Here is a 57,671-nt window from a genome sequence, read left to right on the forward strand (position 1 = left end):
ACAAAAGGGTACGCAAGCAAATATCTCCCGTTGGACTTTTATGATCTGCATCTTGATACCAATGCCTCAGATGTAATAAATACTGATAGGGAACGTTCCGTAATGATATTTACACTTTCAGGGAATGCGTACATAGGGGGAGAACTTGTCAGGGAAAAGACGGCAGTAAAACTTACACCCGGCGACTATGTTGAGATAATGGCAACAGATAAAAATGCCCAGGTCCTGTTTGTCAGTTCGACATTCCTGAATGAACCTGTTGCCTGGGGAGGACCAATAGTAATGAACACTAAGGAAGAATTGAGCAAAGCATTTGAGGAATTGAAAAATGGAACTTTTTTGCAAAAGGTCATCTCCTATTAACATCAATATTTATACTTGAATTTGATCAATCACAGAGGAGGAATTCTGATGTCAAGAAAAGCTTTCACAGCAAAAGATGGAGTCACTGTAGGGCCCTATTCTCATGCAGTAGAATCAGGGGAATTTGTCTTTCTGTCGGGACAGACACCCGTTGATCCATCAACAGGGAAAATGGTGGAAGGCGATATTGCCGCTCAGACAAAGCAGTGCTTTAAAAACCTTTTCAGCGTTTTGGAGTGTGCCGGATTAACGTCAGATGATGTAGTAAAGGTCAATGTGTTTTTAACAAGCATGAGTTATTTCCAGGAGATGAACTCCGTATACGCAGAGCATTTTTCTGCCCCTTATCCTGCAAGAACTACGGTCGCAGTAGTCGAACTGCCTCTTGGCGCGTCTATAGAAATTGAATTGACAGCAAGAAAACAGAAAGCCCGGTAACATGACTCGCTACGTACACACCAATATCATAGCCAAAGATGCTGAAAAGCTGATAGCTTTTTATAAGAAAGTATTCGGCTGCAGAAGCATAGGTGAAAAAAGAGATCTTACGGGTGCATGGCTTGATAAAGTCACCGGACTTGAAAATGCCCATATCATCGGGGAACATCTGGTTCTGCCTGGATATGACGAGGACCATCCAACACTGGAAATTTTCTCCTACGACAGCATGGAAGGCGAACTTACCCATAAGATCAACCAGTACGGTATCGCACACCTCGCTTTTGAAGTGGACAGTGTAGTTGATACTCTTGATAAACTGCTTCAGAACGGAGGCAGTATGGTTGGCGAAATCGTTAACGCTGATTATCCGAACGGACGCAAAGCAACCTTTATCTATGCGGCTGACATTGAGGGAAACATAATTGAACTTCAAAGCTGGAGCTGAAATATATCCTGACTATAAGTAATGCTAAAAGATGCTAATGCAATCTATACAACAGCTGGCTTGGGGTATCTTGAGCGACTGCTGAAGTTTCCGTTTGTGATATGTCTGATGTTGATGAATACTATAGTAATTTGGGGTACAGACGTGAAGGATCTGTATTCGAAGTGATGGACCCCGATTAAAATTGAAAGTGGTGGCCTGTTAATGGCACAAAAAATACCATCGGAGTGTGAGCTAAAGTCATTGATAGGAGCAAATAGGTTCAAGGCTTGGACTGAGCTGTGTACCATGATCGATACGCGGTATGAAATGGACCGAACGTGGGGCAGCGGAGGAAAGGCATGGCATTATGAGTACAAATACCGCCGCGGGGGAAAGACCCTTTGTGCTCTATATGCAAAGCCTGACGTCAGCGCTCTGATGATGATCTTCGGAAAAGAGGAAAGAGATAAGATCGAAGCCGGGAAGGAAAATTTTTCGAAGAGAGTCATGCAGGTCTATGACGACGCAAAGACTTATCATGACGGCAAATGGGTCATGTTTGAATTTGAGGACTCATCGATCTTTGAAGATCTGCTGAAACTCTTGGGAATCAAGAGGAAACCGAACAGGAAGTTGACATGAACTTAATCAGGACCAGCCTTATAGGAAGAAAAATTAGGATCTTGAAAATGAGTACAAAGCTATGGGTCTGTTTTTGAATTTTCACACCGCAGTAACAGTGGCAAATTGTACGAAAAATTTTTCCTTATCCCGCATGAACTATTGTCGGAATGGTCGAATTTCCTCTTGGCGCTTCGATAGAAATAGAATTATCGGCAAGAAAAGATACAGCACGGTAACATTACCCTGTACGTTTACACTAGATCAACAAAAGTCAATCTAAGGCATACAGAAGATCTTGACCGAGACTGATTATTAGATTTATAATATGACTCAAGTCAAATAATTGGAGTGTATAATATGGCCCGACCGCCACAAGATCCACAAATTAGAATAAATGAGATTTTAGATGCTGCAGAGGCACTGTTTTATGAGCGTGGTTATCAGCCTACGCTGATAAGTGATATCGTAAAAAAAATCGGGGTGGCTCAAGGCACATTCTATTACTATTTTTCTTCCAAGGAAGAACTTGTTGAGGCTCTCATCAATAGACATTTATCGAAATTTCGGACAGCTATTGATGCGGTAGCAAACTCTACAGTCATTTCTCTGCCTCGAAAAATCGAGTTAATGGCAAATATTTTGCCTGCTACAATTCAGGGAAAACAAGGATTATTATTGGAATTCCTTTACAATGATCAATATCTTCATCTTATGGATAAAGTATTTCGACAGGCAAAAAAATTACTTGCTCCATATTTATTAAGTGTTATTAAAGAAGGACAAAGAAAGCAAATTTTCTCCGTCCCTCATCCCAAAGCCGTTTCTAACTCAATCATGTCCATTATTCAATGCTATGTTGAAGCCATATATGAAAAAGAGGCGGCTGATATTTTAGAATACCAAAAAAAGTTTGCAAAGCGGCTTATTGAAAATGCACTGGGATTGCCCGAAGGGGAGTTACATATACCGGTGTAGTTCGACGAGATCATATTAAGCTCAACAATGTATGAGCATCTTTTAATCTAATTAATTGACTTGAGTCAAAATAATCAAACCATTCATAACTTTAAAAAATTTTTTTACATCAGAAGGAATAAAAATATGAAAATTATTATATTCTACTCTTCAATTGGACAGGGACACATTAGCGCCGCTTGTTCGATCGAGAAAGAAATTCTAAAAAAGGATCCTTGCGCCATAATTTTGCAAAAAGATATTCGTGAATTTATGGACCCGATAGCAAGAATGCTTAATGAAAAACTTTATTGGTTTGTCGCCCAGAACTTACCTTATTTGTTTGATAATTTGTTTCAGTCCATGCAAAAACGGGGAAAGTGTGTAGGTTCAATAACTTGCTTGCCAAGCGAATATTCAGAACAAAGAGTGCATGAATACCTTTTAGAGGAAGCCCCTGATGCTGTTTTTGCAACACACTACGGTGCAGCCCAAGTACTGGGCAATTTAAGAGAAAAAGCCCTGATGCCAAACATCAAGATCGGTTGGCTTCATACCGATTATTTTGTCGGGTACTTTCCCCGTATATCCAAAATGATCGATCGAACTTTTTTAGCGCATCCTGCACTAAAAACAAGCTGGCTGGAATCAGGCGTGTTCTCTGATTTGGTTGAGACTTCCGGCATGCCGGTAAATGTTAAAGACACTGATTCAGATGTTTCAAAAGAATGCTTAAGCAAAATTGGATTTCAAACATCAATCAAAACAATTGTGCTTGCCAGCGGAAAGGAGGGAATAGGAGATTTTCCTGGAATTATCATAAGCTTGGCTAATGCAACAGAGCAACCGCTGCAAATTATAGCTGTTTGTGGCCGTAATAAAAAACAATTCGAAGCATTGCACCAAATTGAGCAACAGATGCCTAAACATGTTAAATTGGAAATCATGGGATTTATCCCGCAGGCTGACTTGGTTTCGTTCGTTAGTGCATCTGACTTGTTTATAACCAAGGCAGGAGGGTTAGCTCCGTCAGAAGCTTTTGTATTGGGGAAACCAACGATATTATTGAGTGTGATCAGCGGGCACGAAAAAGAAAATGCAGAATTCTTCGCGAGACTCGGGCTAGCTGAAATAAATTCTGCAGTGGAGGAAATTGGCAGCCAGACACAATTACTTCTTAAGGATGCGGCAAAACAGACTTCCATGCTGAAAGCACAGCGAGTATTCCGAGAAAACATGAATATTAGTAAGATAGCGGATTTCCTTCTAAATCCGAAAATTGTGCCGCGGAGCTTAAGTCCGAAATTTGGTTTGGAAAATGGAGATTCAGCACGCAACATTGGAAGTGCGCTGGCACAGTTGGAAAACGACGTGCCTGTTGATTTGGAAATCTTGCTTTCCTACTCTTCGTCAAAAGAAAATGAGCACATTGCCACGGAAAACCCATTTGGGCATATTGCAATTCGGATCGGTGATACCGTATATAGCTCCAACCATCATGCAGATCGGGCAAAAGAAACACTTTTGCTCCAGCATATGAACGTGAAGAATTATTTATTCGGTGTTTATCCTGCATCGGGCAATCAAGAACATACAAGTACATATGGGATGGCATATGGCCGCGATACTTTGGGATTACGTGTTAAAGGAGTTCCCCGGGAAGCTATTCAAAGGATGGATGCAGAGGCGGCAAAGATTGAGGAAGAATTCAGCATGGGAGAGTGTAAGTATGATGCAAAAAAATCAAATTGTGCGGATTATGCTGAAAGAATTCTGGAGGCAAGTGGATATTATGTGGGACAACTTCATGAGTTAAACTTTTTTTATACTATGCCGCTGGATGTTTTTGAAAAAGCACGTGAAACTTTTCAAGCTGTTCCCGGTTTCTGCACCGAATTGGTAGCATATAGACGATTGACAAGTTCTCAATCACCTTACCGCTTCTCGCGGTTTCCACTTTCCCTGGGCCAGCCTGTAAGGTCATTTGCGCATATTATAAACAATAATGCGATCGATCGTCTTGAATCAGAAGTTAAGGCACAACTGACCGGATATTATGGCGATGACCGTATTTTTTTTGAAGAACTGAGCCCCAGCTGGAGGAGTGTGGCGCTTAATAATTTTAATCGTCCGCAAAGACGAACAATGAAAGTCGGAAACGTTCTTGTTTTAGAAGCTCGTCGATTGTTCAAGCAAAAGAAAATCTTTTATATTATAAATTATAAAAAAATAAGGGAGCAACAGGTTAAGCGTGAAGCTAGCCATTTGCTTAACAATTGCTATGATACGGTCAGAATAACGCTTGAGCATGTGGAAAGAATACTCGGTGCCGCGAATACTAAAAAACAGCGCGCGGCATTTGTAAGGCTTACACGGGAATATGGTGAATCTAGTCGCTGGAAACATGCACCCGCTGAGGTAACTAATTTCATTAAAAAAATATCTGAGTTTTATCAAATTCTCGAGCAAGACTGTCAAGATAGAGACTTGAAAAATCTAATTCTTGAGATAAAGACGATATCAAGGAACCTGGAAAATCGTGTAAAACGTTTATTTGGGATTGATTCTAGTGATTTGTCAGTAAAAAGTTCCAAGAATCAACTGAAGCGATAAGTCTAGATTGTGGATTGGCTGGCATTGCCGGAAGAGAAACATGTTACAGAATTTTACATGTACTTTCTTGTATTTTTGGAATGCCTGTCTCATAAGAAATCGAACTCCTTTCTGCTGGAGTCTTTGGTAAATCACAGAAACTTAAGCTTCACAAGGCGATCTTGCCGCCGGCATAAGGTTACTATTAGAAGATAAAATATTTTATATCAGATCAATTCGAGGTCTTATAATTCATCAAAGCAAGGCGGGGACAGTCTACAGTACTTAAATAGTTTATCAGTACAGACTTGCTTGCAAAACATTACTTTTCTTTCTCTTTATACCCAAAAGTGCTGTACAACTCTCATTTAATGTGATAATCTTTGCAAATTTTAAGGGGCAATAATTTATGCACCCCAAAAATTTATATTTTTGGAGCGCATTTCATCCTCTCTTAGTCATCATGCATGAAGAGGATAAACTTTGTACGAAGACGATAAAAGACAGCCAATAATTTATCAGTTGCCTTATTTGCATAGGAAAGTGAGGTTAAGATCGATGTCAAAGAAAATAATTTTCACCGGGATCGCTACGGCGCTTATTACGCCTTTTAAAGGACAGGGGATTGACTTCGATAAATTTGGCCGTCTGATCGACTGGCAGATAGAAGAAGGCATCGACGCCCTTTTAGTATGTGGCACAACAGGAGAATGCTCAACAATGTCGGATCAGGAGCATAGGAGTGTCATTGAGTTTGCTGTCGACCGTGTCAACGGCAGGGTGCCTCTGATAGCAGGGTCCGGAAGCAACGATACAGCCTATGCCATTTCACTGACTCACTTTGCCGGCGAGGTCGGAGCTGACGCATCCCTTTCGGTGACCCCTTATTACAACAAGACAACACAGAAGGGGATTGTCCGTCACTTCAGCGCAATTGCTGACGCAAGCTCCATTCCTCTCATTGTTTACAACGTACCATCAAGGACCGGAACCGCGATCGAACCGGAGACATATGCTGAGCTTGCTAAACATGAGCGTATCGTTGCAATAAAGGAAGCAAACAGCAATATAGACAAGATCGTAGATACAATGTCCAGGCTAAAAGGCGGGCTGACACTCTATTCCGGAAATGACGGAGAGATAGTGCCTCTGATGGCAGTTGGAGCAATGGGCTGCATATCTGTCCTTTCCAATATCCTTCCGGCACAGACGGGGGAGATATGCAAGAAGTTCTTTGCCGGTGACATAAAGGGAGCCGCAGCCCTACAGTTCCGTTACCGGCCTCTCATAGACGCGATCTTCAGCGAAGTCAACCCTATACCTGTCAAGGCAGCTATGACGGCTATGGGATTCTGCGAACCTGATATCCGCATGCCTCTTACGGAAATGGACGAGGTCAAGTTCAATAGAATGATAGATCTCATGAGAGCAGAGGGGATATCAGCATGATGAGGGTAATTGTAAACGGATCAAACGGAAGGATGGGCAGCGAGATCGTGTCCATGATACAAAAAGAGTCTGCAGACCTTGACGCCACACTTGCGGCGGCAGTTGATGTAACAGGAAGCTGCCAGGGCGTTTTCTCCTCATTGGCAGAATACACCGGCCCTGCAGACGTTATTATTGATTTTACATTTCACACGACTGCTGAAGCATTGACTGAATATGCCATCACCCGCTGTTTGCCACTGGTCATAGCAACGACCGGACACACGCAGGAAGAGCTTGCAGTTATCCGAAAAGCTGCATTAAAGATCCCATTGTTCCAGACATCCAACATGTCCATCGGCGTGGCGATGCTGGTTGAATTTGCAAAAAAAGCGGCAAGTGTTTTTCCTAAAGCAGATATTGAGATAGTCGAAAAACATCACAACCGCAAGAAGGATGCCCCCAGCGGCACGGCCATGACAATCGCCGACGCGCTCACATCCGTCAGACCCGGTGCTGTCATCAAATGCGGCCGCAGCGGCTTTGAGACGAGAAACCCTGACGATATAACCATACACTCTCTGCGTATGGGTGATATCGTCGGAGATCATGAAGTCTACATAACCACAGATTCACAACAGCTTGTTTTAAGACACGAGGCATTCAGCCGTACTCTCTTTGCAGAGGGAGCTATCTGCGCAGCAAAGTTCCTGCAGGGAAAACCTGCAGGATATTACAGAATGGAGGACATGATAAGATGACAGAACCAATTCGCGTAGCTATCGCAGGTTACGGCAACCTTGGCAAGGGCACCGAATCAGCCATCATGCAAAATGAGGACATGGAGCTGGTCGCAGTAGTCACTCGGAGAGACCCTTCCTCACTTAAACTCATGACAGAAAACGCGGCTGTCATAGCTATGTCCGATATAGAGACGCTTAAGGACAGGATCGATGTAATGATAATATGCTGCGGGAGCGCAACTGACCTGCCTGAGATGTCACCAAAACTTGCCGGCATGTTCAATATAATAGACAGCTTCGATACCCATCAGAACATACCGAAGTATTTCGAGGCAGTTGACAATTCTGCCAAAGCAGGAGGACATATTGCTCTCATCTCCGCTGGATGGGATCCGGGATATTTTTCCCTTATGCGTCTTTACGCCCTTTCTGTGCTGCCTGAGGGGCACGGATACACCTTCTGGGGACCCGGGGTAAGCCAGGGACACTCAGATGCGATCCGCAGGATCCCCGGAGTGGTCAGTGCGACCCAATATACCGTCCCGGTGGAATGCAATGTCGAGGCAGTCCGTAATGGAGAATGTCCCAGCCTGACAGCGCGCGAAAAACATACAAGAGAATGTTATGTAGTGGTGGAAGAAGGCGCAGACAAAGACAGCATAGAAAAAAAGATTAAAAACATGCCAAACTATTTTGCCGATTACGACACCACCGTGACATTCATCTCAACTGAAGAGATGCAGTCAGAACACTGCACACTTCCTCACGGAGGGTTTGTGATCCGGACCGGCCGGACAGGAGTCAACAGAGAGAATAAACATACCATAGAGTTCCGACTGGCGCTGGAATCAAACCCTGAATTCACTTCCAGCTTCCTGGTCGCATGTGCCAGAGCGGTACACAGGCTTAGCAGCAGGGGTGAGATCGGATGCCGCACAGTCTTTGACCTTCCTCCGGCATTATTGTCTCCGCTTTCCCCGGAGCAGCTCAGATCTACCATACTTTAACCGGAGGCCCTGCTTGATAAATTGATTTAAAAGCGACAGCCTCAGCATCAATATGAATGATCGTTAAATAAGACCGCCGGCAAGTCTTTATGACAAGAGACCGGGGGTCTTATTTATCTGCCTAAAACTAGCTTTATGCTGCTGGAAATTTGTAATTCTTGATACTGTGAGTTAACATCTAGATAGTAAGCGAACCTATCCAAGATACATAATGGGGGGAAATATAAATGAATATAATTGCCTTCAATGGAAGCCCCAGAAAGAGCTGGAACACCGCCACGCTTTTAAACAAAGCCCTCGAGGGCGCGACTTCTGCGGGAGCAGAGACCGAACTGATCCATCTTTATGACTTGATCATCAGAGAAGAAAGAAAAGATGACTACCTGAGCGTCTATAGAGTCGTAAAGGCTGCATTCGGAGGCACGGAGTACACAAGCGGAGATGAACAGGATCTCGTGGTCAGACTCAGAGGCAGCAGCTCTTTTTTACCGGAACTCTCCATTGTTGCTGAGTTTAACGGAGAGACCATAGGACACATAATGTTCACAGAGGCTGTGATCAGAGAAGGTGATAAAAATCATCAGACTTTGACCCTCGGCCCCGTCTCAGTATTGCCTGAATATCAGAAAAAGGGCATAGGAAGCAGGCTGATAGAGGAGGGGCATGATGCGGCCCGACGCCTTGGATACAGATCAGCCCTGCTTGTCGGCCATCCGGAATATTATCCCCGTTTCGGATACAGGCCAGCTGAAGTTTTTGGGATCAAGACCTACCTTGAACTCCCTTCTCGTGTCTTCATGGCTTGTGAACTGATCAAGAACGGCCTTGAAGGTGTCTCAGGAACAGTCAATTTTGCCCCTGAATTCAACCTGTGACCTCTCTTTTATATTTTTCCTTTTTCTTTCCTCAGAGGCGTGACATTGTCACAGACGTAAAACACCCTTGATGAAATAATGCGTCATAAGAAGTAATTTATCAAAGGGGGAAATTTATAAATGAAGAAGACAGATCTGCTGGTAATTGGCGGAAGCGCAGGCGGCATCCTGAGCGCAACTATGGCACGTAAGGCATACGGCGATATCAACATCACAGTTATCAGGGATACAGACGCTGTAATGGTGCCCTGCGGTATCCCATACATTTACGGTACTCTTCACTGCACAAGCAAAAATGTCATCCCTGACAAGATGCTGGCAGACGCCAAAATCAACCTTGTAGTTGAGACAGTTGTGAAGATAGATAAGGACAACAAAACAGTAACCACAAAAAATAATGACACGTACGGTTATAAGAAACTTGTTATCGCAACAGGCTCACTTCCCATCATCCCTACATTTATTCCTGGACATGAACTCGAAAATGTATTTCCGATTTACAAGAACCAGGATTATCTGAACACTATCCTGGAGAAGCTGGAGACAGTAGATAATGTTGCTGTTATCGGCGGCGGATTCATAGGAGTGGAGTTTGCTGAACAGATAAGCATGACAGGTAAAAAGGTGACTTTAGTAGAAATGGCTGACGCATGTCTCTGGCAGGCCTTTGACAAGAGTTATACGGATGACATAGAGATGATGATGAAGGAAAAAGGCATCAATGTCCTCACCAATACAAAAGTCAAAAAAATAATCGGTGATAAAAAGGCCGAAGCGATTGAACTTGATAACGGTGACAAGATCCCTGTGGAACTAGTAATTCTTGGACTTGGGGTAAGACCAAACGGCCTGCTTGCGAAAGAAGCGGGGCTTGATGTCAACGCGAAGGGCGCGATCATCGTTGACCAGTACACCAGAACCAGCGACCCCGACATTTTTGCTGTAGGAGACTGTGCTGAGAAGAAGTGTTTCTTCACAAACAAGGATGTTCCAGTCCTTCTAGCTTCAACTGCGGCAATGGAAGCAAAGATCGCAGGAAGCAATGCATTCCAGCTCAGGCTTATCAGAGCCAACAAAGGTACGATCAGCGCGTTTTCTACGCAGATCTTCGGCAAGACATTCGCCGCTGCCGGATTGACAGAGGCGAGGGCCAGACAGGAAGGCTTTACGATCAATCTCGGAGAGTTCACGACAATGGACCGTCATCCCGGATCCCTCCCGGGAACAAGCACTATACAGATCAAACTTATCTTCTCCAAGTGCTCGGGAGTCATTCTCGGAGCTCAGATATCAGGCGGAGACAGTGTCGGCGAGATGATCAACATACTCAGCCTGGCGATACAGAAGGGACTAACTGCGACAGAACTCAACACTTTCCAGGTAGCGACGCATCCGCTTCTATCGGCATCGCCGATCGCATATCCTATCAACGCTGCCTCAATGAACGCCATCGCCCAGAACTGCAGACATCTAAACGAAGGCCTGGTAATCTAAATCGTTATAACGATGTATCAATGATCCAGATCTATGCAGCCCCGCACCCCAAGGCTGCATTTTTAAGCATTTTTAACATTCACAGGATTCAATATGATGTTACGATATTAAAATAAATGAATTAAGAAAAAGAGGAGATGACGAGATGATCGAACAGGTATTCAAGATCGCGGGCGGCGACAGCAAAGTAGTTGAAAAGGTCATACAGGACGAAAACGTACACTACATGCATATGATCTTCAACAAGAATGAGGGCGCTCCTGAACATTTTTCAAATTCAAACGTCTATATGACTGTTGTGAGAGGTAATCTTTCAATAACATTAAATGAACAGGACATGCATGAATACCCTGCGTCAAGCGTACTGAAGATCCCCATGGGCATAAAGATGAACTTCAAGAACTTGCATGACGAAACGTTGGAATTAATCGTCGTAAAGGCACCTGCTCCAAAATAGATATCTTAAAAGTTACCATAATTATAAAAACGGGAAGACATCACCAGATGTCTTCCCGTTTTTATATGAAATAATAAAACAGTTATTGACATATGTCATAAACGCTATATAATTAAGTAGTAAATGACATATGTCAATAACAAAAGAGGGATGATCATGCCAAGAGGAGACGGTACAGGCCCAACGGGACGCGGTCCTATGAGCGGAAGAGGTATGGGTTTTTGTGTCAGGACATTTGAAACAGGAGAGACCTCTTACATCGGAGGAGGCATAAGAAGGGGCTTCAGACGATGGTTTGGAAGAGGATGTGCAGTAATGAATGCATCTACTGAGAATAAAAAAGAATTTCTTGAAGACGAGAAGAATTTTCTGCAAAAACGCCTGGAATCACTTGAAAAAGAACTTGAAAAGATGAATTAGATGAACAGGGAAAGAATGTCATTCTTTCCCTGTTCAAAAAGGAGAGGCTCATATGCCAAGACCGGTGAAATGGAGAAAAGTCTGCTGTATGCCTGAAAGCAATCAGTTCGGACCGCTCAATATGGAGGCTGAGTCCAGGGAATCTGTAAACATGACTATCGATGAGTACGAGACCATAAGGCTTATCGACCTCGAACAGTTTACACAGGAAGAGTGTGCAGCACACATGAACGTTGCAAGGACTACTGTGCAGGGGATCTACAACGAAGCCAGAAAAAAGCTGGCTGAGTCACTGGTAAACGGAAAGGTACTCTTTATCGAAGGAGGAGAGTACAGGCTTTGTGACGGATCCGAAATCGAATGCGGACATCCGGGATGCCAAAGAAGGAAGCACGGCAATAATTGATCTGATACTTTTTATGACAGGGAGTGGATCAAAATTTATTCCGATAAAGTAATTGAACATCTGATGTCTCCTCAAAACGCAGGAAACATGCCTGATGCTGACGCAGAAGGAAGCGTAGGAGACCCCGAGTGCGGGGATACACTGACATTTTACCTCAAGATATCAGACGGCGTTATAAGCGATATCAGCTATCTGGTATTCGGCTGCTGCGCTGCAATAGCAACATCGAGCGCGACATCAGTTCTTGCCAAAGGCAAAACGATCAAAGGGGCAATGAAGATAACAGAGGATGATGTCGTCAATGCACTTGACGGACTCCCTGAAAGCAAGGTCCACTGCTCGCTCCTTGGGGTCAGTGCCCTTCGGTGCGCCTTAAAAAACTACTGCAGCAAAAATAATATTGAACTGACGGAGGATACAAAATGAAGATAGCGATCCCTGCAGATGACAAAAACATTGATTCTACAGTCTGTCAGTCTTTTGGCAGGACACCATATTTTCTTACCTACGACACAGAAACAGAGACTGTTGAGTTTATTGACAATTCTGCTGCTTCCAGCCAGGGCGGGGCAGGAATAAAGGCTGCCCAGGCAATAGTAGACTCAAAAGTATCCGCAATCCTGACACCCAGATGCGGTCAGAATGCTGCCGAAGTGCTTACCGCAGCCGGTATTTTGATTTATAAAACAGAAAGTTCATCTATAAAAGAAAGTATTGCCGCTTTCAAAGAAAAACGTCTTGGTCTGCTTCAGGAGATCCATGCCGGGTTTCACGGACATGGCGGTTAAGAATTTAAAAATAGCAATATTAAGCGGCAAGGGCGGAACAGGGAAAACACTGCTTTCTGTCAATCTGGCATCAGCTGCGATAGCTTCTGTATACGTTGACTGTGATGTAGAAGAACCAAACGGTCACCTTTTTTTCAAGCCTCAATGGAACATTGAAAAGGAGATATCTGTAAAGATCCCACAGGTCGACCCGCAGAAATGCAACGGATGTAAAAAATGTGTCGAATTCTGCAAGTTCAACGCATTAGCATACATAAACGAAAAACTGAAAATTTTTGATGATGTATGCCACTCCTGCGGAGGATGCCTGCTTGTATGTCCACAGGATGCTCTTACTGAAAGGAAAAAGGCCGTGGGAACACTTTCTGTCGGCGATTCAGAGGGAGTACACGTTCTCTCAGGAATGATGCAAACCGGAATAGCTTCGGGGATTCCAATAATAAAGGAGCTCCTTTATCAATGCGGATCTTACAAAGATGATCGTCCAATATTCATAGACTGCCCTCCGGGAAGCGCCTGTATCGTTATGGAAAGCATAAAAGATGCAGACTACTGTCTTTTGGCTGCTGAACCTACTATATTCGGAAGACATAACCTTGAGATGGTCTGGTCTCTGGTCAAGCTTTTCAAAAAGCCGCATTCTGTCGTTATCAACAAATGTGTTGATCAAAGTGACCCAACAGAGGAGTTCTGCAAGAAAAACGGAATAAAGATCCTGGATAAAATTCCTTTTGACGTTGAACTTGGCACACTTAACTCGAACGGGAAGATAGCAGCAAGAGAAAGCAAAAAATATCGGGATCTTTTCTCTTCCCTGCTTGAAAAAATCTACAGGGAGGTGTCTCATGAAGCAGCTGTTAATTCTGAGCGGTAAGGGCGGCACAGGAAAAACAACTGTTGCCAGTGCTTTCATCAGGCTTTCAGAAGCCAAAGCATACGCTGACTGTGATGTTGACGCACCTAACCTGCATCTGATAACGAAACATTCCAAAACACCATCAAGGAAAGACTATTATGGGATGCCAAAGGCAGAGATCGATCCTGACATTTGCATAAACTGCGGCAAATGCATGGAGAACTGCAGATTTGACGCTATTAGAGTAAATGAAAGATCTCACTTTGTTGATGCCTTTGGATGTGAAGGATGCGGAGTATGCGAATTTGTTTGTCCTGTAAATGCAGTATCGCTTCATCCTTCTGTTGCGGGAGATCTTATGTTTTTTAAGGAAGGCCCTGTAACATTTTCAACGGCCCAGCTGAAAATGGGAAGCGGAACAACGGGAATGCTTGTTTCACAAGTAAAGAAACAGATGAAAGAGGCTTCGGGGGATATTGAGCTGGCTATAGTAGACGGTTCTCCCGGCATAGGGTGCCCTGTAATAGCTTCTCTCAGTGGTGCTGATATGGTTTTGATAGTTGCAGAACCTTCTCTTTCTGGTATAAGCGACATGGAAAGGATAATCAAAACTGCCCGAATATTTGGGGTCATAATTGCAGTCTGTGTGAACAAATCTGACACAAACCCTGACAATGCAAATAGGATAAAGGATTTCTGCAAACTTGGGGGGATACCTTATGCCGGCAGTATTCCTTTTGACTACATGGCGGTCAAGGCTGTTAACAAAGGAATGAGCATAGCTGACATCGATTGCCCTTCCGGAGCGGCAGTTAAGGAAGTGTTCAATAAGACAATGCTGTTGCTATTTGCTGAAGGGAGGCACTCACAAAAGTGATAGTTACGGTTCTTTCAGAAAACACATCAATTTCACCTGAAATAAAAAGTGAGCATGGATTGTCGATCCACGTTAAAACAAAGAGAGAGAGCATCCTCTTTGACACCGGAGCCAGCTCGATCTTTATTGAGAATGCCGAGAAACTCGGTATAGACATACCATCGGTAGACAAAGTTATCCTTTCTCACGGACACTACGACCACGGAGGAGGGTTAGACCCTTTTCTTGAAGTGAATAAAAAAGCATTGGTATATTTAAATAAATTTGCCTTTGGAAATTACTGTTCAGTGAAGGAGGGAAAAGAAAAGTACATAGGACTTGATAAAAAACTGCTTCCACAGGAAAGGTTTGTATTTATTGACGGCGACGCAAAAATAGATGATGAACTTGAGATCTTTTCCGGTGTACGGCAGAAAATTTTGTCTCCTTCATGCAACTCTTCACTTTTTATGAAGGAAGAGGGAAATGAGAAATCAAGAGCTGACGAATTCAAACACGAACAGAATCTCATCATCAGAGAAGAAGGCAACACTGTCCTCCTTTCAGGATGCGCTCACAGCGGTATCGTAAACATACTTGAGCATTATGTAGAAAAGTATGGAGAACTGCCCACGCATGTTATAGGCGGATTCCATCTCTACAGCCATTCTTCGGGAAAAAGCGAAGATCCGATAACTGTCTTTGAAATAGGAAGGTATCTGCTGGATTCAGCTGCAGAATATTACACGGGACACTGCACTGGGGACGAAGCTTACAATATCCTAAAAAGAACAATGGGGCAGATGCTCCACAAAATTTCCGCAGGAAGCGTATTTGAGGTAATTTGACATACGGGATATCGTGTCCCGAAATTAGAAATTACGGAGGAATGAGTAATTATGAAAATCGCAGTCGCAAGTGAAAAAGGTATGGTTACAGGTCATTTCGGACATTGTGAGAACTTTATGATATTCAACACTGAGAATGAAAAGATCATCGGCACAGAAACAGTTCCAAATCCGGGGCACAAGCCCGGATTCCTCCCCAATTTCCTCAATGACATGGGAGTGAATGTGATCATCTCCGGCGGTATGGGCGGAGGAGCGATAGATATCTTCAACCAGCACAACATAGAGGTAATAATTGGAGCGGCAGGATCTTCAGAAGAATCAGCCAAATCATATCTTGCGGGCGAACTTAAATCTACCGGGTCTGTCTGCCATGAGCATGCGCACCACGATGAATGCGGGAACTGAGATATTAGTTTAAATTACCGAAAAACCGCTTGAAAGCGTAACAAATCAAACTATTATGGATCAACAGAAGCCAAGGATGGTCAAGGCTGTAAAGCTGCGATCTTCCTTGGCTGTTTTCATCATAATGAAAATCATATATTTTAAAAATAAATTTAGTTACAAAAAAGAATGCTAATAATACTATATTCAATGCAATGCAGATAATGTAAAATTGATTGTCATTTCCGGGTTTTCTGAATATTCTTTTGCATGAGCACGAGACAGGTCAACTAGCAACATCATGTTTTCAATATTTGTCAGTATTTTCATAATTAATATTTATCATATATTACCGAACATGGGGTGTTGTGCTGTGAGATTCCTGAATCGTAGTTCGATCAAGAGAAATATTATGACAATATACATTACGACGACACTGGTAACTTTTGCCATCGTATACTATGTCCTTTTCTCTAACTGGATCAGCACAGCAGACGGCATCCTTTCAACTATAGCAAAAGATATGAACCAAACTATATATGGGGAGTTCGAAGGATTCGTAAAACTTCCACAATACTTAAACGAAGTTACAGAAAATCAGATCCGAAATGGTGTGTTGGATTTCGACGATGAAACGATCCGTGACAAATTTTTTGTCGGACTTCTAAGTGCACACGGCAGCACTCCCATTTACAGCATAAGCATCGGCACAGAGAAGGGTGAATATTACGGTGCTCGAAGAAACAAAGACAACAATGTCGAAATCATGAAAAACAACACCGATACCGGAGGAAAGTCCAGATACTACAAAGTCAGGGAGGATATGACGGCAGGGGAGCTTGTTGTTGAAACAGGGCGCTTCGATCCCCGCACGAGACCCTGGTATAAGGCCGCAAAGGAAAGCGGCAAGACATCCTTTTCTCCTCTCTACAAGCATTTTGTATTGGATGACCTAACTGTATCTGTCGGTACACCCGTATATGACAAAGAAGGCTCGCTTATTGGCGTTCTTGGCACACATATAACGCTTTCAAGGATGGACCAATATCTGAACGACATAGTTAAGCGAAACGGAGCATCTGCGGTCATAGTAGACAAAAATACAGGAGAACTCGTCGCAAATTCTCTGCAAATTCCCAATTTTAAAGTTGATGCCGACGGCTCGTTAAAAATGACCGGTATAAATGAAATCAATAACAGCAGCATTATACGGGGCTATGAAAATTACCTGGCAAACAATGATGAAGATCATGTAGTCGTAAATGGAGAAAGCAGCCATATAAACATCTCTGAATTCAAAACGACCGGCGTAGACATGCTCCTGATAACATCCATTCCTGATGCAATACTTACCCGGGACATTTATGAGACTATCAGATTGACTATCATTTTCTCAACAATAATTATGCTGACCTTATCGTTCCTTTACATCAGCTATGTGGGTAACCTCCTTAAACCTCTGGAGAGCCTCAATCTCAGTGCGAAAAAATTAAATGACGGTAATTTTGACGAGAGAGCAAAAATATTCAGGGAAGACGAGATCGGAAAGCTTGCGGCGACTTTCAATATGCTGGCAGCTACGATCGGCAGCCATGTAGAAGACCTCGAAACAAAAGTAAAAGATAGGACTGAAGACCTCGAAGCGACCAATACTGTCCTCCAGGAAAACAGGGAACAGCTTAAACTGATACTTGACTCCACTGCCGAAGGTATTTATGGAATGGATACTGAGGGACTATGCACCTTCTGCAACGAAAGTGCTCTCCGGATGCTCGGCTACAGCAGCCAGGAAGAGCTGCTGGGCAAAAACATGCATTTCCAGATACACCACACAAGACGGGATGGGACACCCTTTCCCCTCAGTGAATGTAAAATTATGGAGTCTTTTAAAAACGGTAGGGGAGTTTATGTAGATGACGAGATTTTCTGGCGCAAGGACGGCACTTTTTTTGATGTCAGATACTCTTCATATCCTCAGTATAGGGATGGCAAAATGGTTGGATCTGTAATTACGTTCATGGACAACACAGAACGCAAAAAAAACGAAGAACACATAAAATATCTGACTTATCACGATCCACTTACTAATATAAACAACAGGCTTTTTTTTGAAGAGCAGATACCCGTTCTTGATACTGAAGATAACCTTCCGATATCCGTGATCTTCGGAGATCTCAACGGACTTAAACTGACGAATGACATCTTTGGACATGCAGCCGGAGACAGATTGCTGACAGAAGCAGCAGCTGCATTTAAGAAGGCCTCCGGAAACGAAGGCCTTGCAGCAAGGATCGGTGGCGACGAGTTCGCCCTTATTATGCCAAACACAGACGCTGACAGAGCAAAAGATGTAATTGAAGAGATCAGGAAGTCATTCTCAAACGAAAATTCAAACGATATTATCGGAAGCGTCTCCCTGGGAGCAAGCACAAAAACCTCCGCAGAAGAATCCATGCACGAAATGATCGAGATCGCAGAGAATCTTATGTATAAAGATAAGACGATCAACAGAAATAAGAACAACAAGAATATGATCCGAAAGATCATAAACAACCTCCACAACAGGAGCCCGAGGGAAAAGAGACATTCAGAGAACGTTTCGGTACTGTGTGAAAAGATAGCAGAGGAGATGGGCCTTTCAAAGGCTCTGATAAAAAGACTCGGTGAAAACGGTTATTTCCACGATATAGGAAAAATCGTCCTTGAAGATGATATCCTTAACAAGCACAGGGACCTCACAGAGGAAGAGTACAGAAAAATGCAGCAGCATTCTGTAGTTGGATATCGCATACTTAATCTTTTTGACGATACTATTGACCTGGCGGAAGGCGTCCTGAGCCACCATGAGCACTTGGACGGGACTGGTTATCCTAAAGGGATAAAAGGGGAGGAGATCCCTCTTTCAAGCCGGATAATCGCTGTTGCAGAAGCATACGATGCAATGACGAATGATAATTATGACAGGCGTAAAACAAATGACGAAGCTGTAGAGGAGATAATAAGACTCTCGGGAGTAAGGTTCGATAAAGATGCAGTCGAAGCATTTATTAAAATTTCTAAAAAACAAGATCAGGAGACGAAAACTGATCAATAATATTAAGCCAAATTAAATCAGGCAGTCAGGATGGACCGATGGGACGTTTCATGATATTTTTGCTTGTCAGCACCCTGTTGCTGATCATTATAAATATATATCTGAGCAGAAAGTATAAAAAGCTGGCGAAGAGTTATGAGGCAAACATACCTGAATATGCTGCAACACTGATCCTTTTTTCGGGGCTTTTGATATTCCTCTCTTCTCTGTTCTTTCAGGAGTGGATCTACCGGTACCGGTGGCTGACCTTGCCGGTCAGATACTTTTCCTCGTTTTATCTAGGCACTCTCATATACTCCTTTTTACTTTTTATCGCAGGGGATATTTTTGCATTCCTGGGCTGTTTTTATATACGGGACAAAAAAATAATAAAATTTTTTTCAAGGATATATGCCAAAGGCCTGATAGTCCCGATCGCGGCTGTCCTGATAACTTTTTATGCTTTTTACAACGCAGTCGACTACAAGGTCACATCCTACGAAATATCGATAAACAAGACATCCTCCGTCCGCTCACTTGAAATCGTTATGGTATCAGACCTCCACGTAGGGACCTCCGTTACAAAAAAGCAGCTTGTGAAGATAAGTGAGATGGTAGAGGAATTGTCTCCTGATATATTTTTGATATGCGGGGACATTTTCGATCATGCCTCCTATGATGAGATAATGAGGTTCTCTGCAGAGACTCTTGGAAGCATAAAGACTCCTTACGGGACTTATTTTGTAACCGGAAACCATGAGTACTACCTTGGAGACATCTCGAAGTTGCTGTCTTATTTTGAGGGTACAGAGATAAGGGTCCTCCAGGATGAGATGCTCTCCATAGAAGACATATACCTTGCCGGAAGAAAAGATATCAGAGAGGGCAACCGTGCTCCGCTTTCTCAGATATTGTACGGCGCAGATAAGTCTAGACCGATCATCGTCATGGACCACCAACCTAACGCGATCGATGAAGCCATTGAAAATCATGTTGATTTTCAGCTTTCCGGACACACTCATAACGGACAATTATTTCCTTTCAACTATATCGCAGGCCTTGCGAACCACACCCATTACGGACTTCACGATGAAGGGGAGTTCAAGGCTGTAATAAGCTCAGGCGCGGGCACCTGGAAATACCCTATAAGGACGGGAAGCTCCTCAGAAATTGTAAGAATAAGACTCAATTTTTTAAAACGTTAAACATTTCTGCGCTATAATATATTCTGACTTTACTGTCGATCAAAAAGTCTTCCTAATTAAGATCATCACTTTAACATGATATAATTTTTCTGTAAAAAATATGTCTTTATAAGGAGTCGAGTCAGTTTATGGAAAACGAAAAATACGAAGAAATAACTGAAGCTCCCGAAATCAAAGAAGAGGACAATTCTATGTCCCCGGACGCAGCTCTGCCCAAGAAAAACAATAACCTGATCTTTATTTTGATCATACTGCTCATCATAGCAGCCGGCGGGTTCTGGTTCTGGAAGAAAGAAGAGGCAAAAAAAGAGGCTGCTTCAAAAATAACAGAGGCGCCCCCTGTTGTAGTCAGCGATATGCTTGTTGAAGCTGGAGACTTCCCTGTGATATTTGAATACACCGGACAGACAAAAGGCTACAAAGAAGCCGAGGTAAGGGCTCAGGTGAACGGAGTCCTCAAAAGCAAAGAATATAAAGAAGGCCAGCCGGTAAAAGCTGGACAGGTCCTTTTCCGTATAGACCCAGCTCCCTACAGGGCAACTCTGAACAAAAACAACGCAAATCTGAAACAGGCACAAGTTCAAGCCAACCTTGCAAAAATTGAATTTGACAGGATCTCTTCGCTATATTCCAAAAACGCTGTTAGCAAGAATGACTTTGACAACGCAGATGCATCCCTCAAAGCCTCAAATGCGGCAGTTGATTCTGCCAGAGCCGCTGTCAGACAGTCGCAGATCGATCTTAACTGGACTGTTGTCAGAGCTCCTATTTCCGGTCTGAGCAGCAAGGAAGAACGCTCTGTCGGCAACCTGATAACCCTTGATGCTCAAGGCAGCCTCCTTACGACTATCGTACAGGCAGATCCTGTCTATGTTGAATTTGCAGTTCCGGCCGATGAACACAGGACAAACGAAATGCTTAAATCCGCAGGACATCTGAAACTGTATCCTGAGGGGATCTCTGTAAAGGTCGCCCTTGGGGATGGTTCATATTACGACAAAAAAGGAAAGATCGACTTCCAGGATCAGTTTGTTGATCCTTCAACCGCTGACATAAGAGCACGGGCAGTTTTTAAGAACCCCGGAAACCAATTGTATCCGGGTCAGTTTGTACGGGTCTATGTTTACGGAAGTTATATACACAATGTAATAAACATACCGCTGAGGTCAGTGCTGCAGACATCTTCCGGACCTATCGTTTATTTGCTGGATGAAACTAACGTCCCAGCAGTAAGGAACATTAAAATATTAAAGACGATCAAAAATACATGTCTGATACAGGAAGGGCTCGAAGACGGCGATAGGATAGTAGTCGACGGGGTCTCAAAAGTGCTTCCAGGAAAAGCAGTCAAAATAGCAGAAATACAGGAACAGAAAACTGCCTCGGAGGATAAGACCGAAGGCGACAACTCCAAGAACTGAGGCCCTGGCTAATGTTCTCTGCTATCTTTATCAAAAGGCCAATATTAGCTACTGTCTGTTCGATCGTAATAATACTGCTTGGACTCGTATCAATTCTTACGCTTCCCGTGGCCCAGTTCCCAGAACTTGTGCCGCCTGAAGTGACTGTGACTGCCAAGTATCCGGGAGCTACCCCTGAGGTCATTGCCCAGGTCGTAGCATCACCGCTTGAAAGTCAGATAAACGGCGTCGACAACATGATCTATATGAACTCTGTGAGCACCGGACAGGGCAGTATGACCCTGACAGTTACATTTGAACTTGGAACAGACCCGGACATGGCTACGATAAACGTAAACAACAGGGTACAGATGGCATCCTCATCTATACCGGAAGAGGTACGTAAATATGGCATTGTTGTCCAAAAATCCTCTCCAAACCTCCTTCTGATAGCGACTCTGCTTTCTCCCGACGGACGTTATGACACCATATACATGAGCAACTACGCCCTTCTTAATGTTCTAGATGACCTGAAAAGGATCCCTGGAGTCAGTGACGCAGTCATCTATACTTCACAGGATTACGCTATGAGGATATGGATCAAACCGGACAAGCTTGCACAGCTTGGGATAACTCCTGCAGACATAGCAGCTGCGGTCAGCGACCAGAACAGCCAGTACGCACTTGGACGGTTCGGTGATCAACCTACAGACTCAGATCTCGAAAAAACTTACATAATCACTACAAAAGGGCGCCTGACAACACCTGAGGAGTTTGAAGAAGTCATAATAAAAACAAACCCTGACGGTACCACCATCTACCTTAAGGATGTTGCAAGGGTTGAACTTGGAGCCAAGACATACGGCTTTATCGGAAAACAGAACAGCATACCGGCAGTCCCGATAGGAATAACTCTTGCTCCCGGAGCAAATGCCATCAAGGTCTGCGACCAGGTCAAAAGTCAGTTTGAAAAAGCAAGCAAACATTTTCCCGACGGCATTAAATACGACATACCTTATGACACTACAACTTTTGTCAGGGTTTCTATCGAAGAAGTCGTAAAAACACTTTTTGAAGCTGTCCTGCTTGTCTTCCTCGTTGTCTTCCTCTTCCTTCAGAACTGGAGGGCAACGCTGATCCCGTGTTTGGCAGTACCTGTCTCGATAATCGGAACATTCGCCGGACTTAAGCTTTTTGGCTTTTCTATCAACACACTTACGCTCTTTGGTCTGGTTCTTGCGATAGGCATCGTTGTCGACGACGCGATCGTCGTGCTTGAAAACGTCGACAGACACATGGAAGAAGGGCTGCCCCCAAAAGAAGCCGCCTTCAAAGCAATGGAAGAAGTTACAGGACCAGTTGTTGCTATAGTACTGGTGCTTTCTTCGGTATTCATCCCGATTGCATTCCTGGGAGGGCTGACAGGTGAGCTTTACAAGCAGTTTGCAATAACCATTGCAACCTCTGTCATAATTTCAGGCTTTGTAGCACTGACCCTTACCCCTGCAATGTGCGCACTGATACTGAAACCCAAAAAAAAGAGGAAGGGGAGTTTCTTCCTCTTCCGATGGTTCAACTCATTTTTCGATTCAATGACAAACGCATATTCCGCAGGAGTAAGTTTTTTCCTCAAGCGAACAATAATCGTGGTCATACTCTTCGCCATATTATTAGCTGCCACTGTCAAAATAGCATCAGTCGTCCCGACATCCCTGGTACCTGACGAAGATCAGGGGATAATCATGTCGTCGATGTCGCTGCCTGATGGTTCTTCACTTAATATGTCCGAAAAGCTGACCAATAAATTAACAAGGATCACCCAGGGAATGGATCAGGTCAAGACTGCGTTGGTATTCACAGGATATAACCTCATCAACTCATCAAACCAGTCCAACTACGGAGCTGCATTTATCACCCTTAAAGACTGGAAAGAGAGGGAGACCCCAGGCAAAGATTCATTTTCAACAGCCAGGGAACTTATGGGGAAAGCATGGTCCATACCTGAAGGACAGGTATTCGTATTCAATCCTCCGGCAATAATAGGCATGAGTACAACTGGCGGAATCGAGGCATACATCCAGAACAGGGGTTCAGACACGCTCGAGCAGATGGACAAGGTACTTGCCAAATATATAGCAGCGACTGACGCCAGGAAAGAAATATCAAGCGTGACTACAACATTTTCGACAAAGGTCCCACAGTATTACGCCAATTTGGACAGAAACCGCGCTAAAGCACTTGGGGTAAACCTGAACGATGTTTTTTCAACAATGGGAAGCATTTTCAGAAATTACTATGTAAACGATTTTGACAAAAGCGGACGTACCTTCCAGGTTCTGATTTCGGCTGAATCAAGCTACAGAAACCGCCCTGAGGACCTCCGGTATACTTACATACGCTCAAATACGGGAGAAATGATCCCGCTTCTCTCCTTGATAGACATACATTTGATAACAGGACCTGAGACGATGGAGAGGTTCAACGTATTCCCAGCTGCCAAAGTAACGGGAACTCCCTCTTCGGGCTTTACTTCCGGACAGGCTATAAAGGCGATGGAAGAAGCGGCCGGCGAATCACTTCCTGAGGATTACACCTTAGCCTGGACAGGATCGGCATATCAGGAAAAGCAGACCGGAACTGAAACCACGATAGCTTTTGCCCTTGGGATCATAATGGTATTCCTGATACTGGCTGCCCAGTACGAAAAATGGAGCCTTCCGCTTGCAGTCGTCCTGGCCGTTCCCTTCGCACTTTTTGGAGCTTTCCTTGCTGTAATGCTTAGGGGACTGTCCAACGACCTTTACTTCCAGGTCGCGCTTGTGACACTTATCGGACTTGCTGCAAAAAATGCAATACTAATAGTTGAATTTGCTATCATGCAACATGAAGGCGGTATGAGCATAGGAGAAGCTGCTGCATCTGCAGCTCATCTGAGGTTCCGTCCTATCGTAATGACATCCCTCGCCTTCATACTCGGATGTCTGCCGCTGGCATTGAGCGTAGGGGCAGGAGCTGCCAGCCGACATTCGATAGGAACGGGCATAGTCGGAGGAATGCTCGCAGCGACAGGCATAGCGATCTTCTTTGTACCCAGCTTTTTCTCTATGATAATGAGGCTTACTTCAAAAGAAGACAGCCCTCCCGGAAAAGATGACAACACCCTGTCGGAAGATGAAAAAGCAACTCTCTCTCCGACCAATGAAGGGGAGTGAAGTAAATGACTGCCAGCGCACTGCTAGCTGCTCTTTTTGTAGGCTCTTTTTTCCATATCAACCTGGGACCGGAGGTAAAGGCTCCTGACCCCTACGATATTCCAACAGCCTACGTTATCACCCTCTCAAACGATGTCAGGAAGGAACAGACGATCGATGGAGTCAGACCTGACTACGCATGGTGGACTTCCTTCAACGAACCTGTCCTTGAAAAATGCATCAACGAGGCATTCTCACAAAACAGGGATCTTGAATCCGCACTTGCAAGAGTACAACAAGCAAGGGCAGTTTTCAAAGAGACAAGAGGCAATCAGAGACCCAACATAGGGGTCGAGATCGACACCACCCGTGCATACACAAAGGTAGGAACAACAGACACTCTTAACGAGCAAAACATATTATACGGACTGGGCGCGGCAAACTACGAAGCTGATCTGTGGGGAAAACTCCAGAAGGCTACCAGAGCCGCAAAAGAAAGCATCCTTGCCAGTGAATCCGCCAAAAACACTGTCAGACTGGCACTGGCATCTCAAGTGGCAAAGACATATTTTTCACTCAGAGGCACCGACAAACAGCTGATAGTTGCCAGAGAGACGCTGGAGACCCAGAAAAAGACAATCGCACTCAATAAGATACTTTATGATAACGGCAAGATCAGCGAACTTGAACTTAGAAGGAGCGAATCTATCGCAGCATCTTCAGCAGTACAGGTCAGTCAGCTTGAGATAGCTCTTGGAAAATACGAAAACAGCTTGCTGGTCCTTATGGGCAGGGAACCTAAAGAGTTCATAACAAGAGATATCCCCAGGGGGCTGACACTTGATGAACTGCCCGCGCCTCCCGATGTCCCGCTTGGTATACCTGCAGATATGCTTCGCTTCAGGCCCGATGTAAAAACGGCAGAACAGAATTACAGAACAGCACTCGCCAACATTGGATCGGCAAGAGCGGGACAATACCCAACCCTCTCATTTGACGGACTGATAGGCAATCCCGGCAGGGCAATTAATGATCCTTCTGACCTTTTCACGGGAGCTACAGGCTGGTCACTTGCTGCACAAGTCTTTGTGCCGATATTCAATGCAGGGAAACTCTCTGCAAGGGCAGCACAGGCAGAAGCCGCAGCACAGCAGGCATGGTCTGCTTATTACAAGACTGTCCAGACAGCCTTTGAAGAGACTATGAACTCCATCAATACACAGGCAAAAACCGAAGAGATACTTCTTCTTCTTGAAGAACAGCAGAAAGTTCAGAAGAGGGCGTATGAACTTGCGAATATACGCTACACCGATGGCATGGCAAGCCAGATAGATCTGCTGGACGCAGAGAGAGAACTTCTATCCGTTCAGCTTCAGCTTGAGAGCAGCAGGGCAGACAGACTAAATTCCATCGTCGACCTTTATACAGCTCTTGGAAGCGGATGGGCATGGCGGGCTGCCAATGACCTCGAAAAACGCGATCTGCAAAAACCCTGGGTCAACAAGGAAAAGTTTTCAGAGTAGTATTTATCTGAACCTGCCATGTTGCCAAATAAAAATGTGAAGGCTATAATATCCCTCGTTCACCAGACAATGCGGACATAGCTCAGTTGGTAGAGCATCAGCTTCCCAAGCTGAGGGTCGCGGGTCCGAATCCCGTTGTCCGCTCCAGAAATTACGGATCTCCTGCTTTTGCCGGAGATCCTTTTTTTATGTCAATATTATAGTGTCCCTTAGCTTGGGAAGCTGATGCTCATCCTGTTTTTATTGTTGCCTGGCCAGTATGTTACGTTTATCAATTGATTTTCTTGAAAAATAGCAGCTAATCTATTCCTATAATAGGTAGATTTACAAGTGTTTTAATTTTTTAACAATGATATATTTGTAATGTTGAATATAACAAATCATTGTCGGTTTTCATCCGGCAAAATACACATTATGCTAAAAATTATATTGGAGGGATACACGTGGAAAAAAAGTTTTTTGAAGCTGTAAAAACAAGAAGGACACATTACGGGCTTACTAAAGATAAGATCGTCAGCGAAGATAAGATACTGGAGATAGTGAGAGAGGCAGTGACTCATACGCCTTCAGCATTCAATTCACAGAGCGCAAGGGTAGTAGTTCTTTTTGACGCACAGAGCGACACGCTTTGGGAGATAGTTAAGGAGGAGCTGAAGAAGATCGTTCCGGAAGGAGCCTTCAAAAAAACAGAGGAAAAGGTAAACGGGTCATTCAAAAGCGGTTACGGTACGATCCTTTTCTTCGAGGACATGAAGGTCATCGAAGGGCTTCAGGAAAAATTCCCCACCTACAGTGACAATTTCCCGATATGGTCAAATCAATCGGCGGGGATGCACCAGTTCGTAATATGGACAGCATTGTCCGCAGAGGGGCTGGGGGCATCGCTTCAGCATTACAATCCGGTAATCGACAGCGCCGTAAAAAAAGAATGGAATATTCCTGAAAAATGGAAGTTGCTCGCACAGATGCCCTTCGGCAAACCGATCGACGAACCGGCAGAAAAGGAAGTAATGCCTCTTGATGAGAGAATAAAAATATACAGATAAAATCATTAACCAACGTTCAGGATATTTATTGAACGCAATATAACACCTTCACTTTAACATGTGGAGGTGTTATGCTGTTCAAAGGCATGCCGACCCTGATCCGGTTGTGCCATCTATCTCTCTGTGATAAAATATTACGGTTATTGTCAGCAAAAGGCAAACCGAAAGGGGAAGTATGAATTGAAAACTGAAGTAGTTTCACAGGAAAAAAATATTATCGTCCTAAAGGCCGAATTCGACGCTGAACAGGTCAATAAGGCTATAGATATGACGATAAAGGATCTTTCTAAGAAGACTAATATCAAAGGATTCCGTAAAGGGCACGTCCCGCGCAAGACGATCGAGCTTTATTTCGGCATGAAAGGCATTTGCGTCGAAACAACCGAAAAGATGGTGCCCGAAGCCATAGATAAAATGATCGAAGAATATGAACTCAGCCTGATAGCTGAACCTAAGCTTGAACCCGGTGATCTCAAGGAAGGTGAACCTTTCACCCTACAGGTAACTTTTGAAGTCACACCGGAAGTGACCCTTCCCGAAATAGATACGATCGAAGCTGAAAAGACTGTATATATACCGACAGAAGAAATGAGAGACGAGAACATCGCCCGCCTTCTCGAAGCTCACAGCGAGATCGTTCCTACATACGAGGAAAGGGAGATCACAAAGGAAGATTTTGTATCAGTAAAATATACATCCTCTGTGGTCGATCAGGACGGGAATGCCAGCCCTGTGGAAAACGACCAGAAAACTGAGATAGATCTCAGCCAGGAAAACATGAGGCCTGAGGTCGTAGATTCTATTATAGGCAAAAAACCCGGCGATACTTCTGCAGTCGAGTTCTCTGTGGAGGATGACCCCCAGAACAAAGAGCTTGCCGGTAAAAAAATGCGCTACGAGATAGAGATACTTGGAATTATGAAAAAAGTAACCCCTGAGCTGACAGATGAAAAAGTCATAGAGATAACCAAGTCAAAACATAAGACAACAGATGAATTCAAAGAAGAGGTAATGTCACAGCTCAAAGCAGCTGCTGAACAGCACAGCCAGGACAGCCTTAAGGATTCAGCAGTAGAGAAGCTTTGCGACCTTTCAGAGGTAGAGCTTCCCGATACACTTGTCGAAAGACAGAAACAGGCTATGAGAGCTGACCAGGCACAGAGAATCAAGAAGGACTCAGGCATGGAAATAGAAGAGTTCTTTGAAAAGAGCGGGATGGACAAAGAGGAATATGAAAAGGAACTTGATGAAGCTGCCAAGGTGGTTGTCAAAAGAGCACTTGTTCTTGAGGCACTCGCAGACGCCAACGATATTGAGTGGACTCCTGAAGAGCTGAACGCTGAAATACATCGTATAGCCATCAGCTCGCGCATCGATCCGAAGAAACTCCATGATTACATCTATGATGACAGGGACAGACTTTTTGAAATGGCTGAAAAGATCCGCAACCGTAAGACGGTGGACTTCCTTATAACAAAGGTAAAAGTCAACGAAACAGAGGATGAGAATAAGTCCGAAGCGAAAGAAGATACTGAGAATAAATAATTATTCCCAATCGAATAATATTAGAAAGGGAGCGTATAAATTGTCACAATTAATACCGATGGTAGTGGAACAGACCGGTAGAGGTGAGCGTTCTTACGACATCTACAGCAGGCTCTTGAAGGACAGGATAATTTTCCTGGGTTCCGAGATCAATGATGATGTAGCAAACCTTGTTGTTGCTCAGCTTTTATTCCTTGAGAGCGAAGACCCGGAGAAGGATGTTTTTATTTACATCAACAGCCCGGGAGGGGTTATCACATCAGGTCTGGCTATCTATGACACCATGCAGTACATCAAGCCTCAGGTATCGACCATATGCACTGGCCTGGCCGCCAGTATGGGCGCGTTCCTCCTTGCCGCAGGCGCAGAAGGGAAAAGGATCGCTCTCCCGAACGCGAGGATAATGATCCATCAGCCTACAGGAGGCGCAAAGGGACAGGCTTCGGATGTCAAGATACATGCTGAGGAGATTTTGTATACAAGAAAGAGGCTGAACGACCTGCTTTCAAAGCATACCAAACAGCCCCTGAAAGTGATAGATAAAGATACGGACAGGGATTTCTTCATGTCGGCGGAAGAAGCGCTGAAATACGGTATCGTCGATAAGATAATCGAAAAACGGTGACCGAAATAATCAATTTTTAGGGGATTCCGTCAGGGGTCCCCTGATTCTAATCTACACAGATGCTCTTTACTGAAGAGCGCAATTTGATCGAGGTGCATTCGCTTGTACGACAAAAACCAAAATAAGGAAAACAATAACCGCAGAAAGCCCAGATGCTCATTCTGCGGCAAGAGTCAGGACGAGGTATCCAAACTGATAGCCGGTCCTGCCAATACATTTATATGCTCAGACTGCATCCAGCTCTGCAATGTCATACTGAGGGACGAAAAAGGGGCTCCTTCTTTCAAAGATAATGCAATGACCAAAGCAAAGCCCGATTACACTTCAGTCCCTGTTTTGGAAAAGCTGCCAAAACCAAAAGAGATCAAGGAATTTCTTGACCAGTATGTGATCGGCCAGGACCACGCCAAGAAGGTACTGTCTGTGGCTGTTTACAACCATTATCAGAGAATAACCAACATCTGTACTGAAGATGACGAAGTAGAGCTGCCTAAAAGTAATGTTCTTCTGGTCGGTCCGACAGGATGCGGTAAAACGTTGCTTGCTCAGACACTGGCCAAGATGCTCAATGTGCCATTTGCCATGACCGATGCGACAACCCTTACTGAAGCCGGTTATGTCGGTGAGGACGTGGAAAACATACTGCTGAGGCTTCTGCAGGCGGCTGATTTTGACATTGATGCTGCACAGCGGGGGATCATTTACATCGACGAAATTGACAAAATATCACGAAAATCGGAATCAGTCTCTATTACTCGTGATGTCTCAGGCGAGGGAGTCCAGCAGGCCCTGCTTAAGATAATCGAGGGAACGGTCGCCAACATACCTCCTAAAGGCGGCCGCAAGCATCCAAGCCAGGAAATGATCCCGATGGACACGAGCAACATCCTCTTCATATGCGGAGGCGCATTTGACGGACTGGAGAAGTTGATCGCCAAAAGGACAAGTGAAAAGTCACTGGGCTTTGGCGGCGACCTTACCAAAAATCTAAATAAAAATTCTTCTTATGAGCTATTAAAAAAGCTTCAGCCGGACGACCTTCGTTCCTATGGATTCATACCTGAATTTATTGGAAGACTGCCTGTGCTTGTGGCTCTCGAAGCCCTTACTGAAGAAGCCCTGATAAGGATCCTCCTTGAGCCCCGAAATGCCCCGCTAAAACAGTACAAGAAGCTCTTCTCCCTAGAAGGGATAGATCTGGTATTTACGGATGATGCTGTCCACACCATAGCGGAAAAAGGAGCAAAACTGAATACCGGCGCAAGGGGACTGAGGACCATCCTTGAATCCCTTATGCTCGATATGCAGTATGAATTACCAGACAAGTCATCCGGGATCAACATGCTTACTGTCACAAAAGATGTAGTAAACGGGCTGGAGAAACCTGTTCAGTCCTCCAAAAATGAAAAAGAGGCTGTCTGATCCATGCACATCCATCCTGTCGTCCCTGTAAGAGATATGGTAGTTTTCCCAGGGGTCATAGCTCCTCTCTTCGTGGGAAGACCACGTTCTGCGCGGGCGCTTGAAGAGGCGAATGCAAGGGGACACCTAGTTTTTATCACAGCTCAGAAAAATTCTATGATAGATAACCCAGAACCTGATGACCTCAACACAACAGGAACACTCTGCAAGGTACTCCAGACTGTGCGCATGCCTGACGGCACCATAAAGGCTGTGCTTGAGGGAGGATGGAGGTGCAGGGCGGTACACTTTATATCAGGAGACAGTTTTCTTGAGGCAGAAATTGAGAAGATTCCTTCTACTAATACGGCCCACACAAACCAGGCAGAAGCTCTGCGCAGGGCAGTACTTTCTGAGTTTGAATCATACGTGAAACTGAACCTTAAGCTGCCTGACGAAGTGACCCATTCGGCAGAAAATATTGGCGACATTGACCTGTTCGCTGATATCGTCGCATCTCACAGCCTTATTAAACATGAAGACAAACAAAGACTCCTGGAGACCCCAGACCTTATCGAGCGCCTCCGCATGCTGCTTGCTGTACTTATGAGGGAAAACGAATTCCTCAAAATGGAGCATGACATTCAGGAAAAGGTAAGAAATGAGATGGACAAGGGGCAGAAGCAGTACTACCTGAGAGAGCAGCTAAAGATTATCCAGCAGGAGCTGGGCGACGACAGCCCCCTTTCAGAGATTGAGGAGCTGCGGGCCAGGACAGAGAAGACCGAGATGCCGGATGAAGCCAGAGATAAAGTAATGCGTGAACTGGACCGGTATGCAAGGATGGCGCCCATTTCACCTGAAGCAACTGTCGCAAGGACATATATAGAATGGCTTCTGGACATTCCATGGAACATCTGTTCCGAAGACCATCTCAATCTGAAAGATGCCCGCAAGGTACTGGAAGAAGACCATTACGGCCTCGAAGAGGTAAAGGAACGCATTCTTGAATTCCTGGCCGTGAGGAAGCTTGCAGCAGACAATATGAGGGCCCAGGTACTCTGCTTTGTCGGACCTCCCGGAGTCGGAAAAACCTCTCTGGGAAGATCCATTGCAAGGACGATGGGAAGAAAATTTGTAAACATGTCTCTCGGAGGAATGCGTGATGAAGCTGAGATACGCGGCCATAGAAGGACCTATGTCGGAGCTCTTCCCGGAAGGATAATACAGAAGATCAAAGCAGCTGGGACCAACAACCCCGTACTCCTGATGGACGAGATAGACAAAATAGGCAATGATTTCAGGGGCGATCCTGCAGCAGCACTGCTTGAGGTACTCGACCCGGAACAGAACTGCAGTTTCACCGATAATTTTCTTGAGATATCCTTTGACCTGAGCAAGGTCATGTTCATAACAACTGCAAACAGCACAGGCACAATACCCAAGCCGCTGCTTGACAGGATGGAGATCATCCCTCTGCCCGGCTACGTTGCCGAGGAGAAGGTCAAGATCGCGAAAAAACACCTTCTGCCCAGGATTCTGAAGGAACACGGCCTTACAAAAAAGGATCTTACTATCCCCGACGTTACCGTAAGGAATATCATAACTGCATACACAATGGAAGCAGGCGTAAGGAACCTTGACAGACAGCTTTCCAAGATAGCAAGGAAAGTAGCAGCAGAAATAGCAAATTCTTCGACCTCAGAAGAAAATAAAAAAACCATAAGCGTAACAAATGATCTTATGAAGAAAATGCTTGGTGCGCCAAAACTCCATACGACAAAGATACCAAAGGAAGATCCCCTGGGGACGGCTCTTGGCCTTGCCTGGACTGAATCAGGCGGTTCTGTCATCCTTATTGAATCAGCTGTTATGGAGGGCAACGGAAACGTATCCTACACGGGAAACCTTGGAGATATTATGCAGGAATCTGCTCAGACAGCTCTTGCCTATTTGAGATCCAACGCTTCATCTTTCGGCCTTGAAAACTTTGACTGGAAGAAAAAAGACATCCATATACATGTCCCTGAAGGCGCAGTACCCAAAGACGGACCGTCCGCGGGCATAACACTTGCCCTTTCGCTCTGTTCCGCACTTACCGGCAGGAGAGTGGACGTCTCCTATGCGATGACCGGTGAGATGACTCTTCACGGAGACGTGCTGCCTATCGGTGGAATCAGAGAAAAAATGCTTGCCGCCAAGAGACTTGGCATTAAAAAGCTTATACTGCCCGAAGATAACAAATCAGATGTAGGGGAGCTTGGCGATTGGATCAAGACAGGCATGAAGATACATTACGTATCTAAGATAACCGGCGTTTTCCAACTGGCGCTGAAGTAAGGGGAAAACGAAATGACAGCCTGGAAATCAGAGCTTTACTGCACTGCCTTTACCAAGGATCAGATACCTGCCCCTGAGAAGAATGAGATCGTTGTTGTCGGCCGTTCTAACGTTGGCAAGTCGACCCTTATAAATTCACTTCTTGAAAGAAAAATAGCCAAAGTAAGCTCTAAACCAGGAAAGACGAGAAGCATAAACTTTTACAAAGTCTCAGCCGGGGAAGACGATTTCACATTGGTCGACATCCCGGGTTACGGTTATGCCGCCAGGGGGCTTGATGAACGCAGGACATGGTGGAGGCTCATAGAGGACTATTTCAATTCTGACAGGCCAATAAGCTACGTCATACACCTTATGGATTTCAGGCACGGCCCGCTTGCCAATGACAACGAACTTACAGGCTGGCTGGATGGGATGGACATGCCAAGACTTGTTGTTTTCACAAAAGGGGATAAAATATCTCCCGGGAAAAGAAAAGGCCTTTACCAGCAGTACATGCGGGCAGGCCTTGACTCGATACTGCCTCCCTTTATAACTTCAGGGACAAATGACAGAGAAATGCAAGCCCTCAGGGAAGGTATCAAAAATATCATCAAAGAGATCGCTAAAATGGACCTTGCAGCAGCAAAAAAAGCAAAAAAGTGACCTGTATACCCGAGGATCCGGAACGGCCGGACCGTCGGGATGGGCAAATAGATCCGGATACAGCCACCAGGCGTATCCAACGAGGAGGAAGACCGGATGGAATCCGAGAAAACCGTGTTAGGCAAAGGTTACGAACCAGCACCGATTGAAGACAAGTGGTACATGAGATGGGTAGAAGAGGGGCTCTTTAAAGCTGACCCATCTTCTTCAAAACCGCATTACTCAATAGTTATCCCTCCTCCCAACGTAACTGGCTCCCTGCATGTAGGGCATGCACTGGACAACACGCTGCAGGACATTCTTTGCAGGACCAAAAGGATGCAGGGTTTCGAGGTGCTTTGGCTCCCTGGAACAGACCACGCCGGTATCGCTACTCAGAACGTAGTTGAACGCTCTCTTGCAGCGAAAGGTATATCACGCCACGATCTGGGGCGTGAGGAGTTCGTATCAAGGGTGTGGGAATGGAAAGAGGAGTACGGAAGCACGATAATCAACCAGCTGAAAAAACTCGGAGCTTCATGCGACTGGGACAGGGAACGTTTTACGATGGACGAAGGACTGTCCGTAGCTGTCCGAAAAATTTTTGTCGATCTTTATAAAAAGGATCTCATCTACAGGGGAAAATATCTTATCAACTGGTGTCCGAGATGCCACACCGCACTCTCAGACCTCGAAGTCGAGCATGAGGACAAGGACGGCAAATTCTATGAGGTAGCTTACAAATTCGCAGACGGAGACGGATGCCTTAAGGTAATGACGACCCGACCCGAGACTATCCTCGGAGATACCGCAATAGCAATACATCCAAGGGATGAGAAGAACCGCCATCTTGTCGGTAAAAATGTGATCGTGCCGATCGTAGGCAGAGTGATCCCTGTGATCGAAGACAACATGGTCGACCCTGAGTTTGGATCAGGCTGTGTAAAGATCACCCCTGCCCACGACCCCAACGATTTCCTGGTCGGACAGAGGCATGGACTTGAACAGATACAAGTGATCGACGACAACGGCATCATGTGCGGAGAAGAATCAGGCAGATATGCAGGCATGGACCGCTTCGAAGCAAGAAAGGCCATAGTTGAGGACCTCAAGAACGACGGTTCCCTCATAGGGATAGAAGATATTAAACATTCTGTTGGCGAATGCTACCGCTGCCACACCGTTATCGAGCCATATCTTTCAGAACAGTGGTTCGTAAGGGCCAAGCCCCTTGCAGAGGCTGGAGTCGCCTCGGTCAAAGCCGGAAATATCCGTTTCGTGCCTGATCAGTGGACCAACGTCTATTATCAATGGATGGAAAACATCAGGGACTGGTGCATTTCAAGGCAGCTTTGGTGGGGACACAGGATCCCGGCATGGTACTGCGACAAGTGCGGCGAGATCATAGTTGAAACAGAGGAACCCAAATCATGCCCGAAGTGCGGCAATACCGAACTCAGGCAGGACGAGGACGTCCTTGATACATGGTTCTCCAGCGCCCTTTGGCCCTTCTCAACAATGGGATGGCCGGAAGAGACCGATCTGCTTAAGAAGTTCTATCCGACATCAGTACTCGTAACAGGGTTCGACATCATTTTTTTCTGGGTGGCCAGGATGATAATGTTCGGACTTGAGGGCATGAAGGGAGAAGTTCCCTTTCATGACGTATATATCCACGCCCTGGTCCGTGATGAAAAAGGACAGAAGATGAGCAAGTCCAAGGGCAATGTTATCGACCCTCTGACGATAGTCCGGGAATACGGTGCAGACGCACTGAGGTTCACGATCGCAGCGCTTACAGTACAGGGCCGTGACATATTCCTCTCTACAGAAAGGATCGCAACCTACAGGCTCTTCATGAACAAGCTCTGGAACGCGAGCCGCTTTGCCTTGATGAACCTTGAGGACGCTGAGGCCGGAATGAAATGGAAGGACAATGAGCTCCGGCTGCACGACAAATGGATACTCAACAGAATATCACAGGTCTCAACTGAGATGACCCGACTCATTGACGGTTATTTCTTCGGGGAATCCGCCAGACTCATGTATGATTTCGTCTGGGGTGAACTCTGCGACTGGTATCTGGAACTTTCCAAGCCCGCGCTCAGAGGGGAAGAGGGCGAGGCCAGGAGAAAGACGACCCAGGCTGTCCTGCTTGCTGTATTCGAAGACGTTCTGAAGCTTCTGCATCCTTACATACCATTTGTCACAGAAGAACTGTGGCAGGCTTTCCCCTTCGGAAACGGGATAATCGAACGCACAGAATGGCCCGGTCCAAGGATCGAAAAGATAGATGAGGATGTCATTAACGAAATGGATCTGGTACGCGAGGTCATAAGGTCTGTAAGGAATCTCAGGGCTGAAGCGCACATTGCTCCTCAGCAGGTGATCCCCAGGGCGGTCCTCTCTGTTCACAACGACGAAAAATTGGTACTGATAAGATCGTCCGAATCTCAGATAACACTCCTCACCAAGGTCGAGAGGATAGAGATCATGGACAGGGAGGCGAAGAAACCGCAGAAGAGCCTTGCGTCCGTCCTCGACGACGTTCAGGTATATCTGCCCGTAGGAGACCTTCTTGACGTGGAAAAGGAGATCCAGCGCCTTAACAACGATCTTTCAAAGATCGAAAAGGACATCGAAAAGGGCTTGGCAAAACTTGCAAACCCGCAGTTCGTAGAGAGAGCGCCTGAAGAAGTCATATTGAAGGAAAAGGCCTCCCTTTCTGACAACGAGGCAAAGAGGGACAGGATCAGAGAAAACCTTTCAAGCCTTAACGACTGATAATGCATGACATTAAGAAATTCCAGGAAATAGAAAAGAGACTTCTGCATCTGGCAAGCCCGGGAATAAGACCCGGACTTGCCAGACTTTCACATCTTCTACTTCTACTCGGAAACCCCGAAAGAAAATTCAAGGCTGTCCATGTGGTAGGTACAAACGGCAAGGGCTCAACAGCTTCCACACTTTCTTCCATAATGAAAGAATCAGGATATAAGGCTGCCCTCTATACAAGCCCCCATCTCGTCTCCTTCGGTGAGAGGCTTAACATTGGCGGGGAAGAGGCGCTTCCCGAAATGTGGGAAAGAGCACTTGGAATAATTGAAAAGAAGATAGCATCATCAGATCGTCTGAGATCTGACCCTCCCACATATTTTGAACTGATCACAGCAACTGCCTTCATGATAATTGCAGAAGAAGATGTCGACATAGCGGTCGTAGAAGCAGGGCTTGGAGGAAGGCTCGATGCTACAAATATACTCTCAGATGTCCTACTCACCCTTATAACCCCGATCGGCATAGACCATTCGGAATATCTTGGCAATTCACTCGCCTCTGTTGCGAAAGAAAAATTCGCAGTGATGAGACCGGGGATCCCGGCGATATTTTCCGGCGGAGAAGAAGATATAGAAAGTATTTTTTTTGATACCGCATTTAAAAAGGGTACACCGGCACAGGTCCTCCGAAGGCTGTGCAGCTACGGGACCGTACAGGTCTCTTTCAAAGGTACGGATTTTTATGTTGAATCAGAGTGTCTGTGCGCCGATTACCACACCCCCCTGATCGGGACCCACCAGACAGAGAATGCCGCTCTCGCACTTGCAGGCGCGTGTGCACTTAAATCCTCTTTAAAGTCAAGATTTGAAAATATAACCTTCCCTGCCCTTTATAACGGAGTCATTTCAGTAAAATGGCCTGGAAGATTCGAAATAATAAAAAAGGAGAGTCCGCTTCTGATCGTTGACGGAGCTCATAACCCTCACGCACTCATAAGGCTTGCTGAAAATACAGGGATCATATACGGCAGCGAAGTTTTCAACCTGGTGGTCGCGATGATGAAGGACAAGGACATCTCAGAAAGCCTTGATATAATAAAAAAAATGGGAACGACCCTCTACTGCACACAGGTACCCGGCATGGACCGAAGCCTGTCTGCGAAAGACCTTTTGGTGATGGCTGAGAAAAAAGACATCACTTGTGCAGGTAAGTGGGAAGACCCGATATTGGCCGTTGAAAAGAGCTTGGATACGGGAAGGGACACTATCTGCTGCGGGAGCCTCTTTCTTAGCGGCTTCGTTAAGGAGCATTTTGATGACTAACAGAGGATTTGAATGCAGGGATGAAAAGCGACAGAAGGAACTCAGGCTGATAATGCCGGAGGAACTGCAGTCTCAATTTTTCGCTACTATCTACTGCAGGGGAGAACTAATGGACGGCACTGAAGGGGATCCTGAAAAAATATGGGCGGCTCTGTCCTCTAATTTTAATAATGTTCAGTTGGTTGCACCATACCAGGTACACGGGACTACCATAATTCCTTCATCTTCATCTTTTGCCCTGCCTCTCAGACCGGAAGCCGATGGAGTACTGATAGATACTTCATCAAATTCGATGGCAAGTCTCAGGTTCGCTGACTGCTGTCCTGTAGTCATTGCTGCCTACTCTCCGGAACCGTGGATGCTCCTTCTTCATTCCGGATTTATCGGTACAGCAAAGAACATCGTCGGCAGATCACTGGCCGGGCTTTCCGAAAACAAGCCCGGATGGAAGAGTGAAAGTATCCGGGCCTGGATAGGACCATGCATATGCAAAGACTGTTACTCAAGAAAAATGGAAGATCCGTCCACACAAAATGCATTGACAGCCTTTTCTCCGGATAATTACTGTAAAAAAAACGGGGTAGTCTATTTTGACATTAAGGGCGAAATAAAAAGGCAGTTGATGCAATGCGGTCTGCCTTATGATAATATCTATGGGGCCGAAGGCTGTACATGCTGTAACAACGACTTTTATTATTCCTATCGTGCCGGTGATGAAAGAACAAGAATATTTCTTCTTGGTGGGAATACCACAAAACAGGCGTGATAGGTGAGAATTATTAAAGTTGCAGGAATCAATTACTCTCTACGTGAGGTGAACATGGGATGGACAACATAAAGGTCGGAGTTATCGGCGTTGGACATTTGGGCATGCATCATGCCAGAGTATATACAGAAATTCTTGGAGCCCAGCTTGTAGGGATAGTTGACATAAACGAAGAAAGGGCCCATTCAGTAGCTGACCCGCTCGGAGTTATTTCATACAGCAGCATAGAAACATTTATCAAACAGACCCATCCTGACGCTCTCAGCATAGTTGTTCCTACCAGCCACCACTTCGAAGTAGCAAAGATCGCGATGGAAAACGGTATACATGTTCTCATTGAAAAACCTGTCACTTCAAGCGTTAATGAGGCAGAAAAGCTGCTTAACCTGGCGGTAAAAAAGGACCTTATACTACAGGTGGGGCACATCGAAAGATTCAACAGCGCGGTTCAGCATGTCAGGGAATTCATTAACGACCCCTATTTCATCCAGACCCACAGGATGGGGCCGTTCTCACCAAGGATCAGCGATGTTGGTGTTGTGCTTGACCTTATGATACACGACGTTGATATCATTCTCTCCCTGATCAATTCTGAACTTGTCTCCATATCTGCTATCGGAAGATGCATCAGGACGGAACATGAGGATATCGCCTCGGCACAGCTTACTTTTGCAAACGGAGCCATGGCTCACATACTAGTCAGCCGCGTATCGGAAAAGAGGGTACGCCAGATGGAGATAACAGAGGCAGAGAGGTACATCACTGTAAATTATGAATCACAGGATATTTCTGTACAGCGCTGCGTGAGGCAGAGCGGCGGAAATCTTGTTGAGGTCATGGAACACCCTGTTTTCCCGAAAACAGAACCGCTCAAGATGGAACTGCAGCATTTCGTATCATGTGTCAGGGAAGGGCGCCAGCCCATGGTAGGCATCAAAGACGGCAAAAGGGCGCTCGAAGTATGTGTTGCGGTACTCAGGCAGATACATGAAGAAAAATCTGAAGCCGGCGCGCTGCTTTCAGCAATATAGACAAATAACAAATGACATTCCGGCCGATAAGAGTTATTATCTAGAGAGGAGATAATCCTCTCTTTTTTTTTGAGGAATTATCGCTGATTGAAAGGATGTATCTGATTTGATGGATTTTATCAAAAATATTCCACCTGTAAACCTCCAGGCACTGGTGGCTCTTGCTCTTTTTGGAGCATCCCTCCTTGTGGCCCGAATGGTCGTAAATATCCAGTCGGGGAAGTGGCCGGGAGGCCCTATGTTTGTATTGTACCTCAGGGTACTTCTGGGATTTCTTTTTGCAGGATCAATAGGCCTTGGTTTTTACTGTTTTGCAGGAATAAACATTCTTTTTAAATAAGCTCTGTAAAACGTAAGTTAAGTTTTTTATAAACAGTTAGGAGAGTTGATTTATGGAAAAGTTTCTGAATAACGCGTTCAAAGGGGACCCAAGATCCATTGGCCGCCTAATAAGTCTTGTTGAGGCTGATACCCCTTCCGCAAAGGAAATAATGAAACAGATATATCCCCGGACAGGAAAAGCCAAGGTAATTGGCATTACAGGAAGTCCCGGCGCAGGCAAAAGCACTTTTGTAGACAGGCTGATTGAACAGTTCAAGGCTGACAACATGAAAGTGGGAGTAATAGCGATAGATCCGTCAAGCCCTTTTACAGGGGGGGCCATCCTCGGAGACAGGCTGCGTATGCAGAGCCATGCGCTTGACGAGGGTGTATTCATCAGAAGCATGGGATCCAGAGGACACCTTGGCGGAGTAAGCAGGTCAACACATGAGGCTGCCCTTATCCTAGATGCATGCGGCTTTGACGTCGTCCTTATCGAAACAGTAGGAGTGGGACAGTCCGAGGTCGACATAATCAAAATAGCTGATACTGTAGTTCTTGTCCTTGTGCCCGGCATGGGTGACGATGTCCAGATTATGAAGGCCGGGATCATGGAGATAGCAGATACATTTGTCGTTAACAAGGCGGATAAGGAAGGGGCAGACAAGGTCGCTGCAGATGTTCAGGTAATGCTCAAGATGCTGAAGGAAAAGGAATGGGTACCCCCGGTAACACTAGTGTCATCACAGAACAATACGGGAGTGGAAGAAGTTAAAAATACGCTTAACGACCACTGGAACTATCTCCACACTTCCAGCGAAGGCAAAAAAAGACGCTTTATCCAGCTAGAGATGGAAGTCGAGGCCATACTAAGGGGAGAAATATCCCTTATGACTGAGAAAATATGGAAAAAACGCAAAGACACCGGGATACTGGAGGATCTGGCTTCCAGAAAGGCTGATCCATACACTCTCGCCGGGGAACTGATCTCACAGATCGTCAAATGATCAATTGCAGCAAAGCAATATAACATCTATCAAACCTTATTCTCGGGAGGATCATATATGAAAATTGCACTGGGAGCTGACCATGCGGGATACGGACTTAAGGAAGAGATCAAGGAACACCTTACATCATCAGGACATGAGATCATTGACTGCGGGACCTCTTCGGGAGACCTCAGCGTCGATTATCCCGACTGCGGATTCAGGACTGCCGAAACAGTAGCCAGCCATAAGGCGGATCTCGGGATCCTTTTCTGTGGAACCGGGATCGGGATGAGCATAACCGCAAACAAAGTCGCAGGGATCAGGGCAGCTCTATGCCATGATCATTTCACAGCCGCGATGAGCCGCAGGCACAATAATGCAAACGTCCTGGCCATTGGAAGCAGGGTGACCGGATCAGGCCTTGCAAAAGAGATAGTCGATACTTGGCTTAACGAAGAGTTTGAAGGCGGAAGGCACGCTTTCCGGATAGACAAAATCACAGCCTTTGAGAGAGACCATGCCTCCGATAACGCTTCAGCAACATGTTCATCTAATTCAGCAGGAGGAAGAACAGTTGTTGTGGATCATCCCCTTGTAAGGCACAAACTTGGACTCATGAGGGACAAGAACACGTCATCCAAGGATTTCAGGGATCTTGTCCAGGAAGTGGCAGGACTCATGGTATATGAGATAACGAGGCACCTCTCCCTTGAAGAGATAGAGATTGAAACTCCTGTTGCAAAGACAAGGGTATTCACACTTTCAGGCAAAAAGCTGGCCATTGTGCCGGTATTGAGGGCCGGACTTGGAATGGTCGAAGGCATCCTTAAGCTTATACCTAATGCCAAAGTGGGGCATATTGGACTTTACAGAGATCCTGTAACTCTGATGCCTGTCGATTATTATTGCAAACTGCCCAAAGACATTTCTGAAAGAGACATTTTCGTTGTAGATCCAATGCTTGCAACAGGCGGATCAGCAGCTGCAGCGGTAGCGCATATAAAGGGTTACGGCGGTAAAAGGATCGCACTCGTTTCCCTGCTGTCTGCTCCTGAAGGAATTGCGAGATTCCATGAGGAACACCCGGATGTCGATATTTATACCGCAGCGGTCGACAGTCATCTGAACGATCACGGCTATATCGTGCCTGGACTTGGAGATGCAGGAGACAGACTTTTCGGTACAAAATAGATGATGAGAAATTAGGACGGGTCCTGTGTTTTCAATATATCTCTTCACCCTGGTGACTTTTTTGTGGGGACTCATTGCAACACCTGTTTCTATTGGTCTTGCACAAAAATTCAGGCTCCTGGACATACCCGGCGGCAGAAAAAAACACAACAGCATCATGCCGCGCGGTGCGGGCATTGTGCTGTGGAGCGGTTACCTGCTTTGGGCGCTTTTCGTAGGCAACCCCGGGGTAGAAGTACCCTATATAGCTACCGGTGCGACAATAGTGTTCATAGTTGGCTACATGGATGACATGCACCCGCTGCCTCCTGTCATGAGACTCTTTTTTCATTTGGCCGCGGCTGCGTGGGTTTCCTATGCTCTCCCTATTCCACTATGGCAGCGAATGTTGATTATTTTCTGGATAACGGGTACCACTAACGCCTATAACCTCATAGACGGAATGGATGGCCTCTGTCTTACCATGACTCTTATAACCGCTCTTGTCGCAATATTTGCAGGAAACCCCGCTGTATGGATGCCGGTAGCAGGACTGGTATTCGGGGTGCTGCTATGGAATTTCCCGCAGCCGAGGACATTTCTGGGTGACGGAGGAAGTACCCTCTTAGGATATATATGTGCTTCACATCTTGCGTGGAGCATTTTCCCGGACCTCTTCGGAAAAGGATTTTTCAGCCTTGCGGCTGTACTCTTCTTTATTGGAGGGATACCTGTAATAGATACTCTGGTCGCAATGACAAGGCGTCTTTTGACGAAAAAATCACCCTTTTCTCCTGACAGGGGACATGCTCACCACCGTCTTCTTGACAGCGGTTTTTCAAAACTGCAGACTCTGTCGATAATGGGAATCGCACATCTGGTACTGGTACTTATGGGACTGCACCTTCTTGGGACTAAATTATTTTAGTATCGGTGCAAATCTGTTAATATTGTAAACTTAACATAAGCAGGGGAAGAACTGATTTTAGGAGGATGTTTCTATGAGCCGTAAAACTGTGGTCTGTGTGGTTGGGACCCGACCCGAGGCTATAAAAATGGCGCCTGTTGTGCTAGCCCTGCGCAGCCAGGGTTATTTTGACGTAAAGATACTGGCTACGGGACAGCATTCTACGATGCTGGACCAGGCTCTTGGCCATTTCAAACTAACAGCTGATGTAAACCTTCACATCATGAAGGAAAGACAGAGTCTGGACCATATTACTTCTTCAGTACTCACAGGAGCAGGAGAGTATTATGACAGTCTAGAGCCTGCCGCTGTTCTGGTACACGGTGATACTACAACTACATTCGCCGCCGCCCTTGCAGGTTTTTATAGGAAAATACCCGTTGGGCACGTTGAAGCAGGACTCAGAAGCGGAAATATGCATCTCCCATTCCCTGAGGAAATGAACAGGGTACTGACTGACAGGATAACTACATGGGCATTCGCTCCTACTGAGCTTGCTAAAGAGAACCTTCTATGTGAGGGTACTCAGGAAGATATGATCCTTGTTACAGGCAACACTGTGATAGATGCTCTTTATTACACAGTAAAAAGCACATCGAAACCATTATGCCCTGAGCTCACAAGACTTCCAGAAGATGCTCCGTTCCTTCTCGTGACTGCACACAGAAGAGAGTCCTGGGGGGAGCCTCTTGAGGATATATGTTCTGCTCTTACGATGCTTCTGGACGCTCATCCTGAGCTTTGGATGGTCATCCCGATGCACAGGAACCCCTCTGTCAGGGAAACTATAAGAAAATATCTAGAGGATAGGGAAAAGGTAATACTCTGCGATCCGCTGGATTATCCGGACTTTGTATGGGCGATGAATGCTTCCATGTTCATATTAAGCGACAGCGGGGGAGTACAGGAAGAGGCTTCCGCGATCAAAAAGCCTGTCCTGATCCTGAGGGACGTTACAGAACGCCCCGAGGCTGTTGAAAAAGGCAGCGGGGTCATTGTCGGAGTAGACAGGGAAAAGATATATTCCAACGCAATCGAACTTCTTGAAAATAAAGATCATTTCACGGAGATAGAAAATAAGTGCAGGTTCCAGCCATTCGGAGACGGAACAGCCTCATTAAAGATCGCTGATGCATTAAAGGAATATTTTGAAAAAGACCGCAAGTAATTTTCTATCAGTTTGGACTGGAGTGACTGTTGTTGGAGGATAAAATGATCATCAGGGGGGGGACCCCTCTTTACGGTACGGTCGACGTGCAGGGAGCTAAGAATGCAGCCCTGCCGGTAATGGCTGCATCGATACTTCTGAAGGGAAAGAAACTGACCCTCAAAAAGGTCCCTGACCTCTATGATATTAATACCATGTCTGACCTGCTCAGGCATATTGGTATCACAGTAGAATTTAAAAATAATTTTATGACGATAGATGTCCCGGAAGAACTGAGTTGGGACGCTCCTTCTGAACTGGTCCGTAAGATGAGAGCATCCTCTCTGGTTTTGGGCCCGCTCCTTGCAAGATGCGGCAAGGCTATCCTTCCTTTGCCGGGAGGATGCGTCCTTGGAAGCCGGCCGATAGATTTCCATCTTAAAGGGCTTGCAAAAATGGGAGCGGAGATAGACCTGAACCGTGGTTCTGTTTACGCCAGCGCCGGAAAACTCAAGGGAGAAAGGATAACTCTGGACTACCCATCGGTAGGTGCAACTGAAAATCTTATGATGGCCGCTGCTCTGGCTCACGGAGTCACCTATATTGAAAATGCGGCCCAGGAACCTGAAATAATAAACCTGGCAGATGTGCTGAGACTTATGGGAATACCCGTCAAAGGAGACGGCACGCCGACGATTAGGATCACAGGCAGGCCGGAGGCCGGATCAGCCGAGGCTGAGATAATACCTGACAGAATAGAGGCCGCGACTTACCTCATAGCAGGGATAATTACAAAAGGGGCCGTGACTGTCAGAGGGATAGATTCAGGGCTCATTGACGCCATACTCCTTAAGCTTGAAGAGGCGGGGGCAACGATAGAGATCATGCTGGACGAGGTCACAGCCAAATGCAACGGCACTTTAACCGGAATACCTGTCAAGACCATGCCTTATCCGGGATTTCCGACAGATACACAGCCCCAGCTGATGGCCGCACTCGCCCTTGCTTCTGGAACGAGCGTAATACATGAGAGCGTTTTTGACTCAAGACTTCTTCACATAAACGAATTCAAAAAAATGGGAGCCAAGATCGAACTTCAGGATTCGACTGCAATAGTCACAGGAGTAGGTAAACTTATCGGGACCGAGGTCCACGCATCCAACCTGAGGGCAGGTGCCGCGCTTATACTGATGGGTCTGGCGGCCGAAGGAGCGACTACCGTTCACGACCTTTACCATGTATGGAGAGGCTATGAGGGTCTCGTTGATAAACTGAGATCCCTCGGAGCTGACATAGAGCTTATTGCCTAGCTCTTGAGAGGGCGGTCAGATGGAAGAGAGCAAGAATCAGCATAATAGAGAAGAGAAACTCCAACGGGTCACGACCTATGCTTTTGTGGGAGCTGCAGGGACAGGCAAGAGCCAGAGGGCACAGTCGGTAGCATCTATTGTTGATGCAGATTATATAATCGACGACGGACTTGTTATTTACAAGGGCAGCATAGTATGCGGCAAAAGCGCAAAATCCGAAAGGAACCAAATCAGCGCGATCAGGAGGGCCCTTTTTGAATTCGACGACCATCGCGATGAGGTCATGAATTTTTTTTCAAAAGCGGCTCCGTGCTCGCTTATGATAATCGCGACATCTGACGACATGGTGATGAGGATCATCAAAAAGCTGAAACTCCCTCTTCCTGAAAGGGTGATAAGGATAGAAGAAATTGCGGCGCCTGAAGAGATCAGCAAGGCCAGGAGAGAACGCTTCACTAAAGGAAAACACGTTATACCGGTCTCTCATGTCCTCGTAAGGAAGAATTTTGCAGGCAAGCTTGTCGGTCAGCTTAGGGTCTTCTGGAAATCTAAGGACAACCACGAGGGCGAGAAGACAATAGTAAGACCTCCCTTCAGTTTTTATGGGGAAGTCCACATTGAACCTGAGGCCATAGAAGATCTTGTGACCTTCATAGCAGGAAGAACGGCACAGGTCGCAAGGGTCGTAGAAGTCAACGTCAGCCCGGAGAACGAAGAAAGCCTTTCCATTACGATAAAGATAGCTGCAAGCCTGGGTGAAAAGAACTTCGTCACGCTTGCCACGCTAGTCAAGGAGAGGACAGCTGTAAGCGTAAGGTATTTTACAGGGGTCAACGTAAAAAATGTCGATGTAATAATAACGGAGGTGCTTATCTGATGGATGAGATAAAAAAAATTCCGGATCTCTCTGCCGAAGAAAAGGATAATGCACGGGGTATACTTTGGGAAAAGGCTAAGGCAGGCGCGCTCTCGTGCAATGGGTGCTCTCTGTCTGCAACAAGAACAAAAGTGGTCTTCGGTGACGGCAGCGAGCGCAGCAAGCTCCTGTTTATAGGCGAAGGCCCCGGCGCAGATGAAGACGAACAGGGGCTCCCTTTTGTAGGAAGGGCTGGCCAGCTTTTGACGCAAATACTTACAGCCGGCGGAATAGACAGGAAAGATGTCTACATAACCAACATAGTAAAATGCAGGCCGCCAGAAAACAGGATACCCACTCCCGAGGAAATGATAATTTGCGATCAGCATCTGCAGACACAGATAATGCTGATAGATCCCGAACTGATCATTCTGCTCGGCAACACTCCAACAAGATGGATATTGAAGACCAACGAGGGAATAACAAAAATCAGGGGCAAATGGTTTGAATGGCGTGGAAAAGCTGTGATGCCGATGTTTCACCCAAGCTATCTCTTAAGGAACGCATCTTCTAAAGAGGGAAGCCCCAAGCACCTTACATGGATCGACATACAGGAAGTAAAAAGATCGTGGGACATAGTCAGGGAGACCGGTAATTTAAGCCACATCAAATTCGGGTAGGATCAGATGGAAGAGAACAGACTGAATCACATTGGAATAATCATGGACGGGAACCGCCGCTGGGCAAGATCCAGGGGGCTCCCTGCCATTCTGGGCCACAGAGAGGGCATAAAGGCTGTCGAAAGAACTCTCATCGCAGCAAAAGAACTTGGTATACCCTGTGTCTCACTATATGCCTTTTCCACAGAAAACTGGAAAAGACCAAAATCCGAAGTTCTTGGACTAATGGGATTGCTCAAGTACTACCTGAAGTTAAAACTTAAGGAGCTGAATCAAGAAAACGCAAGGATCAGATTCGCAGGCAACATCTCAGCGCTTTCTGAGGATATTCAGGAAATACTTCTGGATGCCGAGCAAAAAACCAGGAACAACGATTCAATGCAGCTTGTTGTCTGCCTGAACTACGGCGGAAGGCAGGAGATACTCGACGCAGTGAACAAAATGATCGGGGATGGGGTATCGCTGCCGGTGACAGAAGACGTTTTCCGTCAGTACCTTTACCTGCCTGATCTTCCTGACCCTGACCTTCTCATCAGGACCAGCGGAGAGCTCAGGATGAGCAATTTCTGGCTATGGCAGGGCAGTTACAGCGAATATTATTTTACAGATAAATATTGGCCCGACTTCGGCAAGCCTGATCTGGAAATGGCAATAGCCGATTACTACAGGAGGGAAAGACGTTATGGCAAAGCCTGATAATTTTCTGACATCTATACCGGATCTTCCTTTAAGAGCTTTCAGCAGCATCTTCATCGTACTTTTAATACTCGGAGGGATATTGAAAGGAGGGCATGTCTGGAATGCTCTTGTCTTCGTCGTGGCAATGATCTCTCTATGGGAGTTCTACAAACTATTATCCACGAAGCACGACATTTCACCATGGCTCATCATGGTATCCGGAGCTTTCATCCTGATTGGAGCTTCCTCTGAAATGAGTCTTACAGCAATACTATGTTCCATTTCATCTATCGTCTTTGTAGCTCTTTTTCTTGAGATAGTTCGCCGTCAGGTAAGCGCCGAGAGTTTCGCACTTGAGAACATGGGGGCAACGATAGTCGGGATAGCATATGTCATCCTGCCATGGTCCTTTATGATACTTATACGTTCCAGGGAGCTTGGATCTCTCTTTTTGATCACCCTCTTTTTCTGCACATGGAGCTGCGATGTTGCCGCTTATATTGTGGGAAGCCGCCTGGGAAGGAACCTTCTGTGTGAAAAAATCAGCCCCAAAAAAACATGGGAGGGATTTTTCGGAGGAACAGCCGCCAGTCTCCTGTGCGGAGGCCTGCTCGCTCTGATATTCTCATTTCCGCCCCTTCCGCTGCTGTTGATGGGACTCCTCTGCGGAGTTGCCGGACAGCTTGGCGACCTCGGAGAATCAGTACTTAAGAGAGAGGCAGGAGTCAAAGACACCGGATCGCTGATACCCGGACACGGAGGATTCTTAGACAGATTTGACAGCATCCTCGTGAACGGCACTCTCGCTTTCGTTATATTTGAACTCATAGGTTGATATGGTGAGTCCTTTTCCAAAGATCAGATTAGCAGTAATTGGAGCTACTGGAAGTGTGGGCGGGGCAGTTTTAGATATTTGCAGAAGGTTCCCTGAACGCTTTGATGTTGTTGCTTTGGCAGCTCAAAGCAATCAGGGCAAACTTTTGGAACTTGCTTCGATTTATAATGCTAAAAAGCTTTGCCTGACTAAACCTCTTTTAGGCAAATTCAAGACAGATGGCTTTGATTGCATGACCGGTGAAGATGCCCTTTGCGAGATAGCCTCAGACCCTGATGTTGACCATGTTGTATTCGCATCATCGGGCGTATCAGCCATAAAAGCACTTCAGACAGCACTGAAAGAAGACAAGGATGTATCCCTGGCAAACAAGGAAAGCATCGTTGTCGCCGGTCCGTGGGTAATGCCGCTTGTAAAACGTAAAGATCAGCTGAGGCCGGTAGACAGCGAACACAGTGCCGTCTGGCAGTGTCTCAGGGAAGATCATAAGCATGAGATAGCAAAGATCTGGCTTACCGCATCAGGAGGCCCCTTCAGGGATCACTCAAAAGAAATGTTTGAAAGAGTCACACTCGAAGAGACTCTCTCTCATCCCGTATGGAAAATGGGGCCCAAAATAACAGTGGACAGCGCGACATTGATGAACAAGGGAATCGAATGCATCGAAGCGATGCAGCTCTTCGGACTTCCTGCCAATAAGGTCAGCGCACTCATCCATCCAAAGTCACAGGTACACGGCGCTGTCCTTTTCATAGACGGAACAATGAAGATGCTTGTCTCTCAACCTGACATGCGCCTTCCTGCAGCAGCAGCGCTTGCATGGCCGGACAGACTGGACCTTGTCTCTTCCGGACTTGATTTTATTGAGCCTGAAAAATGGGATCTGCAGTTTAGGGAAATTGACGGTTCCCTTTTCCCATGTTTTAGTATAGCCTTCAAAGCAGGCGAGATGGGAGGAGCATATCCATCTCTCCTTGTGGGAGCCGATGAAGCCGCAGTACAGGCTTTTCTGGAAAGGACCATACCATTCACGGCAATTTCACAGATAATTGAGGAGACTCTTGCCAAATCGGTTTCGGCTTCCCCCGAAACTCTTGATGAAGCTATAGCCTTAGTAAGCACAGGCGAGAGGATCGCCAGGGAACTGTGTAAAAAATGGAGGCATCACTTTTGATAAGTATCATCTCTTTTCTAATTGTAATTTCTATCTGTGTGGTATCACACGAAGGCGGCCACTACCTCTCTGCCAAATGGAGAGATGTACTGATCCATGAGTTTTCATTCGGTATGGGACCTGCTGTGTGGAGCAGGCAAAAGGGTGAGACCCTCTGGTCTGTCAGAGCTTTCCCCATAGGGGGGTTTGTCAGGCTAGAAGGGGAGGACGCATCAGAGGAAGCCCCTAAACCTGACGGTTATGACCCTTCGCGTTCGCTTTCTTCAAAAAAACCATGGGAAAGGCTTCTTGTGTTGGCTTCAGGAGCCTGTGTGAACCTGATATTGGCATGGCTCCTTACTGCCGCCCTGCTCACTGGTCACGGTGTGATGGATCTTGAAAGACCTCTGGTAGGGAAGATCATGGAAGGAACACCTGCCTACTCCGCCGGCATGGAGTCCGGAGATGTAATAAAATCTATAAATGGAAAAGAACTGAATAAATGGTCGGATATCAGGGAGACTATACAAAATAAGGATGTCATCGGCGATCATTTTCATGTCACCGTGGAGAGGGGAGAACAGACCCTCAATCTCGACATTGACATCCCTGTTGACCCGGCTCACGGAGGACGTCTGCTCGGAGTACAACCCGGAAGGATAACTTATCCCGTTTACGTCGCGCTTCAAAAGAGCCTGGGCTATTCGTGGAACATGGGGGTTGAGATACTCAGAGGTCTCTGGATGGTACTTACCAGAAAGGTCCAGTCTGACGTAGTCGGGCCTGTTGGCATAGCCGTAATGGCAGGTGACGCACTTAAACAGGGAATATGGTCTTTCATTGCTTTCCTAGGCGTCATCAACCTCCATCTCGGTCTTCTAAACCTATTGCCTTTCCCGGCTCTTGACGGCGGAAGGATAATATTCATACTTGCAGAGATGATCACAGGAAGAAAGGTCCCTGAAAAATGGGAATCCCTGATCCATTACGGCGGATTTATAATACTCATCTCCCTTATAATCCTTGTAACAGGAAAAGACATTATCAGACTATTTATCAAATAAACTGGCGGGCGATAAATATGGGCAGCAGAAAAAGAGTTGAGATCAAAGGTCTGACTATTGGCGGCAACTCAACTGTACGAGTTGAAAGCATGATAAAAACTCCGCTTTCCAACATTGATGAGTGCGCCTTGGAGTGCGCTGCTCTGGCAAATGAAGGATGCGAACTGGTAAGGGTGTCGCTTCCCGATCTTGCTTTGGCAGATAATATGAAATTACTCAATTCAATGTCGCCTGTTCCGATCATGGCAGATATCCATTTCAACCACAGGCTTGCTATTGCGGCATTGGAAGCAGGCTGTCCATCGATCCGCATTAACCCAGGGAATATGAGCGACAGGAAGGGCACAGAAGATGTAATAAAGCTGGCCCAAAGTTTAGGTGCTGTAATACGCATAGGTGCAAACGGAGGTTCCGTAAGCAAAGCGCAGCTGGAACATACAAAGGGCGACAGGTCGGCGGCACTTGCCTTCGCAGTCGATGAACAGGTAAATATCCTAAGAGACTGCTCTTTTGAGGATATTATCATTTCTGCTAAATCCAGTTCAGTTGTTGAAACAGTAAGAGCAAACTTCCTCCTGTCACAAAAATATCCATATCCCATACACATTGGCATTACTGAGGCAGGAGCCGGAACTGCCGGTATCATAAAAGGAGCTGCCGGGATCTCAGTGATGCTTGCCCAGGGAATAGGGGACACCATCCGGGTAAGCCTGACTGGCCCCTCTGTCGAAGAAGTCAAGGTAGGCTACCATATCCTTGGCTCTTTGGAGATAAGGGAACGCGGGTACAACCTGATAAGCTGCCCCACATGCGGACGCAAAAGAATCGACGTTGCAAAACTTGTGGAAGAGGTGACCGCCCTTTTGCCTAAAAACATTAAGGATGGAACAACGATAGCAGTCATGGGATGTGAGGTGAACGGACCAAGGGAGGCTGCATGTGCCGACCTTGGCATTGCTGGCACCCCTGATGGTTTTGTGATCTTCCGCAAGGGAAAGGCGATTTGCAACGATACTTCCGAGAACCTAAAAAAGCGACTTATCGAAGAGATAAAGCGACTCTGATAGCCTTGTTGCAAAATAACACATTATATCTTGAAAATTGAACTCTTAGGGGCTTTAAGTTGATTTTTATTTGTGATATAATTTTTTTATGGTTAGTACGTTAGGCCCTGCCATTCAATTTTTGCAACATATATTAACCCATAACCCTGTTATTGCTGCTTTTTTTTAAGCCAAGCGTTGCTGAAGCTATTTTAAAAAATTTACCGGGGGGTGTAATTATGTGCCAAGATAAACCATTTTGTGTTTTCTCCGAAACCGGGGCGCTCAAACAGGTAATGCTTCATAGGCCTGGAAATGAACTTAACCGACTTACCATCAATAACATGAGCGACCTTCTCTTCGACGATCTTATCTGGCTTGAGCAGGCTCAGCGCGAGCACGATGAATTTGCCGACATACTCCGACGAGAGGGATGTGAAGTACTCTATTTCAACGAATGCCTCGCAAAAGTGCTTGAAGACAAAGAAGTTAGAGAATCATTGATCAAATCAGTTTTTATGCTTGAGTGTCTGGACCGTCACCTTTCTGAAGGACTTGCTGAAGTATTTATGGATCTCCCCTCTATCGATCTTGCCTCACACCTCATAAGCGGTTACAGCAAAAAAGAAGCCTCTTCATTATTCAAATCATCATTAAGCCTCATATCTAAAGTTGAAAACGGAGGAGATTTCGTAATCCATCCGATCCCAAACCTTTATTTCCAGAGAGACCCGGCTATTACAGTAGGATGCAGCATCGTTATAGGCCAGATGACCTATGAAGTTCGCAGAAGAGAGCCTCTTTACTGGAAATATATTACAAATCACCATCCCCGGTTCAAAGGCATAAACATCCTCTTCGGAGATGCTCCGGATGAAATATGGCCGCACAAGGTCGAGGGGGGAGATTTGCTGGTACTTTCTGACCGCGCCATGGCTATCGGTGTAAGCCAGAGAACTGCACCCACAACTGTACAGAGAATAGGGAAAAAGCTTGCACTGAACACCCATATAAGAAAGATCTTTGCTTTTGAGATTCCTAGAGAGCGTTACTGCATGCATCTGGACACAGTATTCACAATGGTAGACAAAGATGCTTTCACAATATTCCCGACTGTCATCAAGGTACTCAAGGTCTGGGAGATGGACTATGACGATAACGGAACACTTCTCTCCATAAAGCAGGCACACAACTGGAAAGAAGCTATAGCAAAAGAACTCGGGTTCGATAAGATAAGAGTCATCGAGATGAAGGGGAAGGATCAGGCAGAGACAGACAGAGAGCAGTGGCATGACGGCTGCAACACACTGGCAGTGGCACCGGGAAAGGTAGTCACTTACAACAGAAACCTAATGTCGAACAGACTTTTGAGAGAGAACGGCATAGAGGTCCTTGAGCTGAACGGTCCTGAACTCGGAAGAGGCAGAGGCGGTCCAAGATGCATGACCATGCCTCTGAACAGAGACCCAGTAGAATAGCTGATTTTTCTTAAGGCAATCGGAGTTATATTTTCCGCTAATATTTAACTAAAATTCAAGGAGGAGTATCCATGGCAATCAATCTTCGCAACAGACACCTGCTATCACTAAAGCACCACACCCCCCAGGAGATAGAATATCTTCTGGATCTCTCCGCTGATCTCAAAAATAAAAAACGAGCAGGGATCAAAGGCAACCTCATGGAAGGCAAGAACGTAGCCCTGATATTTGAGAAACCCTCGACCCGTACTCGCTGTGCATTTACTGTTGGGGCCATTGATGAAGGGGCACACCCGGAGTATCTTGGGAAAAATGACATACAGCTTGGTCACAAGGAAGATGTTGCTGACACAGCAAGAGTCCTTGGACGCATGTTTGACGGAATAGAGTTCCGCGGATTCAGCCAGAAGGTCGTGGAAGACCTTGCCAAATATTCTGGTGTTCCGGTATGGAACGGACTTACAGACGAATACCATCCCACACAGATACTGGCAGATTTCCTTACAGTTCGTGAGAATTTTGGCAAACTCAAAGGGATCAAATTTGTCTATGTCGGTGACGGACGCAATAATATGGCCAACTCACTGATGATAGGCGCTGCAAAGATGGGAATGCATTTCGTCATAGGTGCACCGAAATCACTCTTCCCTGATCCTGCACTGGTAGAGGAATGCAAAAAAATGGCAGAAGAGTGCGAGTCCGGAGCCACGATAGAGATAACTGACGACCCCAAGGCTGCAGTAAAGGACGCAGATGTAATCTACACCGATGTATGGGCATCCATGGGCGAAGAGGAAAAGCTTGCAGAGAGAAAGGCCATCCTGCAGCCTTACCAGGTAAACATGGACCTTATCAAGGCAACAGGCAATGACAATATGATTTTCCTGCACTGTCTGCCCGCCGTAAAAGGCTATGAGGTCACGGAAGAAGTCTTTGAATCCCGTTACGGAAGGCAGTTCGACGAAGCAGAGAACCGCATGCACACGATCAAGGCAGTAATGGTCGCAAGTATAGGTAATTTATAAATAAATAATTTTTATCTCTCAATGAGCGGGGATCCGGAGAACTCCGGGTCTCCGCTTATTTCTGCCCTATTTGCATTTAGACCTTGATGCATACTTTATGTTAGAATATATCGCGTCATAGTTCTCATTACATAAATACAAAGCGAGGCGTTGCCGCTTGTCTGTCTACAGGGATCCACAAAAAGTTACGGAATATCTTACAGAATGGATAAAAGAGCATTTCAGAACAGCAGGTGCAAAAGGTGCAGTCCTTGGGATCAGCGGCGGGATAGATTCTGCTGTGCTGGCCGGTCTGCTCTGCCGTTCTCTTGGAAAAGAGAATGTTGTAGGCGTGATTATGCCATGCCACAGCCAGCCCGTTGATGAAGAATATGCTCTTGAACTTGCAGCTATATTTGGGATAAGGAAATACAAAGTTGACTTAACAAAGACCTATGATCAGATGATATCTTCCATAAAGGAAGAAGGGCTTGATCTGGGAACTCTCCCTTCTGCAAATATCAAACCCCGGCTAAGGATGGCTACCCTTTACTCAATAGCTCAGCAAAACGGTTATCTTGTATGCGGCGGTGGGAACAGGGATGAGATAATGTACGGATATTTCACAAAATACGGTGATTCAGGCGTTGATCTCCTGCCGATGTCTGACCTTCTGAAAGGGGAGGTTAGAGCCCTTGCACTGCATCTGGGGGTCCCTCCAAACATAATCAAAAGGCCTCCGACTGCCGGCCTCTGGGCAGGGCAGACAGATGAATCAGAAATGGGGCTGACATACGAAGAACTGGACAATTATCTCGCCACAGGCGAAGCTGAAGATAGAGTGAAACAAAAGGTCGATAAAGCCATTGCAAGATCGGAACATAAAAGAAAATTTGCTCCAATGGCTTTGATACCAAAAAGTATTAAGTAAATAACTACTCTCTGATAGAGGTAGTCTAACTTGTAAATTATGAGGTGATTTTTTTGTCAGGACATTCAAAATGGGCAAATATCAAGCATCGTAAAGCCGCTCAGGATTCAAAGAAAGGGGTGGCTTTCCAGAAACTTGTTAAGAACGTCATCGCAGCAGCAAAGGCGGGCGGCGGTGACCCCAACGCAAATTTCAGACTTAAAGTTGCAATAGACAGAGCAAGAGCAGGCAACGTGCCTGTCGACAACATCGAAAGAGGGATCAAAAGGGGCACTGGTGAACTTGACGGCGCAATATTTGAAGAGATCCTTTACGAAGGATACGGGCCCAATGGAGTAGCAGTCATGGTACAAGCGTTAACAGACAACCGCAACAGAACAGCTCCGGAAATGCGTTCACTTTTTACGAAAACAGGCGGTTCAATAGGTGAACTTGGATGTGTCGCATGGAATTTTGACCGCAAAGGGATAATAGAGGTCACAGGAGAAGGCATCGACGAAGAAGAGATAATGATGGCTGCGATCGAAGCCGGCGCTGATGACGTAACTTCGGAAGAGGACGGATATGAGATAACATGCGACCCTTCTGTCCTGTCAGGTGTTGCAGAAACACTAAAAAACTCAGGATACAAAATAGAATCGATTGAAGTTGAAATGGTGCCTCAAAATACCGTTTCTATAACAAACAAGGCTGATGCAACCAAACTCCTTTCATTGGTTGAAAGATTCGAGGAACACGACGACGTTCAGGCTGTATACGCCAACTTCGACATACCGGACGAGATCCTTGCTGAGATCGACGGCTGAAAATACAAATAATAATGGTGTGAGAGCCCTGGGCATAGATCCGGGGCTCGGCACAATGGGATACGGAGTGGTTACCCAGTACGGTGACAGGCTTGTATGTGAAAGTTACGGAGTAGTGAGGACCCCATCCACGCTCTCCCTTACAAAAAGGCTTTCTTTGCTTTACGATGGACTGAAAGAAAAGGCGGGTGAGTATCCGCCCGATATAATAGCAGTGGAAAAACTTTTTTTCGGAAGGAATATCACGACTGCTGAAATGGTCTGGCAGGCAAGGGGAGTCATACTGCTTTTTGCAGCCCAGATGGGACTTGAGCCTTATGAGATAAAGCCTTCAGAAGTCAAGCTCGCTGTTTGCGGTTACGGCGCTGCAGAGAAGGGACAGGTGCAGGGTATGGTTGCAAACCTTCTCGGGCTGGAGAAAAACCCCACCCCCGATGACGCTGCGGATGCATTGGCGGTAGCTATTGCAGGACTTTCTATGTCATCATTCGACAGAAATATACTGAAGGGATACTGAAAATGATCAATTCACTTCGAGGCAAAGTTATATCCATAGGTGATGAAAGCATAACACTTGAGGTCTCTGGATTTGGCCTTGAGGTGTTCTCATCCAGGTCTCTCATGTCTCAGGCCTCTCTCTTAGAGGATCTTTTCTGCTTCGCCTACATGCAGGTAAGCGATGCTGGGATAAATCTTTTCGGGTTTTCTGACGAGCGTGAGCGACTGCTCTTTCTGGAACTTCTCCAGGTCAAGACGGTAGGAGGCAAGCTTGCCGTAACGCTCCTGCGACACCTCGATGCAGAACAGATCCTGCAGGCGATAGCATCGGGAAGCAGCGCAATGCTTACAGTTCCGGGTCTGGGTGCAAAGAGGGCAGAACGCATATGCTTCGAACTGAAAAATAAGATCTCGAAGAAATTCAGTGACATCAAAAGCTTTGGTGAACAGGGACAAAAAGATCACGTCTCGGACAGTTTCGTTATGGAAGCCCTCACAGGGCTAGGTTTCACCCAGGGAGAAGCAGTCCGCGCGATATCAAAGTCCAGGACCGAGGCAGGCCATGAAGCCTCATGGACAGAGGAAGCACTCCTTAAAGCCTCACTGAGCCTGCTTCGAAGGAACTGAAAGAAAAATGATGAGGGCAAATTATGATCGATAACAATGACAAACTCATAGAAAAAATAAAAAATGATAAAGAGGATGAGGTCTTCACACTGCGCCCTCAGGCGCTTGATGAATTTATCGGACAGGGCGGACTGAAGGACAAACTTACCATCTTCATGACAGCATCCCTCCAGCGAAGCGAGCCTCTTGACCACACGCTTTTTTACGGACCTCCAGGCCTTGGCAAGACGACTCTTGCAGGGATAATCGCGAAGGAAATGAAGGGCAACCTGCGCGTG

General features: G+C 45.8%; 55 protein-coding genes and 1 tRNA gene (2 of these 56 cut by a window edge). All 56 read left to right on the top strand.

Annotated elements, in window-relative coordinates:
• Positions 1–363, top strand: partial view of a pirin family protein gene (locus CVV54_00590; GenBank protein PKL05353.1) — the 3' portion only. The gene continues 477 nt to the left of window position 1, outside the view; the window shows 363 of its 840 coding nt (coding positions 478–840); the start codon falls outside the window, past its left edge; it ends in the stop codon at positions 361–363.
• Positions 364–408: 45 nt separating this feature from the next.
• On the top strand, positions 409–801 hold the full coding sequence (locus CVV54_00595; GenBank protein ID PKL05609.1) for a reactive intermediate/imine deaminase: 393 nt from the start codon (positions 409–411) through the stop codon (positions 799–801).
• A 1-nt stretch (position 802) separates the two neighbouring features.
• Positions 803–1,249, top strand: a complete 447-nt coding sequence (locus tag CVV54_00600; GenBank protein ID PKL05354.1) for a glyoxalase — start codon at positions 803–805, stop codon at positions 1,247–1,249.
• A gap of 204 nt (positions 1,250–1,453) precedes the next feature.
• A complete protein-coding gene (locus CVV54_00605; protein ID PKL05355.1) occupies positions 1,454–1,873 on the top strand; it encodes a hypothetical protein in 420 nt (139 codons plus the stop codon).
• Positions 1,874–2,212: 339 nt separating this feature from the next.
• On the top strand, positions 2,213–2,830 hold the full coding sequence (locus CVV54_00610) for a TetR/AcrR family transcriptional regulator (protein PKL05356.1): 618 nt from the start codon (positions 2,213–2,215) through the stop codon (positions 2,828–2,830).
• Positions 2,831–2,956: 126 nt separating this feature from the next.
• Complete coding sequence (locus CVV54_00615) at positions 2,957–5,422, top strand: UDP-N-acetylglucosamine--LPS N-acetylglucosamine transferase (protein PKL05357.1); 2,466 nt, start codon at positions 2,957–2,959, stop codon at positions 5,420–5,422.
• Between the two features lie 537 nt (positions 5,423–5,959).
• Positions 5,960–6,850, top strand: a complete 891-nt coding sequence (locus tag CVV54_00620) for a 4-hydroxy-tetrahydrodipicolinate synthase (protein ID PKL05358.1) — start codon at positions 5,960–5,962, stop codon at positions 6,848–6,850.
• The gene (dapB, locus tag CVV54_00625) at positions 6,847–7,590 is read left to right on the top strand and encodes a 4-hydroxy-tetrahydrodipicolinate reductase (protein ID PKL05359.1); all 744 of its coding nucleotides are present in this window, start codon (positions 6,847–6,849) and stop codon (positions 7,588–7,590) included. The genes CVV54_00620 and dapB overlap by 4 nt, the downstream gene beginning before the upstream one ends.
• Positions 7,587–8,579, top strand: a complete 993-nt coding sequence (locus tag CVV54_00630; protein PKL05360.1) for a diaminopimelate dehydrogenase — start codon at positions 7,587–7,589, stop codon at positions 8,577–8,579. Before dapB ends, CVV54_00630 begins: the two co-directional genes overlap by 4 nt.
• Before the next feature lie 227 nt (positions 8,580–8,806).
• Positions 8,807–9,454: a GNAT family N-acetyltransferase gene (locus tag CVV54_00635; GenBank protein PKL05361.1), complete on the top strand. Its 648-nt coding sequence runs from the start codon at positions 8,807–8,809 to the stop codon at positions 9,452–9,454.
• Positions 9,455–9,574: 120 nt separating this feature from the next.
• On the top strand, positions 9,575–10,948 hold the full coding sequence (locus tag CVV54_00640) for a pyridine nucleotide-disulfide oxidoreductase (protein ID PKL05362.1): 1,374 nt from the start codon (positions 9,575–9,577) through the stop codon (positions 10,946–10,948).
• 145 nt (positions 10,949–11,093) lie between these two features.
• A complete protein-coding gene (locus CVV54_00645; protein PKL05363.1) occupies positions 11,094–11,405 on the top strand; it encodes a hypothetical protein in 312 nt (103 codons plus the stop codon).
• A 156-nt stretch (positions 11,406–11,561) separates the two neighbouring features.
• The gene (locus CVV54_00650; GenBank protein PKL05364.1) at positions 11,562–11,825 is read left to right on the top strand and encodes a hypothetical protein; all 264 of its coding nucleotides are present in this window, start codon (positions 11,562–11,564) and stop codon (positions 11,823–11,825) included.
• 52 nt (positions 11,826–11,877) lie between these two features.
• Positions 11,878–12,231: a hypothetical protein gene (locus tag CVV54_00655; GenBank protein ID PKL05365.1), complete on the top strand. Its 354-nt coding sequence runs from the start codon at positions 11,878–11,880 to the stop codon at positions 12,229–12,231.
• A gap of 27 nt (positions 12,232–12,258) precedes the next feature.
• Positions 12,259–12,657 (top strand): iron-sulfur cluster assembly scaffold protein, encoded by a 399-nt coding sequence (locus CVV54_00660; protein PKL05366.1) that lies wholly within the window; start codon positions 12,259–12,261, stop codon positions 12,655–12,657.
• Positions 12,654–13,019, top strand: a complete 366-nt coding sequence (locus CVV54_00665; protein ID PKL05367.1) for a dinitrogenase iron-molybdenum cofactor biosynthesis protein — start codon at positions 12,654–12,656, stop codon at positions 13,017–13,019. Before CVV54_00660 ends, CVV54_00665 begins: the two co-directional genes overlap by 4 nt.
• A complete protein-coding gene (locus CVV54_00670; protein ID PKL05368.1) occupies positions 13,009–13,893 on the top strand; it encodes an ATPase in 885 nt (294 codons plus the stop codon). The genes CVV54_00665 and CVV54_00670 overlap by 11 nt, the downstream gene beginning before the upstream one ends.
• The gene (locus tag CVV54_00675; protein ID PKL05369.1) at positions 13,865–14,752 is read left to right on the top strand and encodes an ATPase; all 888 of its coding nucleotides are present in this window, start codon (positions 13,865–13,867) and stop codon (positions 14,750–14,752) included. Before CVV54_00670 ends, CVV54_00675 begins: the two co-directional genes overlap by 29 nt.
• Positions 14,749–15,579: an MBL fold hydrolase gene (locus CVV54_00680; GenBank protein PKL05370.1), complete on the top strand. Its 831-nt coding sequence runs from the start codon at positions 14,749–14,751 to the stop codon at positions 15,577–15,579. The genes CVV54_00675 and CVV54_00680 overlap by 4 nt, the downstream gene beginning before the upstream one ends.
• 48 nt (positions 15,580–15,627) lie before the next feature.
• Entirely contained in the window at positions 15,628–15,987 is a 360-nt protein-coding gene (locus CVV54_00685) for a dinitrogenase iron-molybdenum cofactor (GenBank protein ID PKL05371.1), read from the top strand.
• Between the two features lie 280 nt (positions 15,988–16,267).
• Positions 16,268–19,060 carry a sensor domain-containing diguanylate cyclase gene (locus CVV54_00690; GenBank protein PKL05372.1) on the top strand — a complete coding sequence of 931 codons (2,793 nt, stop codon included), beginning with the start codon at positions 16,268–16,270 and terminating at the stop codon, positions 19,058–19,060.
• 38 nt (positions 19,061–19,098) lie between these two features.
• The gene (locus CVV54_00695; GenBank protein ID PKL05373.1) at positions 19,099–20,244 is read left to right on the top strand and encodes a hypothetical protein; all 1,146 of its coding nucleotides are present in this window, start codon (positions 19,099–19,101) and stop codon (positions 20,242–20,244) included.
• 191 nt (positions 20,245–20,435) lie between these two features.
• Positions 20,436–21,665: an efflux transporter periplasmic adaptor subunit gene (locus CVV54_00700; protein PKL05610.1), complete on the top strand. Its 1,230-nt coding sequence runs from the start codon at positions 20,436–20,438 to the stop codon at positions 21,663–21,665.
• A gap of 11 nt (positions 21,666–21,676) precedes the next feature.
• On the top strand, positions 21,677–24,856 hold the full coding sequence (locus tag CVV54_00705) for a hydrophobe/amphiphile efflux-1 family RND transporter (protein PKL05374.1): 3,180 nt from the start codon (positions 21,677–21,679) through the stop codon (positions 24,854–24,856).
• Positions 24,857–24,861: 5 nt separating this feature from the next.
• A complete protein-coding gene (locus tag CVV54_00710; GenBank protein ID PKL05375.1) occupies positions 24,862–26,358 on the top strand; it encodes an RND transporter in 1,497 nt (498 codons plus the stop codon).
• A 71-nt stretch (positions 26,359–26,429) separates the two neighbouring features.
• Positions 26,430–26,505 (top strand) — tRNA-Gly (locus CVV54_00715).
• Positions 26,506–26,801: 296 nt separating this feature from the next.
• Positions 26,802–27,404, top strand: coding sequence for a nitroreductase (locus CVV54_00720; protein ID PKL05376.1), 603 nt, complete (start codon positions 26,802–26,804; stop codon positions 27,402–27,404).
• Between the two features lie 111 nt (positions 27,405–27,515).
• The gene (tig, locus tag CVV54_00725) at positions 27,516–28,949 is read left to right on the top strand and encodes a trigger factor (GenBank protein PKL05377.1); all 1,434 of its coding nucleotides are present in this window, start codon (positions 27,516–27,518) and stop codon (positions 28,947–28,949) included.
• Between the two features lie 40 nt (positions 28,950–28,989).
• A complete protein-coding gene (gene clpP, locus CVV54_00730; GenBank protein ID PKL05378.1) occupies positions 28,990–29,574 on the top strand; it encodes an ATP-dependent Clp endopeptidase, proteolytic subunit ClpP in 585 nt (194 codons plus the stop codon).
• A 102-nt stretch (positions 29,575–29,676) separates the two neighbouring features.
• The gene (locus CVV54_00735) at positions 29,677–30,996 is read left to right on the top strand and encodes an ATP-dependent Clp protease ATP-binding subunit ClpX (protein PKL05379.1); all 1,320 of its coding nucleotides are present in this window, start codon (positions 29,677–29,679) and stop codon (positions 30,994–30,996) included.
• 3 nt (positions 30,997–30,999) lie between these two features.
• On the top strand, positions 31,000–33,315 hold the full coding sequence (gene lon / locus CVV54_00740; protein ID PKL05380.1) for an endopeptidase La: 2,316 nt from the start codon (positions 31,000–31,002) through the stop codon (positions 33,313–33,315).
• A 12-nt stretch (positions 33,316–33,327) separates the two neighbouring features.
• Positions 33,328–33,960, top strand: coding sequence for a ribosome biogenesis GTP-binding protein YsxC (locus tag CVV54_00745; protein PKL05381.1), 633 nt, complete (start codon positions 33,328–33,330; stop codon positions 33,958–33,960).
• Between the two features lie 96 nt (positions 33,961–34,056).
• Positions 34,057–36,723 (top strand): valine--tRNA ligase, encoded by a 2,667-nt coding sequence (locus tag CVV54_00750; protein PKL05382.1) that lies wholly within the window; start codon positions 34,057–34,059, stop codon positions 36,721–36,723.
• A 2-nt stretch (positions 36,724–36,725) separates the two neighbouring features.
• A complete protein-coding gene (locus CVV54_00755) occupies positions 36,726–38,039 on the top strand; it encodes a hypothetical protein (protein PKL05383.1) in 1,314 nt (437 codons plus the stop codon).
• The gene (locus CVV54_00760; protein PKL05384.1) at positions 38,032–38,805 is read left to right on the top strand and encodes a hypothetical protein; all 774 of its coding nucleotides are present in this window, start codon (positions 38,032–38,034) and stop codon (positions 38,803–38,805) included. Before CVV54_00755 ends, CVV54_00760 begins: the two co-directional genes overlap by 8 nt.
• A 59-nt stretch (positions 38,806–38,864) precedes the next feature.
• On the top strand, positions 38,865–39,836 hold the full coding sequence (locus CVV54_00765; GenBank protein PKL05385.1) for a UDP-N-acetyl-D-glucosamine dehydrogenase: 972 nt from the start codon (positions 38,865–38,867) through the stop codon (positions 39,834–39,836).
• A 109-nt stretch (positions 39,837–39,945) separates the two neighbouring features.
• Entirely contained in the window at positions 39,946–40,176 is a 231-nt protein-coding gene (locus tag CVV54_00770; GenBank protein PKL05386.1) for a flagellar biosynthesis protein FliR, read from the top strand.
• A 52-nt stretch (positions 40,177–40,228) separates the two neighbouring features.
• Positions 40,229–41,164 carry a methylmalonyl Co-A mutase-associated GTPase MeaB gene (locus CVV54_00775; GenBank protein ID PKL05387.1) on the top strand — a complete coding sequence of 312 codons (936 nt, stop codon included), beginning with the start codon at positions 40,229–40,231 and terminating at the stop codon, positions 41,162–41,164.
• Positions 41,165–41,221: 57 nt separating this feature from the next.
• Entirely contained in the window at positions 41,222–42,337 is a 1,116-nt protein-coding gene (locus tag CVV54_00780; protein ID PKL05388.1) for an RpiB/LacA/LacB family sugar-phosphate isomerase, read from the top strand.
• A 25-nt stretch (positions 42,338–42,362) separates the two neighbouring features.
• Entirely contained in the window at positions 42,363–43,244 is an 882-nt protein-coding gene (locus tag CVV54_00785; GenBank protein ID PKL05389.1) for an undecaprenyl/decaprenyl-phosphate alpha-N-acetylglucosaminyl 1-phosphate transferase, read from the top strand.
• A 73-nt stretch (positions 43,245–43,317) separates the two neighbouring features.
• Positions 43,318–44,451, top strand: coding sequence for a UDP-N-acetylglucosamine 2-epimerase (non-hydrolyzing) (locus CVV54_00790; GenBank protein PKL05390.1), 1,134 nt, complete (start codon positions 43,318–43,320; stop codon positions 44,449–44,451).
• A gap of 44 nt (positions 44,452–44,495) precedes the next feature.
• Positions 44,496–45,740: a UDP-N-acetylglucosamine 1-carboxyvinyltransferase gene (gene murA / locus CVV54_00795; protein ID PKL05391.1), complete on the top strand. Its 1,245-nt coding sequence runs from the start codon at positions 44,496–44,498 to the stop codon at positions 45,738–45,740.
• 19 nt (positions 45,741–45,759) lie between these two features.
• On the top strand, positions 45,760–46,617 hold the full coding sequence (locus CVV54_00800; protein PKL05392.1) for a hypothetical protein: 858 nt from the start codon (positions 45,760–45,762) through the stop codon (positions 46,615–46,617).
• The gene (locus CVV54_00805; protein PKL05393.1) at positions 46,617–47,276 is read left to right on the top strand and encodes a uracil-DNA glycosylase; all 660 of its coding nucleotides are present in this window, start codon (positions 46,617–46,619) and stop codon (positions 47,274–47,276) included. The genes CVV54_00800 and CVV54_00805 overlap by 1 nt, the downstream gene beginning before the upstream one ends.
• 6 nt (positions 47,277–47,282) lie before the next feature.
• Entirely contained in the window at positions 47,283–47,972 is a 690-nt protein-coding gene (gene uppS / locus CVV54_00810) for a di-trans,poly-cis-decaprenylcistransferase (GenBank protein PKL05394.1), read from the top strand.
• Positions 47,959–48,789, top strand: a complete 831-nt coding sequence (locus CVV54_00815) for a phosphatidate cytidylyltransferase (protein ID PKL05395.1) — start codon at positions 47,959–47,961, stop codon at positions 48,787–48,789. Before uppS ends, CVV54_00815 begins: the two co-directional genes overlap by 14 nt.
• A 1-nt stretch (position 48,790) precedes the next feature.
• Positions 48,791–49,963, top strand: coding sequence for a 1-deoxy-D-xylulose-5-phosphate reductoisomerase (locus tag CVV54_00820; GenBank protein ID PKL05396.1), 1,173 nt, complete (start codon positions 48,791–48,793; stop codon positions 49,961–49,963).
• Entirely contained in the window at positions 49,945–51,006 is a 1,062-nt protein-coding gene (locus CVV54_00825; GenBank protein PKL05397.1) for an RIP metalloprotease RseP, read from the top strand. The genes CVV54_00820 and CVV54_00825 overlap by 19 nt, the downstream gene beginning before the upstream one ends.
• Before the next feature lie 17 nt (positions 51,007–51,023).
• The gene (locus tag CVV54_00830; GenBank protein ID PKL05398.1) at positions 51,024–52,070 is read left to right on the top strand and encodes a 1-hydroxy-2-methyl-2-(E)-butenyl 4-diphosphate synthase; all 1,047 of its coding nucleotides are present in this window, start codon (positions 51,024–51,026) and stop codon (positions 52,068–52,070) included.
• Between the two features lie 218 nt (positions 52,071–52,288).
• Entirely contained in the window at positions 52,289–53,527 is a 1,239-nt protein-coding gene (locus CVV54_00835) for an arginine deiminase (protein ID PKL05399.1), read from the top strand.
• Positions 53,528–53,598: 71 nt separating this feature from the next.
• Positions 53,599–54,552, top strand: a complete 954-nt coding sequence (argF, locus tag CVV54_00840; protein PKL05400.1) for an ornithine carbamoyltransferase — start codon at positions 53,599–53,601, stop codon at positions 54,550–54,552.
• A 157-nt stretch (positions 54,553–54,709) separates the two neighbouring features.
• Positions 54,710–55,462, top strand: coding sequence for an NAD(+) synthase (nadE, locus tag CVV54_00845; protein ID PKL05401.1), 753 nt, complete (start codon positions 54,710–54,712; stop codon positions 55,460–55,462).
• Between the two features lie 53 nt (positions 55,463–55,515).
• The gene (locus CVV54_00850; GenBank protein PKL05402.1) at positions 55,516–56,268 is read left to right on the top strand and encodes a YebC/PmpR family DNA-binding transcriptional regulator; all 753 of its coding nucleotides are present in this window, start codon (positions 55,516–55,518) and stop codon (positions 56,266–56,268) included.
• Positions 56,156–56,785, top strand: coding sequence for a crossover junction endodeoxyribonuclease RuvC (locus tag CVV54_00855; protein PKL05403.1), 630 nt, complete (start codon positions 56,156–56,158; stop codon positions 56,783–56,785). The genes CVV54_00850 and CVV54_00855 overlap by 113 nt, the downstream gene beginning before the upstream one ends.
• Positions 56,786–56,787: 2 nt before the next feature.
• Positions 56,788–57,393 (top strand): Holliday junction branch migration protein RuvA, encoded by a 606-nt coding sequence (locus tag CVV54_00860; protein ID PKL05404.1) that lies wholly within the window; start codon positions 56,788–56,790, stop codon positions 57,391–57,393.
• 23 nt (positions 57,394–57,416) lie between these two features.
• Positions 57,417–57,671, top strand: partial view of a Holliday junction branch migration DNA helicase RuvB gene (locus tag CVV54_00865; GenBank protein PKL05405.1) — the 5' portion only. It continues 810 nt past the right edge of the window; 255 of the gene's 1,065 nt are visible here — the first part of the coding sequence; it begins with the start codon at positions 57,417–57,419; its stop codon lies off the right edge, out of view.

It is taken from the genome of Synergistetes bacterium HGW-Synergistetes-1 (assembly GCA_002839185.1).
Taxonomy (GTDB): Bacteria; Synergistota; Synergistia; order Synergistales; family Synergistaceae; genus Caenicola.

Bases quoted from the DNA above. Each gene is read 5' to 3' on its own strand.
- argF (PKL05400.1), top strand. From the start codon at position 53,599: ATGGCAATCAATCTTCGCAACAGACACCTGCTATCACTAAAGCACCAC.
- murA (PKL05391.1), top strand. From the start codon at position 44,496: ATGATCATCAGGGGGGGGACCCCTCTTTACGGTACGGTCGACGTGCAG.
- CVV54_00800 (PKL05392.1), top strand. From the start codon at position 45,760: ATGGAAGAGAGCAAGAATCAGCATAATAGAGAAGAGAAACTCCAACGG.
- CVV54_00605 (PKL05355.1), top strand. From the start codon at position 1,454: ATGGCACAAAAAATACCATCGGAGTGTGAGCTAAAGTCATTGATAGGA.
- CVV54_00775 (PKL05387.1), top strand. From the start codon at position 40,229: ATGGAAAAGTTTCTGAATAACGCGTTCAAAGGGGACCCAAGATCCATT.
- CVV54_00615 (PKL05357.1), top strand. From the start codon at position 2,957: ATGAAAATTATTATATTCTACTCTTCAATTGGACAGGGACACATTAGC.
- CVV54_00825 (PKL05397.1), top strand. From the start codon at position 49,945: ATGGAGGCATCACTTTTGATAAGTATCATCTCTTTTCTAATTGTAATT.
- CVV54_00790 (PKL05390.1), top strand. From the start codon at position 43,318: ATGAGCCGTAAAACTGTGGTCTGTGTGGTTGGGACCCGACCCGAGGCT.
- CVV54_00600 (PKL05354.1), top strand. From the start codon at position 803: ATGACTCGCTACGTACACACCAATATCATAGCCAAAGATGCTGAAAAG.
- lon (PKL05380.1), top strand. From the start codon at position 31,000: ATGCACATCCATCCTGTCGTCCCTGTAAGAGATATGGTAGTTTTCCCA.
- CVV54_00650 (PKL05364.1), top strand. From the start codon at position 11,562: ATGCCAAGAGGAGACGGTACAGGCCCAACGGGACGCGGTCCTATGAGC.
- CVV54_00750 (PKL05382.1), top strand. From the start codon at position 34,057: ATGGAATCCGAGAAAACCGTGTTAGGCAAAGGTTACGAACCAGCACCG.
- CVV54_00655 (PKL05365.1), top strand. From the start codon at position 11,878: ATGCCAAGACCGGTGAAATGGAGAAAAGTCTGCTGTATGCCTGAAAGC.
- CVV54_00710 (PKL05375.1), top strand. From the start codon at position 24,862: ATGACTGCCAGCGCACTGCTAGCTGCTCTTTTTGTAGGCTCTTTTTTC.
- CVV54_00755 (PKL05383.1), top strand. From the start codon at position 36,726: ATGCATGACATTAAGAAATTCCAGGAAATAGAAAAGAGACTTCTGCAT.
- CVV54_00835 (PKL05399.1), top strand. From the start codon at position 52,289: ATGTGCCAAGATAAACCATTTTGTGTTTTCTCCGAAACCGGGGCGCTC.
- CVV54_00760 (PKL05384.1), top strand. From the start codon at position 38,032: ATGACTAACAGAGGATTTGAATGCAGGGATGAAAAGCGACAGAAGGAA.
- CVV54_00635 (PKL05361.1), top strand. From the start codon at position 8,807: ATGAATATAATTGCCTTCAATGGAAGCCCCAGAAAGAGCTGGAACACC.
- CVV54_00670 (PKL05368.1), top strand. From the start codon at position 13,009: ATGGCGGTTAAGAATTTAAAAATAGCAATATTAAGCGGCAAGGGCGGA.
- CVV54_00675 (PKL05369.1), top strand. From the start codon at position 13,865: ATGAAGCAGCTGTTAATTCTGAGCGGTAAGGGCGGCACAGGAAAAACA.
- CVV54_00780 (PKL05388.1), top strand. From the start codon at position 41,222: ATGAAAATTGCACTGGGAGCTGACCATGCGGGATACGGACTTAAGGAA.
- CVV54_00805 (PKL05393.1), top strand. From the start codon at position 46,617: ATGGATGAGATAAAAAAAATTCCGGATCTCTCTGCCGAAGAAAAGGAT.
- CVV54_00770 (PKL05386.1), top strand. From the start codon at position 39,946: ATGGATTTTATCAAAAATATTCCACCTGTAAACCTCCAGGCACTGGTG.
- CVV54_00640 (PKL05362.1), top strand. From the start codon at position 9,575: ATGAAGAAGACAGATCTGCTGGTAATTGGCGGAAGCGCAGGCGGCATC.
- CVV54_00855 (PKL05403.1), top strand. From the start codon at position 56,156: ATGCAACCAAACTCCTTTCATTGGTTGAAAGATTCGAGGAACACGACG.
- CVV54_00630 (PKL05360.1), top strand. From the start codon at position 7,587: ATGACAGAACCAATTCGCGTAGCTATCGCAGGTTACGGCAACCTTGGC.
- CVV54_00695 (PKL05373.1), top strand. From the start codon at position 19,099: ATGGGACGTTTCATGATATTTTTGCTTGTCAGCACCCTGTTGCTGATC.
- CVV54_00620 (PKL05358.1), top strand. From the start codon at position 5,960: ATGTCAAAGAAAATAATTTTCACCGGGATCGCTACGGCGCTTATTACG.
- CVV54_00745 (PKL05381.1), top strand. From the start codon at position 33,328: ATGACAGCCTGGAAATCAGAGCTTTACTGCACTGCCTTTACCAAGGAT.
- uppS (PKL05394.1), top strand. From the start codon at position 47,283: ATGGAAGAGAACAGACTGAATCACATTGGAATAATCATGGACGGGAAC.
- CVV54_00815 (PKL05395.1), top strand. From the start codon at position 47,959: ATGGCAAAGCCTGATAATTTTCTGACATCTATACCGGATCTTCCTTTA.
- CVV54_00860 (PKL05404.1), top strand. From the start codon at position 56,788: ATGATCAATTCACTTCGAGGCAAAGTTATATCCATAGGTGATGAAAGC.
- CVV54_00690 (PKL05372.1), top strand. From the start codon at position 16,268: ATGTTTTCAATATTTGTCAGTATTTTCATAATTAATATTTATCATATA.
- CVV54_00765 (PKL05385.1), top strand. From the start codon at position 38,865: ATGGACAACATAAAGGTCGGAGTTATCGGCGTTGGACATTTGGGCATG.
- CVV54_00645 (PKL05363.1), top strand. From the start codon at position 11,094: ATGATCGAACAGGTATTCAAGATCGCGGGCGGCGACAGCAAAGTAGTT.
- CVV54_00610 (PKL05356.1), top strand. From the start codon at position 2,213: ATGGCCCGACCGCCACAAGATCCACAAATTAGAATAAATGAGATTTTA.
- CVV54_00700 (PKL05610.1), top strand. From the start codon at position 20,436: ATGTCCCCGGACGCAGCTCTGCCCAAGAAAAACAATAACCTGATCTTT.
- CVV54_00830 (PKL05398.1), top strand. From the start codon at position 51,024: ATGGGCAGCAGAAAAAGAGTTGAGATCAAAGGTCTGACTATTGGCGGC.
- CVV54_00705 (PKL05374.1), top strand. From the start codon at position 21,677: ATGTTCTCTGCTATCTTTATCAAAAGGCCAATATTAGCTACTGTCTGT.
- dapB (PKL05359.1), top strand. From the start codon at position 6,847: ATGATGAGGGTAATTGTAAACGGATCAAACGGAAGGATGGGCAGCGAG.
- CVV54_00820 (PKL05396.1), top strand. From the start codon at position 48,791: ATGGTGAGTCCTTTTCCAAAGATCAGATTAGCAGTAATTGGAGCTACT.
- CVV54_00665 (PKL05367.1), top strand. From the start codon at position 12,654: ATGAAGATAGCGATCCCTGCAGATGACAAAAACATTGATTCTACAGTC.